The organism is uncultured Nonlabens sp. (genome assembly GCF_947495285.1).
Classification (GTDB): Bacteria; Bacteroidota; Bacteroidia; order Flavobacteriales; family Flavobacteriaceae; genus Nonlabens.
The window spans coordinates 57,672-115,342 of the sequence record NZ_CANLXZ010000003.1 but is presented as its reverse complement, the minus strand read 5'-3'; the positions used below and the strand labels follow the sequence as shown (position 1 = coordinate 115,342).

The 57,671-nt window shown below is 33.5% G+C and carries 46 protein-coding genes and 1 tRNA gene (2 of these 47 cut by a window edge); 15 read left to right on the top strand and 32 right to left on the bottom strand.

What is annotated here, in order from left to right; translation table 11 throughout:
• Positions 1–580, top strand: partial view of a replicative DNA helicase gene (gene dnaB / locus Q0838_RS02055; RefSeq protein ID WP_298950689.1) — the 3' end only. It extends 962 nt beyond the left edge of the window; only the last 580 of its 1,542 coding nucleotides appear in the window; the start codon falls outside the window, past its left edge; its stop codon occupies positions 578–580.
• 133 nt (positions 581–713) lie between these two features.
• Positions 714–1,976, top strand: a complete 1,263-nt coding sequence (locus tag Q0838_RS02050; protein WP_298950688.1) for an asparagine synthetase B — start codon at positions 714–716, stop codon at positions 1,974–1,976.
• Positions 1,977–2,277: 301 nt separating this feature from the next.
• Here the strand turns inward: Q0838_RS02050 and Q0838_RS02045 are convergent, their stop codons facing one another.
• The 5 genes from Q0838_RS02045 to Q0838_RS02025 all read right to left on the bottom strand — a co-directional run bounded on the left by Q0838_RS02045 (position 2,278) and on the right by Q0838_RS02025 (position 7,636).
• Positions 2,278–4,458, bottom strand: coding sequence for a response regulator (locus tag Q0838_RS02045; protein WP_298950686.1), 2,181 nt, complete (start codon positions 4,456–4,458; stop codon positions 2,278–2,280).
• A 196-nt stretch (positions 4,459–4,654) separates the two neighbouring features.
• Positions 4,655–6,124 (bottom strand): malate dehydrogenase (quinone), encoded by a 1,470-nt coding sequence (mqo, locus tag Q0838_RS02040; protein WP_298950684.1) that lies wholly within the window; start codon positions 6,122–6,124, stop codon positions 4,655–4,657.
• A 163-nt stretch (positions 6,125–6,287) separates the two neighbouring features.
• Positions 6,288–6,372, bottom strand: a tRNA-Ser gene (locus Q0838_RS02035).
• Positions 6,373–6,588: 216 nt separating this feature from the next.
• Positions 6,589–7,248 (bottom strand): ElyC/SanA/YdcF family protein, encoded by a 660-nt coding sequence (locus Q0838_RS02030; RefSeq protein WP_298950682.1) that lies wholly within the window; start codon positions 7,246–7,248, stop codon positions 6,589–6,591.
• 1 nt (position 7,249) lies between these two features.
• Entirely contained in the window at positions 7,250–7,636 is a 387-nt protein-coding gene (locus tag Q0838_RS02025) for an acyl-CoA thioesterase (protein ID WP_298950680.1), read from the bottom strand.
• Positions 7,637–7,783: 147 nt separating this feature from the next.
• Here Q0838_RS02025 and Q0838_RS02020 point away from each other — a divergent pair, with 147 nt between their 5' ends.
• The gene (locus tag Q0838_RS02020) at positions 7,784–8,410 is read left to right on the top strand and encodes an NAD(P)H-dependent oxidoreductase (protein ID WP_298950679.1); all 627 of its coding nucleotides are present in this window, start codon (positions 7,784–7,786) and stop codon (positions 8,408–8,410) included.
• Positions 8,411–8,474: 64 nt separating this feature from the next.
• The gene (locus Q0838_RS02015; RefSeq protein ID WP_298950677.1) at positions 8,475–8,969 is read left to right on the top strand and encodes a thioredoxin family protein; all 495 of its coding nucleotides are present in this window, start codon (positions 8,475–8,477) and stop codon (positions 8,967–8,969) included.
• Between the two features lie 487 nt (positions 8,970–9,456).
• Here the strand turns inward: Q0838_RS02015 and Q0838_RS02010 are convergent, their stop codons facing one another.
• The 5 genes from Q0838_RS02010 to Q0838_RS01990 form a co-directional block, all read right to left on the bottom strand.
• Complete coding sequence (locus tag Q0838_RS02010) at positions 9,457–9,582, bottom strand: hypothetical protein (RefSeq protein WP_298950675.1); 126 nt, start codon at positions 9,580–9,582, stop codon at positions 9,457–9,459.
• Between the two features lie 139 nt (positions 9,583–9,721).
• Entirely contained in the window at positions 9,722–11,122 is a 1,401-nt protein-coding gene (locus tag Q0838_RS02005; RefSeq protein ID WP_298950673.1) for an exonuclease domain-containing protein, read from the bottom strand.
• Positions 11,123–11,443: 321 nt separating this feature from the next.
• Entirely contained in the window at positions 11,444–13,033 is a 1,590-nt protein-coding gene (locus tag Q0838_RS02000) for a YdiU family protein (RefSeq protein WP_298950671.1), read from the bottom strand.
• Positions 13,034–13,067: 34 nt separating this feature from the next.
• Entirely contained in the window at positions 13,068–13,874 is an 807-nt protein-coding gene (locus tag Q0838_RS01995) for an alpha/beta hydrolase (RefSeq protein WP_298950669.1), read from the bottom strand.
• A gap of 131 nt (positions 13,875–14,005) precedes the next feature.
• Positions 14,006–14,173 carry a hypothetical protein gene (locus Q0838_RS01990; RefSeq protein WP_298950730.1) on the bottom strand — a complete coding sequence of 56 codons (168 nt, stop codon included), beginning with the start codon at positions 14,171–14,173 and terminating at the stop codon, positions 14,006–14,008.
• A gap of 75 nt (positions 14,174–14,248) precedes the next feature.
• Between Q0838_RS01990 and Q0838_RS01985 the strand changes: the two genes are divergently transcribed.
• From Q0838_RS01985 to Q0838_RS01970, 4 genes are all read left to right on the top strand, one after another.
• Positions 14,249–14,608, top strand: coding sequence for a hypothetical protein (locus Q0838_RS01985; protein WP_298950668.1), 360 nt, complete (start codon positions 14,249–14,251; stop codon positions 14,606–14,608).
• A gap of 18 nt (positions 14,609–14,626) precedes the next feature.
• Positions 14,627–15,016, top strand: coding sequence for a YchJ family metal-binding protein (locus Q0838_RS01980; protein ID WP_298950666.1), 390 nt, complete (start codon positions 14,627–14,629; stop codon positions 15,014–15,016).
• 158 nt (positions 15,017–15,174) lie between these two features.
• On the top strand, positions 15,175–18,420 hold the full coding sequence (locus Q0838_RS01975; RefSeq protein ID WP_298950663.1) for a S41 family peptidase: 3,246 nt from the start codon (positions 15,175–15,177) through the stop codon (positions 18,418–18,420).
• 618 nt (positions 18,421–19,038) lie between these two features.
• On the top strand, positions 19,039–21,273 hold the full coding sequence (locus Q0838_RS01970; RefSeq protein WP_298950662.1) for a response regulator: 2,235 nt from the start codon (positions 19,039–19,041) through the stop codon (positions 21,271–21,273).
• Between the two features lie 80 nt (positions 21,274–21,353).
• Here the strand turns inward: Q0838_RS01970 and Q0838_RS01965 are convergent, their stop codons facing one another.
• Positions 21,354–21,869: a DUF2892 domain-containing protein gene (locus Q0838_RS01965; protein WP_298950660.1), complete on the bottom strand. Its 516-nt coding sequence runs from the start codon at positions 21,867–21,869 to the stop codon at positions 21,354–21,356.
• 338 nt (positions 21,870–22,207) lie between these two features.
• Here Q0838_RS01965 and rpmH point away from each other — a divergent pair, with 338 nt between their 5' ends.
• Positions 22,208–22,372: a 50S ribosomal protein L34 gene (rpmH, locus tag Q0838_RS01960; RefSeq protein WP_298950658.1), complete on the top strand. Its 165-nt coding sequence runs from the start codon at positions 22,208–22,210 to the stop codon at positions 22,370–22,372.
• A gap of 104 nt (positions 22,373–22,476) precedes the next feature.
• Entirely contained in the window at positions 22,477–25,329 is a 2,853-nt protein-coding gene (carB, locus tag Q0838_RS01955; RefSeq protein ID WP_298950656.1) for a carbamoyl-phosphate synthase large subunit, read from the top strand.
• A gap of 473 nt (positions 25,330–25,802) precedes the next feature.
• On the opposite strand, the gene Q0838_RS01950 is transcribed toward carB, so the two are convergent.
• Both Q0838_RS01950 and Q0838_RS01945 read right to left on the bottom strand, forming a co-directional pair.
• Positions 25,803–26,339 carry a YceI family protein gene (locus tag Q0838_RS01950; RefSeq protein ID WP_298950653.1) on the bottom strand — a complete coding sequence of 179 codons (537 nt, stop codon included), beginning with the start codon at positions 26,337–26,339 and terminating at the stop codon, positions 25,803–25,805.
• Between the two features lie 5 nt (positions 26,340–26,344).
• The gene (locus Q0838_RS01945; RefSeq protein WP_298950651.1) at positions 26,345–26,701 is read right to left on the bottom strand and encodes a hypothetical protein; all 357 of its coding nucleotides are present in this window, start codon (positions 26,699–26,701) and stop codon (positions 26,345–26,347) included.
• Between the two features lie 75 nt (positions 26,702–26,776).
• Here Q0838_RS01945 and Q0838_RS01940 point away from each other — a divergent pair, with 75 nt between their 5' ends.
• The 3 genes from Q0838_RS01940 to Q0838_RS01930 are packed head-to-tail and all read left to right on the top strand — an operon-like array spanning position 26,777 to position 28,845.
• A complete protein-coding gene (locus Q0838_RS01940) occupies positions 26,777–27,163 on the top strand; it encodes a hypothetical protein (protein ID WP_298950649.1) in 387 nt (128 codons plus the stop codon).
• A 51-nt stretch (positions 27,164–27,214) separates the two neighbouring features.
• The gene (locus Q0838_RS01935) at positions 27,215–27,943 is read left to right on the top strand and encodes a choice-of-anchor V domain-containing protein (protein ID WP_366942000.1); all 729 of its coding nucleotides are present in this window, start codon (positions 27,215–27,217) and stop codon (positions 27,941–27,943) included.
• A gap of 56 nt (positions 27,944–27,999) precedes the next feature.
• Positions 28,000–28,845 carry a DUF5777 family beta-barrel protein gene (locus Q0838_RS01930; protein WP_298950646.1) on the top strand — a complete coding sequence of 282 codons (846 nt, stop codon included), beginning with the start codon at positions 28,000–28,002 and terminating at the stop codon, positions 28,843–28,845.
• Positions 28,846–28,931: 86 nt separating this feature from the next.
• On the opposite strand, the gene Q0838_RS01925 is transcribed toward Q0838_RS01930, so the two are convergent.
• Positions 28,932–29,585, bottom strand: coding sequence for a hypothetical protein (locus Q0838_RS01925; protein ID WP_298950644.1), 654 nt, complete (start codon positions 29,583–29,585; stop codon positions 28,932–28,934).
• 99 nt (positions 29,586–29,684) lie between these two features.
• On the opposite strand from Q0838_RS01925, the gene Q0838_RS01920 reads away from it, so the two are divergent.
• A complete protein-coding gene (locus Q0838_RS01920; protein WP_298950642.1) occupies positions 29,685–31,022 on the top strand; it encodes an aspartate kinase in 1,338 nt (445 codons plus the stop codon).
• A gap of 48 nt (positions 31,023–31,070) precedes the next feature.
• Here Q0838_RS01920 and Q0838_RS01915 read toward each other — a convergent pair whose 3' ends face one another.
• From Q0838_RS01915 to Q0838_RS01865, 11 genes are all read right to left on the bottom strand, one after another.
• Positions 31,071–31,616: an acyl-CoA thioesterase gene (locus Q0838_RS01915; RefSeq protein WP_298950640.1), complete on the bottom strand. Its 546-nt coding sequence runs from the start codon at positions 31,614–31,616 to the stop codon at positions 31,071–31,073.
• A gap of 69 nt (positions 31,617–31,685) precedes the next feature.
• The gene (locus tag Q0838_RS01910; protein WP_298950638.1) at positions 31,686–32,054 is read right to left on the bottom strand and encodes a 6-phosphogluconate dehydrogenase; all 369 of its coding nucleotides are present in this window, start codon (positions 32,052–32,054) and stop codon (positions 31,686–31,688) included.
• Positions 32,051–32,758, bottom strand: a complete 708-nt coding sequence (locus Q0838_RS01905) for a DUF3307 domain-containing protein (RefSeq protein ID WP_298950636.1) — start codon at positions 32,756–32,758, stop codon at positions 32,051–32,053. The genes Q0838_RS01910 and Q0838_RS01905 overlap by 4 nt, the downstream gene beginning before the upstream one ends.
• Positions 32,742–33,362 carry a helix-turn-helix domain-containing protein gene (locus Q0838_RS01900; protein ID WP_298950634.1) on the bottom strand — a complete coding sequence of 207 codons (621 nt, stop codon included), beginning with the start codon at positions 33,360–33,362 and terminating at the stop codon, positions 32,742–32,744. Before Q0838_RS01900 ends, Q0838_RS01905 begins: the two co-directional genes overlap by 17 nt.
• A gap of 150 nt (positions 33,363–33,512) precedes the next feature.
• On the bottom strand, positions 33,513–34,970 hold the full coding sequence (rmuC, locus tag Q0838_RS01895; RefSeq protein ID WP_298950632.1) for a DNA recombination protein RmuC: 1,458 nt from the start codon (positions 34,968–34,970) through the stop codon (positions 33,513–33,515).
• A gap of 86 nt (positions 34,971–35,056) precedes the next feature.
• Positions 35,057–36,733: an RluA family pseudouridine synthase gene (locus Q0838_RS01890; protein WP_298950630.1), complete on the bottom strand. Its 1,677-nt coding sequence runs from the start codon at positions 36,731–36,733 to the stop codon at positions 35,057–35,059.
• Between the two features lie 29 nt (positions 36,734–36,762).
• Complete coding sequence (locus Q0838_RS01885; RefSeq protein ID WP_298950628.1) at positions 36,763–37,275, bottom strand: thioredoxin family protein; 513 nt, start codon at positions 37,273–37,275, stop codon at positions 36,763–36,765.
• 22 nt (positions 37,276–37,297) lie between these two features.
• Positions 37,298–39,118, bottom strand: coding sequence for an ABC transporter transmembrane domain-containing protein (locus Q0838_RS01880; protein WP_298950626.1), 1,821 nt, complete (start codon positions 39,116–39,118; stop codon positions 37,298–37,300).
• 3 nt (positions 39,119–39,121) lie between these two features.
• Positions 39,122–40,834, bottom strand: coding sequence for a phospho-sugar mutase (locus Q0838_RS01875; RefSeq protein WP_298950624.1), 1,713 nt, complete (start codon positions 40,832–40,834; stop codon positions 39,122–39,124).
• A 215-nt stretch (positions 40,835–41,049) separates the two neighbouring features.
• Positions 41,050–42,018: a glycosyltransferase family 2 protein gene (locus Q0838_RS01870; RefSeq protein ID WP_298950727.1), complete on the bottom strand. Its 969-nt coding sequence runs from the start codon at positions 42,016–42,018 to the stop codon at positions 41,050–41,052.
• A gap of 94 nt (positions 42,019–42,112) precedes the next feature.
• The gene (locus tag Q0838_RS01865) at positions 42,113–42,610 is read right to left on the bottom strand and encodes a DUF4199 family protein (protein ID WP_298950622.1); all 498 of its coding nucleotides are present in this window, start codon (positions 42,608–42,610) and stop codon (positions 42,113–42,115) included.
• A 150-nt stretch (positions 42,611–42,760) separates the two neighbouring features.
• Between Q0838_RS01865 and Q0838_RS01860 the strand changes: the two genes are divergently transcribed.
• Positions 42,761–43,012, top strand: coding sequence for a type B 50S ribosomal protein L31 (locus Q0838_RS01860; RefSeq protein WP_298950620.1), 252 nt, complete (start codon positions 42,761–42,763; stop codon positions 43,010–43,012).
• 879 nt (positions 43,013–43,891) lie between these two features.
• Here the strand turns inward: Q0838_RS01860 and Q0838_RS01855 are convergent.
• The 7 genes from Q0838_RS01855 to Q0838_RS01825 form a co-directional block, all read right to left on the bottom strand.
• Entirely contained in the window at positions 43,892–45,244 is a 1,353-nt protein-coding gene (locus Q0838_RS01855) for a potassium transporter TrkG (protein WP_298950618.1), read from the bottom strand.
• A 350-nt stretch (positions 45,245–45,594) separates the two neighbouring features.
• Positions 45,595–46,233: a hypothetical protein gene (locus tag Q0838_RS01850; RefSeq protein WP_298950617.1), complete on the bottom strand. Its 639-nt coding sequence runs from the start codon at positions 46,231–46,233 to the stop codon at positions 45,595–45,597.
• Between the two features lie 122 nt (positions 46,234–46,355).
• On the bottom strand, positions 46,356–49,997 hold the full coding sequence (gene purL / locus Q0838_RS01845) for a phosphoribosylformylglycinamidine synthase (RefSeq protein ID WP_298950615.1): 3,642 nt from the start codon (positions 49,995–49,997) through the stop codon (positions 46,356–46,358).
• Between the two features lie 401 nt (positions 49,998–50,398).
• Positions 50,399–50,821, bottom strand: a complete 423-nt coding sequence (locus Q0838_RS01840; RefSeq protein ID WP_298950613.1) for a response regulator — start codon at positions 50,819–50,821, stop codon at positions 50,399–50,401.
• Positions 50,822–50,962: 141 nt separating this feature from the next.
• Positions 50,963–54,931 carry a chemotaxis protein CheB gene (locus tag Q0838_RS01835; RefSeq protein ID WP_298950611.1) on the bottom strand — a complete coding sequence of 1,323 codons (3,969 nt, stop codon included), beginning with the start codon at positions 54,929–54,931 and terminating at the stop codon, positions 50,963–50,965.
• A 1,033-nt stretch (positions 54,932–55,964) separates the two neighbouring features.
• On the bottom strand, positions 55,965–56,786 hold the full coding sequence (locus Q0838_RS01830; RefSeq protein ID WP_298950609.1) for a hypothetical protein: 822 nt from the start codon (positions 56,784–56,786) through the stop codon (positions 55,965–55,967).
• 47 nt (positions 56,787–56,833) lie between these two features.
• A protein-coding gene (locus Q0838_RS01825; RefSeq protein ID WP_298950607.1) for an endonuclease crosses the window boundary here: on the bottom strand, positions 56,834–57,671 show its 3' portion. 254 nt of this gene lie beyond the right edge of the window; the window shows 838 of its 1,092 coding nt (coding positions 255–1,092); its start codon lies beyond the right edge, outside the window; its stop codon occupies positions 56,834–56,836.

Below are 57,671 nucleotides of genomic sequence, written 5' to 3'. Positions count from 1 at the left end.
AAGACTGGCCTCTCAATATGGTATCAAGTTAATCATGATTGATTACCTGCAGTTAATGACTGCACAAACAGGTGCCAAAGGTGGTAACCGTGAACAAGAGATATCAACTATCTCGCGTAACCTTAAAGCACTAGCCAAAGAGCTTTCTGTACCAGTAATAGCGCTCTCGCAACTGTCTCGTGCGGTAGAATCTCGTGGTGGGTCTAAACGTCCATTACTATCTGACCTGCGTGAATCTGGTGCGATCGAGCAAGATGCAGATATTGTATCCTTTATCTATAGACCAGAATATTATGGTCTAGAAGAGTGGGACGATGACGACCGCAGCCCGACTAAGGATCAAGGTGAATTTATAGTTGCAAAACACCGTAACGGTGCCACAGACTCTATACGATTAAAGTTCTTAGGTCAGTTCGGTAAGTTTGATAATCTCGATCAGTTTTTTGGAGCTCCAGAAGAATTCGGTTCTAAGATGAATGCTGCAAATGACGACACCTTTAAACCAGACGCATTTGACTCTCCTAAGGCTGCAAGTCCAGGAGATGCATTTGACATCCCTAACGACGACATGCCTTTCTAGTTCTAAGACTTGGTTTAATTAATGCCTGACATCTCGTTTTCAATCCTTATATTTAAGGACTGCTTTTATAATTTAGGAATGAGTGGGTTATAATTCCGCTTTCGCGAAAGCGAGATCAACATAATTATCAAGAATGTTAAAAAGATATTTTTTACTTTTATTACTATGTGCAAGTGGGCTATTTGTACAGGCACAATATTTATTTATCCCAATGGATGCAGACACACAGTCGGACCATTTAAAAGCCTATGGGATTTCTTACTGGGTACTTTCTAAAGGAACCAAAGTGAAGTGGTTGCTCAACTATCGTGGTGGCTCTTTTCTAGTGCCTAACGTGCAAGAAATCAAAAACGAGCTGATAGTAAGAGGTGTGAGCTATGAAGAAATGTCTGAGGCAGAGGTAAGTTCTATCCTAGAACTAGTCGCTAGCCCATCGCAAAATATGCAAGAAGTCTTGCTAGAAAAAGCACCTAAAATAGCTGTTTATACGCCTAGCGGTAAATTACCCTGGGACGATGCGGTAACCATGGTTCTTACCTATGCAGAGATACCGTATACAAAGGTATATGATGAAGAAGTGCTGTCAGACGAGTTGTTGTTATACGACTGGTTGCACCTGCATCATGAAGATTTTACTGGTCAGTATGGTAAGTTTTATCGCAGTTATAGAGCCGCACCATGGTATATAGAAGAAAAGAAAAAAGCTGAAGAACTAGCGCAAAAATTAGGTTACAAAAAAGTAAGTGAAGAAAAGCGAGATGTAGCTCTCAAAATTAGAGATTACGTAGTAGGTGGTGGATTTATGTTTGCTATGTGTAGTGCAACAGACAGTTTTGATATAGCACTAGGTGCTGAAGGTGTCGATATTGCAGAGCCCATGTTTGATGGCGATGCCAGTGAAGCCGGTTATCAAAATAAGATAGACTATTCTAAGACCTTTGCTTTTACTGATTATAAACTAGAGCGCTCTCCTATGGTGTATGAATTTAGCTCTATTGATATGACTACAAAGCGAGATATTAAAAGAGAGTTAGATTATTTTTCTTTAATGGATTTCAGCGCAAAATGGGATCCTATTCCTACCATGTTAAACCAGAATCACACCAGTCTAGTTAAAGGTTTTATGGGACAGACTACTAGTTTTTATAGACCTGAAGTAAAGAAAAATGTGCTCGTTCTTGGAGAAAATAGAGCTAACAAAGAAGCAAAATACATACATGGAATACGCGGTAAAGGATTCTTTACCTTTTATGGTGGTCATGACCCAGAAGATTACCAGCATAGGGTAGGAGACCCACCTACAGAATTGAGCCTACATCCTAACAGTCCAGGATACAGATTAATCTTAAACAATGTATTATTTCCAGCAGCCAGAAAGAAGAAACAGAAGACTTGATTTAAATTAGAAACTTACATTTAAAAATGACTTTTACCGCTGGTAGCTGCAGTTCAATTCTATAATGATTTTTTAAATTTCTACTTTAATTCACTAAATTTATACAAAACTCAATGCTTAAGAATAATAGTTAGGTTACACGATAGCTGCGTCTCTTTTAAGTTTAACATGGAATTTATCCGCCCAATACGTAAATTTTGAGTCCAAATAAACTCCTATGAAACATGCAATTACTATTGCTCTCGTGTTTTAATAGTTTACTAGCTTTAAAGATATTTGAGTGGATTGCTTCTAGAAAGTTTTATTTAAAGTTAATAGATATAGTTCTTTTAAAGACGTTTATATCATAGGGTTTAATAATATAACCATTCATACCAGACTCTATGGATTGTTTTTCCACCTCGTCTGCCTCCACAGCTGTTAACGCTATGATAGGTAGATCATATCCTAGGGACCTAATTTCTCTAGTAGCTTCAAATCCGTCTAAGACCGGCATGTTTATATCCATTAAAACTAATTGAAATTCTTCTTTTTGAATCTTTTCTACAGCTTCTCTTCCGTTATTTGCAATATCGCATTTTGATTTAAGTTTTTCTAAAATCTTGCTAGTTACCAGTTGATTTATAGTATTGTCATCTACTACTAGGATTTTCTTGTTTTCAAATATGGAATCATCATCGAGATCAGATAATAAATATTGTTTTTCATCAGTCAGATGTGATTCTTCTATAGGGAATTTGAAACTGAATTTAGATCCTTTTCCTAACTCGCTTACTAGATTAATTCTAGAATTAATAAGGTGTAATAATTTTGCCACGATCGCTAGTCCTAGACCAGTTCCATAATTTGTGTCGTTGTTTTGAAGTTGAGTAAACTCTGCAAATATCTCTTTTTGTTTATTTATTGGTATACCAGGTCCATCATCGATAACATTGAATTCTAAGTAATCGACCTGATTTTGTGAATGAGAAAGTTTGACTTCTATTTTTATGGTTCCATTTTCAGTAAATTTTATTGCATTTCCTATGAGATTCATAAGGACTTGCTTTAATATCATAGAATTTCCTGTAAATACTAAGGGGACGTTTTTATCAATATGTAATTTAAAATGATTATTATTTTGAGTTTTTGAAAATTCAAAAGTGGATAATATAGCGTTAAGTAAATCCTTAATCTTGATGATACTAGATTCTAGAGGGATTTTATCTGCATCAATCTTACTGAGTTGTAATACATCATCAACTAGTGCGAGTAAATAATCTGCACTAAACTTAAGGGTCTTAAGATTTTCTAGACTTTTCTTAGGTATTTCAGCTTCATCTATTAAAAGGCTGCTTATACCTATAACGCCATATAGCGGTGTTCTTAGTTCATGACTTACAGTGTTGAAAAAATTGGTTTTAGCTAGGGCTAATCTTTCAGATTCTTTTTTTGCTTCTAGGTATTCTTCATTTTTTGTAGTTAATTTTTTAATTAATTTTTTTCTATTGTTAACTGAATAGAATAAATAAGCGATGGCAAAAAAACTAACCGCGCTGATCAAAATTAAAAAATTATTGATTTTACTTTTACTTTCTAAAAGTTCATCCTGAAGTGCAATATTTTTTTTATTAATTTCTGCATCTTTTTTGTATCGTTCTAATTCAAAGGAGGCAGTTACCTTTTTAAGCTCTTTGGTGTGTATTTCTTCCTGAGTTTTGATCAAAGCTTTTTTTGATTCTATAATTGCTTCATAAGCTTCTTTATATCTACCTGTTCCTTCATAAATATCTGCTTTTATAGTGCATATTGTTTCTTTATCTAGTATACTACCTGTATTTGATTCATGATTTTCAGCATAATTGATATAAAACTCTGCTTGTTCATAGTCTTTTTTCTTTACTAGGTAATTTGCTAGTTGGGTGTAATAGTAATACACCTCATTGGGAACATGATTTGCTATGATTTTTTTGTTTAATTTTAAATAAACCTCAGTAATATCTAGTTGGTTATGTCTTAAAGACATATCCACAAGGTTAGTATAAGCAACTCCTAATCTTAATGAATCTTTCTTTTTATTATAGATATCTATACATTTTTGATAACTGCTTAATATTTTTTTAAATGGTTGTTTGGATTTATCTCTGATAGAGGCCTCTAAGAGATAAGTGTCAGCTATTTGAATGATATCTGTAGATGCTTGAGTATAAGATAGAGCTGCATTTAGAGCTTGTTTTGCTTTTATAGTATCACCAGCGACGTTAAAATCATAAGCTAGATAACGGTAACCTACATGTAATAAATTTGAATCATTTATGGAGCCCGCTAGTTTTAATATTTGTTGATTAATATTTTGTGATTTTTTATATCTACTATGGTTAAATGCTACAGTAGAAGAATCTTGTAACTTTAAAATTTGTTCTCTTATAGCTAGAGTATCTACTTGTCCATAAGTTAAATTACATGTTATTAAAAGTAGTATATATAAAAAAAGATGTTTCACTCAGTACGTTTAAGATAGTAAAAGTACTTTATAATCTTAATTAATTAAGGAAATCTCCTTGCTTGAGCAGGTTGTTTTAGATGAAATGTAATTCTTAAGGCAGTTGCTAATTTTATACCATTGCATAAACCTATTACAAACAAAATTTATACTCATAAATTAACAATTGATTTTTAAATAAGGTAGGATTAAAAGGTCATAATTCTAGTAATTTATTGGCTTGTTTTAATTCTTTATTAAACAATTCTTCAGTAATATATGTTTTATAAAACGGAATCATTTGTTGCAGTTGTTCTAAGCATTTAGGGTCTTCTACTATTTCAGGAAATGCCTTTTCTAGAACATCTAGCATTATTTTTACGGATGTAGAAGCTCCAGGAGAAGCACCTAAAAGGCATGTGATGCTGCCGTCTTTACTTGATATTACTTCTGTACCGAATTGTAGTTGTCCACCTTTAAACTCATCTTTCTTAATAATTTGAACACGCTGTCCAGCGACTAGATATTCCCAATCTTCATTTTTAGCATCTTTATAGAACTTACGCAAGTCTTCCATACGGTCATCAAAGGACATCGTTACCTGGTTTACTAAGTATTGGGTTAATGGAAGGTTGTCCCAAAAGGTCTCTAACATGGGTTTAATATTATCTGTTTTTATAGATTTAAAAAGATCTAGATAAGAACCTTCTTTTAAAAACTTAGGGCTGAAACCAGCAAAAGGACCGAATAGCAACTCGCGTTTCCCATTTATAAATCGAGTATCTAGATGTGGCGTGCTCATAGGTGGGTCATTAGGTCCAGCTTTAGAATATACCTTACCATTATGCTGGTCTATAATATCCTGATTTTTGCACACCAGCCACGCACCACTTACTGGAAAACCACCGTAACCTTCTTTTTCCTCTATTTCTACTTTTTGCAGTAGTAATAAACTACCGCCACCAGCACCTATAAATACATGATGCGCACTTAAATGTCTCTGGTCGCCAGTAACGGTGTTCTTTGTGATCACATCCCATTCTATTTCTTTATTAGGATCTACATCTTGTACTTCTTCATTGCAGCTTACTGTAACACCATATTTGTTTTCTAAAATGTCAAATAAATGTCTAGTCAGCGCTCCAAAGTTCATCTCTGCACCACGATCGATGCGTGATCCAGCCATAATATCGCTGCCATCTCTATTTTTCATAATTAATGGGAACCACTCTTTCATCTTTTCAATAGAGGTACTATATTCTATGGTGTTAAACATGAAGTGTTCCTTCATTTTTTTAAACCGGTTCTCTAGGTATTCTACGTTATCCTTACCGTGTACCCAGCTGTTATGTGGCACAGGATTAATAAAAGATTGAGGGTCTTTAATCAACTTTTGGTCTACTAGAAAACTCCAGAATTGCTTAGACATCTCAAATTGGGTACAAATATCTACCGCTTTTTTAATGTCTACCGTTCCGTTTTTTTCTGGACAGTAATTAAGTTCACATAGCGCACTGTGTCCTGTACCTGCATTATTCCATGCAGCGCTACTTTCTAGAGCTACGTCATCTAGACGTTCTAGGATTAAGATATTAAGATCTGGTTTTAATATTTTACTTATTAAAGCTAGTGTAGCAGTCATTATTCCTGCGCCCACGCATATGAGGTCGTAATCTTTATTTTTCATTTCTTTAGAATATGTTGTTCTAAAGATAGATAATTAGAAGGTATTTTTATCTTAGAAGAAGATAGATGTTTGTTTAGCTTTTGCAAAAGCTAAACATTTTAATAATTTATAAACGGTTACCTAATAAAAAACCCTGATAATCAAAAGATTATCAGGGTTGCAGCGGAGAAGGAGGGATTCGAACCCCCGGAGGTGTGACCCTCGCTGGTTTTCAAGACCAGTGCATTCGACCACTCTGCCACTTCTCCAGTCTAGATAAAACAAAAGAAACGTTTTTTGTTTTAGCGGTTGCAAATATATCATTAAACTTTTAAAAATCGGCTATTTTTAAAATAAAAAAAGGATTTAATTTTAATTTATTCTTAGTGTATTGATAATTAAACAATTGTGATTAGATGGTTTATTTAAATAGATGCGATAGATTCTTATCTTACCTGCCTATAAGTATAAAAAAGAGGTGTAATTTAATTTTTATCGTGGGATAAACTACTTTTTCCTGTGATAGGGATCACCCTGCCGGTGTATGTAGGTGATTTATCTATATTGATTTCTATCCATGCTTTTATGTTAGCAAGCCATTCTCTTCTAGCAAAATGACTGTTGCCAGGGTATTCCCGATTATCTGCAATATAACCTTGTGCTTCTAGACCCATTTTTTTTGCGATGTAAACAGCTCGAGGTAAGTGAAATTCTTGTGTAAAAATAATAGCGTTTTCCACTTTAAAAACATCGCGAGCTCTAAACATGGTGTCGTAGGTGTCAAAACCTGCGTGGTCTAAGAAAATATCTTCGTCTGGCACACCTTTATCATTTAGATAGTTTTTCATAGCGTTAACCTCGTCATAGTTTTTCTCGCCATGATCACCACTCAATAAAAATTTTTCAAATTTTTTATTCTCATAGGCTAGTAGTGCTGCATCCACACGATCTTGTAAAATAAGAGAAAGTGTCTTATCTGGTTTAACACTGGCGCCTAGAACGATACCTGTGTAAGCTGTTTTTAGCTCGCTTATATCATTTGTTATAACCTCTCTAGATATGCGTTTTACATGTAATTGTAAAATAAGTACTCCAGCCAGCCCTATGATGATACTAAATACTAGTATGTTTAAAAGTCTGCGCATATTATATAATGGAAGTAGGGTTTTTATCATCGTCTATGGCAACAAATGTAAATATACCTGTAACTACTTTTTCTCTCGAGTAACTGTACATATCTTCCATATAAATACTAGTTTCTACGACACAACTCGTGTTTCCCACTTTAGAGATTTTCCCGACCAGCTCTATAATGCTGCCTTGAGGAATAGGTTTTTTAAAATCTATTTTATCGGTACTTATGGTCACTACTTTTTTTCTAGAAAACCTTGTAGCACAGATAAAAGAAACTTCGTCCATGAGGTGCAACGCAGTACCACCAAAAAGGGTGTCGTAATGATTTGTCGTATTAGGAAAAACCGCTTTAAAAATACTTGTTTCTGATTCCTTAATACGTGTAGCGATGTCTTGCATGGAAATAAGTTATGGAAAACATTTTAATAGATGTTTTTTGTAGGTTATTTTTACATTGATATAAGAAAGATGTTTGATGTAGGTTCTGCTTTCGCGAAAGCGAAACTAGCATCCATCTATCGATCACAAATATAACGCATCATAGGTATGAATAGTGTAGAAAGTTTACAATGGAGGTATGCAACAAAGAAATTTGATTCTAGCAAAAAAATATCGACAGAGCAGCTAGAGATACTCGCAAAGGCTTTTAACCTAACAGCGACTTCTTATGGCTTGCAGCCTTGTAAAATGGTAGTAGTTACAGACCAAAAGGTTAAAGAAGAAATGGTGGCGCATTCTTATGGGCAGTTACAGGTTAAAGATGCAAGTGCAGTACTTATTTTATGTACGACGGTAGTAGATCAACGGTTTATCGAGGATTATTTTACTCTGGTAAAGCAAGTGCGCAATACGTCAGCTGATGTTTTAAATCCGTTTAAGGATTTTTTAATAGATAGTTTTTCTAAAAAAGATAAAGCAGAAATTGAGCTATGGGCAAAGAACCAGGCTTATCTTATTCTAGGTAATTTACTGACTGTTTGTGCGCATGAGCAAATGGATTCCTGTCCTATGGAGGGTTTTGTGCCAGAGAAAATGGATGAGCTTTTAGATCTTAAAAGTAAAGGTTTAAAAAGTGTGTTGTTACTCCCGGTAGGCTATCGCTCTAATGATGATTTTATGGCTCAACTTAAAAAAGTACGCAAGCCACAAGATGAAATGATTTCATACATCTAGAATCTGGCAGGATAATTGTTGATTGTTTAGTATTAATTTACCTTTGAATTCAAAATTTAAATAAATGAGACTATTTTTTATTCTTCCGTTTTTATTTTTTTACATGGCGGTGAGTGCACAGGACCAGGTGTCTAACGATGTTAAAACAGCTAGTAATGAAGATCTCACTCACGGTCTACCGTGGTTAACCAGTCTGGACGATGCAAAAAAAGAGGCTGAAAAAACTAAGAAACCTATCTTAGTTTATTTTACTGGTAGCGACTGGTGTGCTCCATGTGTTAAACTAGAAAAATACTTTTTTCACACCGATAAGTTTGTGGAGGAATCTGCAAAATATCATATTGTTTATTTAGATAATCCCTTTCGTGATGACATCATTTCAGAACAAGAGAAAAAGATTAACAAAAAACTATCTAATAAATATAAGGTAAAGTACCCAACTATAATTGCTCTAGATTATAGAGGTTCAGAACGTAATAGAGTAGAGCGTTTTAGTGGTGAGGATCCACGATATCACTGGCGTTTTATGGATGAAAACAGATCTATATTCAGGTTATAAACACTGAAATACAATAATTAAAAAAGTGACCTTTAACGAGTCACTTTTTTTTGTTCTAAGTGGTACTTGTGCTATATAAATTCACGACATAGAACATACATTCATTTTTAGTTTACGTGGATGCATTTCTCTCTGGTTGATTTTTAAAATACAGCTCATGTATGTATTAATCTTGTGTTCATAGTCTCTTTTTAAAAAGTGGATCGAGCCATTACTGCAAATCAATTTTCACAAATAAGTTCTATGTCTTAAAAAAGCTACTGGATTTAATACATGCCATTTATATGGTGTTATTTACTTTAAAGCTTTTAAGAGAAGAATAGAAATAAAGGGCAACCCATTGTGTACCATTACTCATTTTTAACTAGCTGGTAAAGCTCTCGGTTGCTTTTAAAGCCTGTTTAGATAATTGCTAGACTGCATGAAAGAGACTAGATGGATATGTTCTAGGAAGCAAAAAATCCAATCGGGAGATCGGATTTTTAAATTATAAATAACTTTGAAAACGTGTGTTAGAACTTTGTTTAGGAGACTCTTCATGAGTGTCTTCTAGTTCTTCTATTGTCTTTCTTTTATAGTCGCTGTATCCGTTTTTTGATGTGATTAAATCCATGCTTTTTTTTGTCAAATATAATACGATGCACGCATAGTATTTTTTAAATAATTATTAAAATTTAACATGATTTACTATTATTTATTATTTAATCGTGTGTTAACTATGACATAGTGTAATAAAAACAGTAAATTATGGACTACTTTATTTCTGCTGGATCATAAACGACATTTTGCACTCCATATTTTTTTAGATAAGAACGTATAATCTGGTTGGTATGGTAATTTGCAGCTTTGCGATCTATGTAATCTTCACAATCTTCTATAGAAGAAATAGATGCATATTGATCTACAAATCCATAACCTTGATACTCTCCATCTTTAACCATTACAAAGCAAGATTCTTCAATAGTTCTACCTTTTTGTTTAATAATATAATTAGGATTCTGGTTGTGTAAAGCCTTGATCGCTTGGTTAGCTCTTATATTGTAAAGAGATACTAACTCTTCCTTTTTACAGACTCCTTTACACTTTTGTAATTTATAATGATTTTTACAATCCTCAGGAGTTTTAAAACTACAGTATCTAGGGCATAAATTAAAATCGGCACATAGTTTTTCTAATTGTTCAACAGCATGAGCACGATCATAGTGGGTCACTACAGAGTAATCATAAGATTTAACAAGTCCTACAGCAAATTGAATAACGCCTATTTGATTTTTATAATGTAAAATTTGATAAGCCTTGCGTGGTTTCTTTTGTGCACTGTTAAATTTAGGATAGTATTCTTGAATTAAATCTGCTTCTTGTAATAATGCGACTAGCTCATTACCGGTAGGTATGTGTTCTATGTAATAAATCTCTTGACACATTAAATAAGACTTACTCGTTTTAGAATAAAAATGAGAAAGTACTCGCTTGCGCAGGTTGATGGCTTTACCCACATAAATTACCTTGCGAGCTTGATTTTTAAAAAGGTATACACCAGGCACCTCTGGTAGATCATGAAATTGAGCACGATCTAAGTGTGGAGGGAAAGTACCCTCTTTATTACTACCTTTTAAAAAATTAGTAAAAGCAGTACCATCCACATCTTTCTCGAGTAGTTTTTTAAATAGAATTACAGTTGCGTCAGTATCACCTTCTGCACGGTGTCTGTTATTTAATGAGATGCCTAGAGAATTACAAAGTTTACCTAGGCTATAAGAATTCATACCAGGGATGAGTTCTCTGGAAAGTCTCACAGTACAAAGTTTTTTACGCTTAAAATCATGCCCCAGTCTCTTAAACTCGTTGCGTATAATGTTGTAATCAAAGTTAACATTATGTGCCACAAAGATACTGTCGCGTGTCATGCGTTCTATTTCTACGGCAACATCAGCAAATAGAGGTGCAGCTGCCACCATTTCATTATCAATACCAGTGAGTCCGGTTATAAAATCTGGAATTAATATTTCTGGATCTACTAGAGTCGTATATTTTTCTAGGACTTGATCACCTAGCAGTCGCACAATACAAATTTCTGTAATGCGATTACCACTCATTCTATTACCAGTAGTTTCAATATCTACAACACTATATATTTGTTCTTTAAAATTCACGCGGGCTTTAAAATTGGAATATTTCCAAATTTATGGAATAATTCCATATAAAAAGAATTGTTATGTAGTTTTAACATAGATTGTTTTTATCTCGCTTTTGAATAAGGAGATAAACTTTAATCGAACTCAGCTTATAAAAATATAGCTGAGTTTAAAATGATAAGTGCAACGATCTTATTGTTGAGTGCTTTAATGGTATTGTTATAATTGATTTTTATAACTTTTTTATTTTCAAGACCTGATGGGGATAATGAAATCACAAACTAATTAGAGCATATGGTAAATGAGAGAAGGATAATTATTTAGGTTTACGTTTATTTTTTAACTACTGCAGCTCAGTTTACTGCAACCCACCTTAGATCGTGCCCATTCTGGACGCAAGGCGTACCATTTAATGTATTCTGGCTGTTCTTCATATGGATTTTGCAACATGGTGTAAATCTGATTAAGCAGCTTGTAATCTCCCTTTTCAGCATCTTCTATAACTAATTGAGAGATATAGTTTCTTAGTACATACTTAGGGTTTATAGCATTCATTTTTTTTGTTCTCGCTTTCGCGAAAGCGATATTATCAATTACACTTTGTTCCACATCAAATTGTAATCTAGCCAGGTAGTCTTTTAACCATCTGATCCATGCGTCTTTATGTAGGTCAGATAAATGTTTACGATTATAAAAAGCAACAGAAATTATTGCAAAGGCGTTATCTAAAGAGGTTTCTATATGGATCTTACTTAGTTCTCTATAAAAAATAGTCATGTCTGTTTCATGTAAATGTAGATGCTCTTCTAGAGACTGTATCAAATCACGATCCTGATTATGTGCATGGTAGATACCTATTTTATTCATCATTAATTCCAGATACTGCACTTGATAATTAGTCTTATAACTGTCTAGAATATCTTGTAAAGGTGCAGCGTCTTTAATAAGGGGAAACAAAGAATTTGCTAATTGTAAAAGATTCCAAAGACCTATTTCTGGTTGTGCTCCATATCTATATCTTTTAAACTGGCTATCTGTAGTATTAGGTGTCCAGCCATGATCATATGGTTCTAACCATCCATAAGGTCCGTAATCTATGGTAAGTCCTAGAATGGACATGTTATCGGTATTCATTACACCATGCACAAAACCCACGCGCTGCCAGTGCATGATCATTTCTAGAGTACGGTCTGTAACTTTTTTAAAGAATTGTAAATAGGCATCTTTACCGGTAGATTTAATATCAGTAAAAAAGGTAGTTATAGTGTAGTCGGCTAGATTTTTAAGTAAATCGGTATCGCTTGTGGCAGCGGCCAGTTCAAAATTACCAAAACGTATAAAACTAGGTGCCACACGACATACTATAGCTCCTTTTTCATAAGCTGCATTACCATCGTAAAGCATATCGCGCAATACTTCTTCACCGCTCAAAGAAAGCGATAATGATCGAGTAGTAGGTATGCCTAAATGATGCATGGCCTCACTACATAGGTGTTCTCTTATGCTAGATCTAAGAACAGCGAGCCCATCGCCACTGCGGGAATATGGTGTAGGGCCAGCACCTTTTAATTGAAAAGCCCAACGGTTTTTATTATGTATTATTTCAAATAAATTAATAGCCCGACCATCACCTAACTGTCCTGCCCAATTGCCGAATTGGTGTCCAGCATATGCCATTGCATATGATTTTGTTTCAGGGTATGGATGTTGTCCAGTAAATAGATTAAGGAATTCTGGAGACTGTATTTGCTTTTCAGTAAAACCTAATTCTGTTGCTAGATCTGATATATGTATTAATCTACTTTTAGGAAAACTTAAGGGTGTCGCTAGTGAATAGGCTGCATTATTTACTTGACGAGTGTAATTATCTTCTATAGAATCCTTAGGTAGTGAATTGTAAAAACTATTTGAAATTTCTAGATCAATCATATGTAAAAATACCATCTACTCGAGGTATATGGTTTTATTGTTTCATAAAAGTCACTATCTCGTCTATCATGTCATTCCATGGGAAAAACATTTGTATCACCATAGCAGAGTGTTTTTTATCCAGATAATTAATATGAGCCTCTGGCTGGTAATCTTTTAGTTTATCAAGAAATAACTCATTCCCTTCTAATATGGAGGTATAGGTCTTTGTACCGTTATAGATTTTAATTTCTGGTGTAGTCTCATCTATATGATAGTATGGAGAGGCTTCTTTCCATGTTTTAGGATTAAGAGTCCATGTGCTTATATAGTTTTCTTTCTTTGTAGGCTTATTTTCTAAGAAATAGGTGTACATATCTAGACCAGCCGCGTCATTAAGTACAATACCTTTTATATCGTTAGGGTCTGTCTGGTATTTTTTATTCATTACCGCTAGTGCTGCAAGATGACCACCAGCACTGTGCCCAGTTAAATAGATCTTGTTAGCATCTCCAGAATAGTCCTTAATGTTTTCTTGTGTCCATTTAATTGCCTGAGCTATTTGAAGTGTCATGTCGTCATAACTAGCGACAGGACTTTTAGTATAATCAGGAATTACTACCGTTATATCGTGATTAGCAAAATTACGACCTACACGGTTGTAAATTTCTTTTTTACCACTGTTCCAGTTACCGCCGTAAACAAATATCAATACAGGTTGTAAAGAGTCTGTAGGTTTTCTTTTAGAAAAAACGTTTAAAGTAGGTGCAGGAGTTTCTTTTATTTGAGGTGCGTTATAATCTAAGTTCTTAAACTTTTTTACAGAACAACTGCCTAACAATAGGCCCGTAGATAAAAACAAAAAGAAATTTTTTAAGGACATGTAAAATAGATAATTATTTTGAGCTACAAAATTAGAACAGTTTAAACCCATAAATTGATAAAAAGAAGTTATTAAAAAAGCTCTAACTGCTCATTTATCTTAAAAAAATACTATTTTTCTCCTTGACTGGCTTTTTGAGCGGCTTTTGTTATCGCCTTAAGTCTGGCTTTACGGTCTTCTTTTTCTTTACGTTTTTTGTTCTTTACACGTTCTACTAGGACACTATGCTTTCCTTTATTCTTTGTGTTTTTCTCTCTTCCTTTTTTAGCCATGGTCATTTAATATATTTACAAAGGTAGTTGTTATAGATGTCAAAGTGATAGAACTTACATTTGCATTAAAATAGGGATAGCATGACTGTAGGAGAACTGGCAGGAAATTATATCATAAAAGGTTATAATCAAGACGCTTTTAAAAGTAGTTATGAAGGAGAGCTTACCTTGTCTATCGATTCTAATGATAGAATTATCGCGCAATGGCGCATAAGTGGTAACCAGTTGCAAGAAGGGACCGGTTTTTTTAAAGATCAAATACTCGTGATTAATTTTAATTATAAAGGAGAGGACGCTACAGTTTTTAAAGGAGTAGTGGTTTATAAATGTCTGTCTACAAATTTGTTAGACGGTTTCTGGTCAGAGAAGCATGAAGATCCTGAGTTTCTAGGAATGGAACAGGCCTATAGAATACGTGAGAATAAAGAGTTGCTTCATTAAAAGTAAAAATCGAACCATATGCAGTGTCCCTGTAACCCAGAAAAACTTTATAAAAACTGTTGTGAAAAAGTGCATCTGGATATTTCTAAAGCAACAACAGCTCAAGAGTTGATGAGGTCTAGGTATAGCGCATTTGTTCTAGGCGATATAGATTATTTAAGCAAGAGCCATCACAGCAGCACCAGACCATCAAAGAGAGATGATAAAGAAACTGCACAGTGGATTAAAACTGTAGAATGGGTACAGCTAGATGTCATTAATCATACTGCAGGAACGGCAAGCGATGCTGCGGGAACTGTTTATTTTAAAGCCTTTTTTATGGAAAATGGAAGTGTACAGATTATAGAAGAAAACTCTCGTTTTAGTAAAGAAAAAGGACACTGGGTTTATCTAGATGCACAAGAGTAGAATAGTAGAATAATCATTGATTTTAATTCCGCTTTCGCGAAAGCGGAACACCTATCCCACCTTTAATAATTTATTCAATTGTACAGTGTAACTTTTTAATCTAGAACGAGTATTTTAGACCAACTAATGCTATCAATATAAACCGATAATTAAAATTTATGAAATCCATTTTTACATGGGTACTGCTACTTACCGTTGCAGTAGTACACGCACAGCAAGACGCAGGATGGCTGCGACACAATACCATATCACCAGATGGTTCTCAAATAGTTTTTACTTATAAAGGAGATTTATACAAGGTGGCCTCTCAAGGTGGAGATGCGCAGCAATTAACCTTTCATGAGGCGCATGATTATCAGGCTGTGTGGAGTAAAGACGGTTCTCAAATAGCGTTTGCGTCTAACCGTTATGGTAATTTTGACGTGTATGTAATGAGTGCAAATGGAGGTGCAGCGACCAGACTTACTTATCATTCTACAGACGAGCAGCCGTTTACTTTTTCTCATCATGATAAGGAGATCTTATTCGGTGCGGTGCGCATGGATGCCGTAAATCACAGACAGTATCCTACAGGTTCACAACCAGAAGTTTATAAAGTGGCAGTGAACGGCGGTAGAGTAGATCAAGTATTTACTATTCCGGCAGAATTTTTAAATATGAGTAAAGACGGTAATACGATTTTATATCATGATAAAAAAGGTGGTGAGAATATATGGAGAAAACACCAAGAGTCCAGTATTGCTAGAGATATATGGAGTTATGATGTTGTGACTAACACGCATAAAATGCTGACAGATTATAAAGGAGAGGATAGAATGCCAGTATTCAACGATAAAGAAGATGCCTATTATTACTTGAGTGAGAGCAGCGGTAATTTTAACATCTTTAAAGCCTATCTAGCAGATAATTCTAAAAGAGAACAGTTAACATCATTTAATCTACATCCTGTACGTTTTCTCTCTTATGGTAATGGAGTATTAAGTTTTAGTCACGATGGTAAACTCTATACCATGAAAGAAGGAGAAGCGCCTAAAAAACTTCAAGTAAATATTACTACACAAGCCATAAGTAATAGCGATAAATTTATTTCTATAAATGGAGGTGTGAGTGAGATGTCTGTATCACCAGATGGTAAAGAAATTGCTTTTATAGCGAGAGGAGAGGTTTTTGTAACCTCAGTAGACCAGTCATTTACTAAGAGAATTACTAACACGCCCGAGGCAGAAAGTTTTGTAACCTGGGGACCAGACGGTAAGTCCATAGTTTACAGTAGTGAGCGCAATGGCAAATGGAGTATTTATAAAACAGAAAAAACGCGTAAAGAAGAGCCTTTTTTCTTTGCTTCTACTTTAATAAAAGAAACAGCGGTACTAGAAAACGGTAAAGATAATTATCTGGCAAAATACTCACCAGATGGTAAGAAACTTGCTTTTATAGAAGACCGACGTACTCTTATAATCAAAGATGTAAAATCTGGTGATGCCGTTACATTAATGACGCCTGAAGATTTATTTCATATGAGAGATGGAGACAAATATTTTACATGGAGTCCAGATAGTAAATGGCTACTTATGCAATGGAGCCTGTCACTTAACAATAGCGAGGTTATCTTACTCGCTGCAGATGGTTCTAAGAGAGTTAACCTTAATGATAGTGGTTATTATGACTCGAGTCCACAATGGGTGAATGGTGGTAAGCAAATGATATGGTTTTCTAATCGTGATGGTTTAAAGTCTTATGCCACTAGCGGTTCTTCTCAAAGCGATGTGTACAGTATGTTCTTTACACAAGATGCATGGGACGAGTTTAACCTAAGCAAAGAAGAATATGCGCTTAACAAACAAATTGAGAAACTATCTGGCCAGACAAATAAAAAAGGCGGAAATAAGAACAAGGATAAAAACAAGAAAAAAGGAGATAAAGAAAAGGAGAAAGACACCATAAAAAGTCTAGAATTTGATTGGGACGAGATGAAGGATAGAACAAAACGTTTTACCATTCACTCCTCTAGTCTTAGAGATGCCATACTATCTAAAGATGGCAGCAAGTTGTATTACCTAACTAGATTTGAAGGTAAATTAAATTTATGGATGACAGACCTGAGAACTAAGGAAACTAAAATGGCGATAAAATTGAACGCTTCTTCTGGTAGCTTACAATGGGATAAAGAACAAAAAAACCTATTTCTTTTAAGTGGCGGTAGTATATCTAAAATAGATCTAAGTAAGAATAAGAAAACAGGAGTAAGAATATCTGGAGAGATGGAATATGATGCCGTTGCACAGCGTCAGGCCATGTTTGATCATGTATGGATACGTACTAATGCTATTTTCTACCATCCAGATTTTCACGGTATCGACTGGAATTTAATGAAAAAAGAGTATGGTAAGCATTTACCATATGTAGGAAATAGTCATGAATTTACAGAGTTACTGTCAGAAATGTTAGGAGAACTTAATGTATCTCATGCCGGTGCAAGGAGTGCTAGTATTGCCATGAAGAACAAAGACGCTACCGCATCCTTAGGAATATTTATGGATTATAATCATAAGACTGATGGAATTAAAATAACAGAGGTTATCAAAGGAGGTCCACTAGATAAATATGGATTTGATATTAAACCAGGTATGGTCATTGAAAAAATAGATGGCGAGACGCTAAGCGCTTCTAAAGACATAGCACAATACTTAAATCGAAAATCAGGAAAATTTACCTTGTTAGAAATTAACGACCCTCAAAGTAAAAAGAATAAGACGCTTACCGTAAAGCCTATAACTTTAGGTGCTCAAAATAGGCTTCTTTATAAAAGATGGGTAAAACAAAATGAAGAAGAAGTTACAAAGAAAAGTAATGGTCAACTAGGTTATGTACACATACCAGGTATGGGTGATGGACCTTATCGCGATATATATGAAAAGATGATGGGTAAATACTTTGACCGTAAAGCAATGATTATTGATACTCGTTTTAATAGTGGTGGAGACCTCGTTGCAGACCTAGCCATGTTCTTTACTGGCACACCATTTATTACCTATGAGACTGAGGATAAGATCGTAGGAGGAGAGCCTACCTCTAGATGGGTAAAACCTACACTAGCTATGATTAATGAGGCTCAGTATAGCGACGGACATTGTTTTGCATGTGGTTACACAGACCTTAAAATAGGTAAAACAGTAGGTATGCCTACACCTGGTACTTGTAGTTTTGCAGGATGGGAAGTCTTACCAGACGGCTCTTATTGGGGTGTAGTCCCTATAAGTGCCAAAGATATAAATGGAAAATGGATGGAAAACAACCAGACAGAGCCTTTAATCGAGGTTAAGAATATGCCTAGTAAAATCGATAACGGTATAGATCAACAACTCGATCGAGCTATTAAAGAGCTACTTAAAGATATAAAGTGATAAAATTCACTCACATATTTTAAACGGTTGTAAATTATTTTTATGACCGTTTTTATGGTCTTATCTGGAGAATAAATGGCTTTTAAGAATAGAGCGTTAACTTTTATGGACGTATGTCGCATGGAGATGTATTCTAATAGTACAGTTACCGTTATTCTAGCACAGAAAACCTCTTAATAAAAAAAAAGTTCGTTTTTAATAATAATGATAAGGAGAGTTATTTCAAATATGTTTATCTTCACATTCCCCTAAATGAATATCTTATTTCTTGAAAGATAGAACTATGATGTTCGTTTAGGTTTTTTTGTTTTTACGCTTTCGCGAAAGCGTGGTTGTTATAAAGTATCCTCTTCAATTTAACTATTGAAAAAAAATCACATTAGGACTGTTTTATAAGTAATCATAGGTTTAATAAAGCGCTGGTATTTTAATGATAATAAACTATAAAATTCTTATGAAAAGAACTAAAATGGTTAAATTTTCATTTTAATTAAGAACAATTTTTTTATGTGATGGATAATCAGTTTATTGCACTTAGCTATTCAGCTTTTTAATTTAAGCTATAATGTAATTAAAGCTTAGATGACTAAGTGGTAGCTTTTAATTTATAAATCAAAAATGACCAAAGTTCTTTATTTTGTTACATTTTTCTTAGTTCTATTTAAAGTAAGTAAATCTACTGCTCAATACCCTGATGACCTAAATCCTTACACTCAAGGCCATCAACAAACTTCTAGTTTTAATGAGAAAGAGTTAGATTCTGTCTCCTTAATGATGATGGATTATTTTAATGATGGCGTTTATGAGAAGATACTGCAACAAGTACCAGAACTAATAAGAAATGCAAAAGAAACAGATTCTTATGAAGTCGAATTAAGACTACGTAATTTATTAGGTAATTCATTTGTTAGACTTGATGATCTAGAAACAGCAGATATGTTTTTTTCTCAAGCGCTGGAACTAGCCAAAAAGAAAAGAGATACGCTCGGTATAGTAACAATGTATATTAACTTAGGTAATACTTATTTTACTGAAGATAAGGTAAGAGCTGCCGCTTACTTTAAAAAAGGACTGGATTATAAGTTTAATGGCAATAAATCGGTCCAGCTTAATTTTATTATTAATCATAACCTGGCAGAGCTATATGTAGGTCTGGAAAACGTAGAGCTAACTAAACATTTTCTAGATAAGATAGAAGGTAAAATCTATCTAAAAGAAATGGATGGGCGACGCAATACATTCATAGGCACAACTACGCATATTAAAGCTGGTCTGGCTTTATTAGAAAATAAACCACGAGAATCTATTGATCTTACACTAGAGTCACTTAAGTATCAACAATATATTGACGAGAATTATAAATTTGGAAACTATAAGTATTTAATGGCTGGTTATGAGGCTATTAAAGACTACAAGAAGCTCAACGATGTGCATAAGATTTATGATTCTTTAAAAGATTTGAGATATGAAAAAGAAACCGTTAAACAACAACAAAAAGCACGAGTAGAATTACATTTAGATAATGTAGTACAAGATCTCAGAGAGTCACAATTAGAAAATCAATTAGTGACTCAAAAAGCATCTGTAGGTAAAATGTTTTTAGTGTTTTTTATAATAGTTGCAGCTTTATTATTATTGGTGGCTATTTTACTTTTAAAGGCAAAAAATAAAAGAGACAGGTTGTTAAAAGGATTAATTTTAAAGAATAGACAGTATTTAGAAGCTAAAGAAAAGTCAGAAGAGTTAGCTAATAGTAATACAAGGTTTCTGTCCACTATTAGTCATGAATTGCGTACACCACTTTATGGTATCGTGGGACTGTCTGCTACTTTCTTAAAAGATGCTAAGTTAGAAGATTTTAAAACTGAATTTAAATCTTTAAAATTTTCTGCAGATTATTTACTTGCTCTGGTTAATGATGTGCTTCATATGAATAAATTCTCTTCTAAAGAAGGACATAGATTAACAGAGATCCATTTTAACCTATCAACTTTATTGAATAATATTATACAAACATTTACTTTTTTAAATGAGAAACATAATAACAAAGTTCATAAATATTTAGATCCAGATGTACCGGTAATTTTATATGGAGACCAGACTAAATTATCTCAAGTGCTTATGAATTTGATTAGTAATGCTAGTAAGTTTACTCAAGATGGCGATATATCTGTAACGGTAATCAAAAAAGAGCATTCGGGAGATCATTTAAAACTATATTTTGAGGTTAAAGATTCTGGTAAAGGGATACATCCAGACCATCAAAAAGGAGTTTTTGAAGAGTTTACACAAGTAAAGAATTCACAAGATCAAGAGATCGCTGGTTCTGGTCTAGGACTACCTATAGTGAATAAAATACTAACTATATTAGGAAGCGCGTTACAAATGAATAGCATTTATAATGAGGGTACAACGTTCTTTTTTACCCTAGATATTAAAGAAGGATCACAAGAGAATATTGAAAATAATAATTCGTCTATAGATATAAAGTCATTAGATGGTAAAAAGGTGTTAATAGTAGATGATAATAAGATCAATCAATTAGTAACACAAAAAATCCTAGAACAATACTACATGATACATTGCACGGCGAGTAACGGTAAGGAAGCTGTGGAGATAGTTAAGAATGAATCATTTGACTTTATACTTATGGATATAAATATGCCAGTCATGAATGGTATAGAAGCTACTATTAAAATAAGGGAATTTGATGTTGAGACACCTATAATAGCGCTTACCGCAACTAACTTTGTAGATCCAGAAAAAGAAGTTTACTGTTATGGTTTAAATTCTATAATTGTAAAACCTTATGAAACAGAGCATTTGTTACAAACATTATTGCAAGAAATGTAATAAATTTTTACGCTTTAAAAAAAACAAAAGCCCAATCTCGCAAGATTGAGCTTTTAATGTCTAATACATTTTTAAAAGAATTAAATCTTTTTCATTTGCTGTTTCATCATTTTAATTTGATCAGCTAGCATTCCTTGTTTATCTAGTTTCTTTGCTTCACTCAGTAAGGCAGTTGCTTCACGTTTGCGACGCTTCATCATTGAGATACCTGCAAGGTTTAATTTTGCAACCGCAAGATCTTGATCCATATTAAGACCTAATGAAATCGCTTTCTTAAAGTACTTCTCAGCTTTGGTCATATTTTCTTGAGAAATCATAAGGCCATGCAAATAGTTGTAATATCCTTGTTGTTTCTGTACAAGAGCTGCCTCTGGATCTGTTATTTTATCTAACCATTTTTTTGCCCCTTTAAAATCTTGTTTTCTTAAACGGTTAAAAGCTAGTAAGATCATCTCATTTTTAAAATAGAGAAATATAAAAATACCTGAAAATAAGATTAAGAAAATACCTGTAAGAATCTCGTTTCTAGTAAATTGATATACGGCATATGCTACAATTATAGCAGTGATAACCAGTTTTATGTTTTTATTAAACATGATAAGTGTGTTTTGAAGTTTGCAAAGATAAGGATTTAAGGAGTTTTAGTTTTCAGGAAAGCGTATGGTTTTGAAAAGTAAAATGATTGAATCTTTAAAACCCTAGCATTAGGTAAGTAACAGCTGCTAGCTAAGAACTTACAAGATATTATATGACTTTGGGTAGGTATGGATCTCATGATTATTTTTATCTTCAATAAATGTCCGATGAGAAATAAAAAAATAATTTCAAAAAAAGTAAATTTCTTGTTGTAAGTAAATTAAGAGTTGTTATATTTGCAGCCGATAAAAATTGAAGGTGTAATGCCTTTTTATTATATAGATACAGATTTCAAGCTATGGCACAGAAAAGAACATACCAACCAAGTAAAAGGAAAAGAAGAAACAAGCACGGTTTCAGAGAGCGCATGGCTTCTGCAAACGGTCGTAAAGTTCTTGCTCGTCGCCGAGCTAAAGGACGTAAAAAAATATCTGTTTCTACTGAAAGAAGACATAAAAGATAATATGATTTATCTTTAATTATACTTTAGGCGTTAATTCTTTAGAATTGACGCCTTTTTTTATACCCTATAACCATACTAGCTAAGTCCCATAAAATCACTTTATAATGCCAAAAAGAAAAGACCTCAAATCCATTTTATTAATAGGTAGTGGGCCTATCATTATAGGTCAAGCGTGTGAGTTTGATTATGCAGGTTCTCAATCTTTAAGATCCTTAAGAGAAGAAGGAATAGAGACCATATTAATAAATTCAAATCCGGCAACTATCATGACTGACCCTTCCATGGCAGATCATGTGTACCTATTACCACTAACAACTACGTCGCTTAGACAAATCCTTAAAGAACATCCTCAAATTGATGCAGTTCTTCCTACTATGGGTGGACAGACAGCATTAAACCTTTGCATTGAGGCACAAGAAAAAGGTATTTGGGAAGATCATAATGTAGACATGATCGGTGTAGATATAGATGCGATTAATATTACTGAAGACAGAGAAAAATTCAGGTTGTTAATGGGTGAGATAGGAGTAGGCATGGCACCGCAAGCCACTGCTACTTCTTTCTTAAAAGGTAAGGAGATTGCTCAAGAATTTGGTTTTCCCTTATGCATACGTTCTTCATTTACTCTAGGTGGCGCTGGCGCAGCTATTGTACATAATGAAGAAGATTATGACGAATTATTAACTGTCGGTCTAGAAGTATCTCCTATCCACGAGGTAATGATTGATAAAGCACTACTAGGCTGGAAAGAATATGAATTAGAATTACTACGTGATAAAAATGATAACGTAGTCATTATTTGTACTATTGAAAATATGGACCCTATGGGAATCCATACTGGAGATTCTATTACAGTTGCTCCTGCCATGACGCTATCAGACCGTACATTCCAGAAAATGCGTGATATGGCTATACACATGATGCGCAGTATCGGTGAATTTGAAGGTGGATGTAACGTGCAATTTGCGGTAAGTCCAGATGAGAAAGAAGAAATTATTGCTATAGAGATCAATCCTCGTGTATCTAGATCTTCAGCACTAGCAAGTAAAGCAACAGGTTATCCCATTGCAAAAATTGCAACTAAACTAGCGCTGGGTTACACCCTAGATGAATTAAATAATCAAATTACTGGTAACACATCGGCACTTTTTGAACCTACATTAGATTATGTAATCGTAAAAATACCACGATGGAATTTTGATAAATTTGAAGGATCTAATCGTACTCTAGGTCTTCAAATGAAAGCTGTAGGCGAGGTGATGGGTATAGGTCGTTCTTTTCAAGAAGCACTCCATAAAGCTACTCAATCTTTAGAAATAAAACGTAATGGATTAGGAGCAGACGGTAAAGGGTATACAGATTATAATCAAGTGATTGAAAAACTGACTAACGCAAGTTGGGATCGTGTTTTTGCCTTGTATGATGCCGTAGCTATGGGAATCTCATTAGACAGAATCTTTGAGATCACTAAAATAGATATGTGGTATTTAAAGCAGTTTGAAGAACTCTTCTTACTAGAAAAAGAAATAGGGAAGTATGATGTGGGCACGCTTTCGCGAAAGCTACTACTAGAAGCAAAACAAAAAGGATTTGCAGACCGCCAGATCGCGCATATGTTAGGATGTCTCGAGTCAGAGGTCTACAATTTACGTGAAGAAATGAAAATCAATAGAGTCTATAAACTCGTTGATACTTGTGCGGCAGAATTTAAAGCAGATACTCCATATTATTACTCCACATTTGAGGCTGATATAGAAACAGCAGGTGGAGAACGCTACGTGCAAAATGAAAGCGTGGTATCTGATAAAAAGAAAGTAATTGTTCTAGGTTCTGGACCTAACCGTATCGGGCAGGGAATAGAATTTGACTACTGTTGTGTGCATGGAGTTTATGCAGCGCAAGAATGTGGTTATGAAACAATCATGATTAACTGTAACCCAGAAACGGTTTCTACCGATTTTGATACGGCAGATAAGTTGTACTTTGAACCTGTATTCTGGGAGCATATTTATGATATTATACGTCATGAAAAGCCAGAAGGTGTTATTGTACAACTAGGTGGACAGACGGCTTTAAAGCTAGCTGAAAAACTAGAACGTTACGGTATTAAGATTTTAGGAACCAGCTATAAAGCTCTAGATCTAGCAGAAGATCGTGGGTTGTTCTCTGAAATGTTACTTAAGAATAACATTCCTTTCCCGGAATTTGCAACAGCAACCACACCAGCAGAGGCGTTACAAGTAGCTGAGAAATTAGATTTTCCTATCTTAGTAAGGCCTTCTTATGTACTAGGTGGTCAAGGAATGAAAATCGTTATCAATAAAGATGAGCTAGAAGAACATGTAGTAGATATCTTAAAGAAGATACCTAACAATGTGCTGCTACTAGATCACTATCTAGATGGAGCGATAGAGGCAGAGGCAGACGCTATTTGTGACGGTGAGAATGTGTACATTATAGGTATTATGGAGCACATCGAGCCTTGTGGAGTCCATTCTGGAGATTCTAATGCATTATTACCGCCATTTAACCTAGGTGATCTGGTAATGCAACAAATTAAAGATCATACTAAAAAAATAGCACTCGCGCTAGATACAGTAGGGTTGATTAACATACAGTTTGCGATCAAAGATGAAAAAGTTTACATCATAGAAGCAAACCCAAGAGCATCTCGTACGGTTCCATTTATTGCCAAAGCATACAAAGAACCTTATGTAAACTATGCTACAAAGGTTATGTTAGGTCATAATAAGGTAACGGACTTTGATTTTAATCCGCAGTTAGATGGTTATGCGATTAAGCAACCGGTATTCTCTTTCAACAAGTTTCCTAATGTAGATAAACGTCTAGGACCAGAAATGAAATCTACTGGAGAAAGTATCTTATTTATAGACAGCCTTAAAGACGATGCTTTTTATGACTTATACGCAAGACGTAGAATGTATTTGAGTAAGTAGTGTTGTCTGTCTGAGAGATAGTCATTAATGTTTATCTACCAGCAAGGATTGTGCTTAGTAAAAAAAGGTTGCGACTCTTGCTTAACCGAGTATTTTGAATTTATGAATCAAAGCCCTAAAAGTTTTAAGCTTTTGGGGTTTTTGTTTTTTAGTTTAAGTTTCACTTTTGCAAAAGATATACCAGTTCAAATACAGTCTAGAACAATAATCAACGCGAGCTTGTAAAAAGTTGTGATTTTTGAGTTGTTGTTATGATTAGATATTCCTGTTTGATTTGGTTTTGGACGGTGAAATTTGAAAGGGATACTTGTGGTAAGGTTACTGGTGTCATCTATGACATAATTAATGATGACTTCTTTATTTTACGAGATAAATGTAAAAAGATCAAAGTAGTAGTCTTTTAGAAAGATGGTTAATATATAAAATGCCCAAATCGAAGAGATTTGGGCATTTTATATAATTAGAAAACAAAACTATTCAGGTAAGGTAGCGTTTACGATTACCTTTATTTTATCTGCAATTTTATTTTTAACGACTGAAGGGATGTCTATTTTAAAATCATTAGGATCTAATTCAAAACTAGAATTTAATTCATACCCAGCTTTTGTAAGAGCTAACTCAACTGGTAATTCTAATTCTTTTTTAACACCATGCATTTTTAATGTTCCTTTAAATATTAATATTTGCTTAGAGCCATCTTTTACAAAAGAATCATATTTAGTTAATGCACCTCTTAAAGTAGCTTTAGGAAAGTCATCACTTTCCATATAATTCTCATTGAAATGTTCTTGCATTAAAGCAATAGGAAAACGGAAACCTTTTATTAATGTTAAGGCTGCGAGATTTCCTTTATCATCAAGTACTACGGTAGTACTATTATTAGTTGCTTTTACTGGTTCAAAAGTATTTACAGATCCTTCAAAACGTATCGTTCCTGTTTTAGTAAAATGTTTTTGACCATTCACGTTGATTACTGAAAAAATAATCATGATTAAAATAAAATATTTCATAGTTTTTAGTTTTCTAGGAATCCATCTCTTTGCCATTGTATAATTAGATCAATACTCGTTTGAGGCAGTTGACGACCTTGCGGCATTATTAAAGGATCTCCTACACTTCTCGTTATTCGATCAATAACGTTTCCATTTTCAACCGCGTTTCTTATTTCTGTAAAACTTTCATAAACCATGCCACCAGACATGATTACACTTCCATGGCATGGTAAACAATGGTTGCTAAAAATAGTAGCAATGTCTGCATCATACGTTACAGCAGTTGTAATAGGAGTATTATCGATAATGTCTTCTGGACTAGTTTCACTACAAGAAAATAGAACTATAAGGGTAAAAATTAAGAGTATAAATTTTTTCATGATGCAATTTAATATTTAGTTATCAACGTCTTTGTGATATTTTAAAATTAAATTTATGTAAATTTAAGAGATATTATGAAGAAGATATTTATCATTTTATTTGTTTTAATAGTGGGAATAGCCCTAGGAGGTTATTTTTATTTGTATCAAGATCATAGAAATGTCACTGATTCTGTTTCGGTTGCATCCTTTGACACGGAATCGTTATTAAACCTATTTACAGATAATGATTTAGAAAATGAAAAAGAATTTCTAGATCAGTTTATAGAAATTACTGGATTTGCTACAGATAAATCGGCTCATACCATACTACTAGATGATAAAATATTTATTGAGTTAACGACGTCTAAGAAGTTTAGGTTAAATGAAAGTTATACTATCAAAGGCCGCTTATTAGGATACGACGATTTATTAGAAGAGGTAAAAATTGATCAAGCGATATTTATAAATAACCAAAATTAAAAACAAAAATTATGAAAAAAAAACTACACTTTTTATAGCCTTTTAACAGCTATACCAGTTGGATTATTAATTTTAGTAGGTTTTAGTTGTGGGCAACCAGGAAATTTCTCTGGTTCTCCAGGGGATAATGGAACTACTTGTACACAATGTCATTCTGTTGGTGCAAACCATTCTGGAATACCTTCCTTAACAAATGTGCCTACGGATTATACTGCTGGGCAAACTTATACATTAAATCTAGCCATAGATGGTTCTACGGTATCAAAATTTGGTTTTAACATTACTGCCGAAGATGTAAATGGTGATAAAATAGGATCATGGAGCGCAGGTGCAGGTACTCGATTACGTAGTGATGGTAATGGATTAACTCATAATAGTAGTGGTACATCTTCAAATTCATGGAATGTAGCTTGGACTGCACCATCTTCAGACATGGGACCAGTAACATTCTATTATGCGACTAACCAGGCTAATGGTAATAATTCAACCTCTGGAGATCAAGTAATAACTGGTCAATCTGGTGCAGTATTAACTAATCGAGATAACTTAATCAGTTCTTTTAAATTGTTCCCAACCCATGCGGTTAATAACATAAATATAGAACTCGCTCAATCTGATGATGCACAATTAATGATTTACAACATGAACGGACAGCCTGTTATGCAACGTTCCATTTCTAGGCAAAATTTAATAGATATAACTCCTTTATCGAGTGGTATTTACATTACTCAGGTAATTGTTGACAATAAAATTTCTACTCATAAATTCATCAAGAACTAATTAACTAACTCTTAAATCGAAGCCGTTTAATTTTTTTAAACGGCTTTTTTCAAATTATGAAATATCTATTCACGTTTTTATTGTGTTTTATGGTGTTTAGCTCCATTGCACAAGATGATTTATTAGAAGGATTTGACAAAGAAGATGATAAAAAAGTATTGTCTACATGGAAATCTTTGAAAGTAGTTAACTTTGAAACGACGAAGTTAGTAGCACCTAAAGAGTTTCAATTGATTATCTCTCACCGTTTTGGTAGTGTAGAGAATGGTATTGATGATCTTTTCGGTCTGGATAATGCAAATACAAGGTTTCAATTTGTATATGGTTTAACCGACTGGATGCACATAGAAGCCAGTCGCAGCGGTGTTAATAAAACCTATCAATTAGCTTCAAAGTTTAAATTAAAAACACAAGAAAGAGAAGGTTTTCCTTTTACCATAGCTCTTTTTACAGGGGTAGATGTGAATACGCAACTAGATAAATCTATTTATCCAAGATTAGAATTTATAGATCGCTTAGGATACACCATTCAACTTATTATTGCAAAAAAAATATCAAAGAAATTTTCAGCTCAATTGAGTCCCACTTTATTTCATCAAAATTTTGTTTCCTTTGATCCTCAGGATAATACACAATACGCACTTGGATTAGGAGGGCGATATAAATTATCTAATAGATGGAGTTTAAATGTCGACTATGGAGCTCATTTAAATAGAGCAGATTCTAGTCCATATGTAAATCCATTAAGTGTCGGTGTCGATATAGAAACAGGAGGGCACGTATTTCAGTTACATTTTTCTAATTCACAAGCTATGTTAACTAATGGCTTTTTAAGTCAAGCAACAGGTGACTGGGCTGATGGTAGATTCTTTTTTGGTTTTAATCTAGTACGAGTATTTTGAAGTAAATGTTAATGGTTGTGCACTGTTTTACAAGTACCATAATTATTATAAAATTATAAAAGACAGATTCATTTGCTAGTAAGTAATTATTTATGTCCCAATTTTTTAATCGCAGAAAATGCCTTGTCTACCGTGCCATTTTCTACGAGTACACTGAACTCGTTTGTGGTAGAAATAACCTCATGTAACGAGATACCTTCCCATGCAAAACGTTTAAATATTTGATAATATAAACCAGGGACTTGCGTGTTATTTTCTGGTAGGGCAATGCTTATAGCGCTCAAGTTATCCTGGGTACTGGTCATAACCTCATCGGTAAATTGTGAATATATTTTATCCTTTTCACTCATGGATATGACCAGATTGCTTTCATGAATTCCTTTTGAAAACCCATAAAAAATAGTTGTGTTTATTGATTCTAAAACCTTACTATGACTTAAGAATAAAGTACTAGAATTTTTAAAAGTAAAATCGATAAGGTTAGACCGTACTGTTATATCGCCTAGATTTTTTAAAATAGACTTTAAGTTATTAGAATGTCTCAAATCCTTGGGTGGATTATAACGTCTCAATGCCATCATAATCGCACCAGTCTTTACTGGTTTTCTTAGCATATCGATAATAGGCTCTTGTAATTCTTCTGCTAGTGCAGAGAAGTTTATGATACGTCTGGATAATGCCTCTTCTAGAAATGGTTGCGTGACTAATATTTCTTCCACACAATCTGCTACAGTTTTCATATTGTTAATTATTTAACACCTTGTGCAAAATTAAACTAAATTTATTATATTTTTTTACTATCATAGAAGTGGCTGTATTTTTACCTAAAAATTAATGACATGCTAGTTTTAAAATTTGGTGGTACTTCTGTAGGTTCTGTAAAAAACATGACTGATGTAAAAAATATTATTAATGACGGTACTAAGAAAGTAGTGGTACTATCTGCCATGTCTGGTACTACAAATGCTTTGGTAGAAATATCTGAACAGATACGCCTCAAAAAAACAGAATCTGCTCTAGTTCTAATACAGAAACTAGCTGATAGTTATCAAAATACGATACAAGAATTATTACATGATAATGCACTCATTAATGAGTCTCAACAATATGTAGATCAGGTTTTTGCAGGCTTAATAGAGCTTGTAGATCTAGACCATACAGATTTGATTTACAATAAAATTGTGGCTCAAGGAGAACTATTGTCTACCTTTCTATTCAGCAGGTATTTAACGCAAGAAGGCGTTAACACTGCTTTATTACCTGCGTTAGATTTTATGCGCATTGATAAGAATGACGAGCCAGATTCTTTTTATATAAAGCAAAATCTAGATAGAATTTTAAATGAAAATAGTGATGCAGATATTTACATTACTCAAGGTTTTATATGTCTAGATGTACAAGGTAATGTATCTAATCTACAACGCGGCGGTAGTGATTATACCGCTTCTATAGTAGGAGCAGCCATAGAGGCAGACGAAGTACAAATATGGACAGATATTGATGGTTTCCATAATAACGACCCACGTTTTGTAGAAAATACGACTGCTATTTCAAATATATCCTTTGATGAAGCGGCAGAGCTGGCTTATTTTGGCGCCAAAATTTTACATCCTCAAACGGTTATACCGGTAAAAGATCTCAATATCCCTGTACGCTTAAAAAATACCATGTCTCCAGATTCTTATGGTACGTTAATAACACATCACGTTCATGGAGAAGGAATTAAGGCTATTGCTGCAAAAGACGGCATCTATGCCATTAAGATAAAATCTGCTAGAATGTTACAGGCGCACGGTTTTCTTAAAAAAGTATTTGAAATTTTTGAGAAATACGAGACCTCGATAGACATGATCACCACATCAGAAATAGCTGTTTCTCTTACTATCGATAACCCTTTACACCTTAATTCTATAGTAGAAGAGTTAGAGAAAATAGCTAGTGTAGATGTAGATCAAGGAATGAGTATCGTGTGTCTAGTAGGTAATAATATTATTTATCATGAAGATACACCACATTTATTTCAAGTATTACAAGACGTGCCTGTGCGCATGATCTCTTATGGTGGTAGTAATAATAACATATCATTATTGATCAATACAGATCAAAAATTAAATACTTTACAAAAATTACAAGGCTACGTATTTGAATCCCAACAAGAAATAGCTGTTGCCTATTAATTATAATAAATAGAATTTAAGAAGGATAGTTATAAAGTAAGTGTTGTTTTAAAGAATAATCTCTACATTGTAATTTTTCAATTCTTCCTTATAACTAGCGTCAGAGAAGTTTGCAGCAGCGATTTCTTGGGCGCTTTTTTGTTTAATTTGTTTTCTTTTTATGGCTCTAGCAAACCTGCGCACATGAGTCTCGTTACTTATTTTAAGCCCAGGAACAGGTACGGTTTTACCATTCTCATCTTTGGCAACCATAGTTAGAAAAGAAGAATTACAGTGTTTTGTTACACCGGTTTGTATATTCTCTGCATCTACACGTATACCTACTACCATAGAAGATTTACCTACATAGTTTACAGACGCTTTTAAGGTTAACATTTCACCTACTTCTATAGGTGCTAAAAAATCGACTACATCCACGCTTGCTGTAACGCAGTAAACACCACTGTGTTTTGACGCACAGGCAAATGCAATTTGATCGATTAAAGAAAGAACATAACCTCCATGAATTTTACCAGAAAAATTTGCATTAGAAGGTAACATTAATAGCGATAACATGACTCTAGATTGTTCTGGAGATTTAAAAGTATCTTTCATAAAATGTGCTTATTAGTAAGAGAATTAATGGATAAGTGTTCCGCTTTCGCGAAAGCGGAATACGCACTATCAATCTCTATTAAAATGTGGGCTATTTTCTTTAGTAACCTCGGTAATGAAGTATTTTGTATCACCCCAGAAGAAGAACGTTCCAAATTTCTCTTCATACTTTAACTTCACATATTTACCTTGATATTCTTTAAGTTTTTCAATAATCTCTGGTTGATTATCCATAACAGAGAAAGAGAAAATTTGTGCACCGCTTATACCTTGCGAGATCTCGCCTTCCCAGGTTTTAACGATAAATCCTTTATGTGTAAACTTAATTAATTCTCCACTACGGTACCCATCAGAATAGCTAGCAAAATAAATAAATGCATACCATATTGCGGCCAGCAGTAATATAGTGGTAAGTATAACTCCTAAAATCTTTTTCATATCATGTAATTTTTAAATAACAAGCCGGTTAGAATTGCGATTCCAAAGCTAAGCAATGTGCCTATTAATACGTACTCTGTAAGCTTCATATTTTTTGCCTTACTTAAATCACCAAATCTAAAAACAGATTTTGCGGTTAATAATAATCCTACAGCGCTAAAATGGTCTGTTATAATAAACAAGAATATAAGTAATCGCTCTAACATACCTATCCATTTTCCAGCATTTTTAAGTCCATAAATTCCCGTGTCGTCTTCTGTTAAAGTCCATCTGGTAAAAAATATTTTAAGCATGACGGCTACGGGACTAGCAAGAAATAATACACATAAGATTAATGGCCATAGTATTTGTAAAAACTGTTCCTTTATAATAAAGTTAATTCCAGATGTATTTGTTGCTAGAACTATAAGTATTAAAATATGAGCTATTTGATCTATGGTAAATAACCAGCGGCTGTTTTTCTTAGTGGTGAAATAAAGTTTACCTGTATCTATTAAAAAATGTGTTACTAAAATAATAAGGGCCACATACCAGTATTTTAAATCCCAAAGAAGAATCCAGGACAACAGTGCATGAATCACTGCATGAACATAGAGGTGGTAGGAGCGTAGCTGGTGTTTTTCTTTTTGTTTAATAAATGTATTAGTCTGTAGTATAAAATCACCTAAAAAGTGTGCTATTAGTAACTTAATTAATATTTCCATGGCTCACGTCTTTATAGTATTGTTTAAATAAATGTAGAAGAGTCTCTGTCTCTTTATAATGGGCACGATCTAGTCTGCGGCTAGCAGTGGCTTGTTTAATACCTAATTTATCTCCCATTTCTTGTTGGGTAATAGTAGGGTTTTTATAAACTTCGTATAAAATGGCAGCTGCATTCTCTGTCCAGTTATCCATATAAATAAGAGCAATTTTTAAAGCGGTATTCATATAATAGTCCAGTGGGTTTCCACTTCTTACCATAATGTTTTGCTCCTTATCTTTTAATGAATCTAATAACTCTCCAGATTGTGTTAGAGCACTTCCAGAAGATTTTGCAATATTGTTATCTATAACTCTTACATCGCCTATTCCTATTGCTATTCTTACATCTAGCATATCGGTTTTTCTTAACGCCGTTTTTAATTTAAGACAGGTTAATAAACCTTGCTCTGGACTGTCCATCCATACTTGAAAACTATCGCCACGATATATTTGATACATTCCGTTTTTAGAATGTTCTTTTAATATAGGTTCTATGATCTTGAGATAATCATCTGGCTGGTTCTTTTGAGAACCTATTATATCACCTGCTAAGACTACTTGCATAAAATACTTTTAAATTATTACGTAATAATGTAATAATTCAAATATATTACATTATTAGGTAATACGCTATTTTATTACTTAAAAGTGTAATAATTGTGTTTTATTACGTAATAATGCAATATAGGATTAGTATTACGCAATAGTGTAATATTATAAGTTTAGTCGTTGTTCTTCGTCACTAGCTTCTAGAAAATCAGGATCACTTTCTACAGCACGATTTACCAGCTTTTCATTTAGAGATTTATTGGCTTTGGCACCTAATCTTTTTAAACGTTCTATACGACCTACTAGATTTCCAGAACCTTCAGTAAGTTTATTCATACTAGCAGAATAGGATTTTTTAACCGTATCCAGTTGTGAGCCCACTTTAATTAAATCTTCTGTAAGACCTACAAATTTATCATACAAAGCACCAGCAGCTGTCGCTATGTCTAGTGCATTTTTTTGTTGTTTTTCATTTTGCCACATCGTGTCTATAGTGCGTAATGTCGCTAATAGTGTTGTAGGTGTAACAATAACTATATTCTTATCAAATGCCTCACTGTATAGATTTCCATCATAATTTAACGCCATGGCAAATGCTGGTTCTATAGGCACAAAAAGGAGTACAAAGTCTGGGCTATCGATGTGGTAATCGTGGTAGCTTTTTCCAGATAAATCTGCAACGTGCTTTTTAAGAGATGCAACGTGTTCTTTTAAATAACGTTGTTGTAGATCTTCATCTTCTTCATTAATAAAACGCTCATATGCATTGAGCGATACCTTAGAATCGATAACCATTTTCTTGCCGCCAGGTAGGTTTACGACTACATCAGGAAATAGGGTCCTGCCATCTTCTGTTTTAATAGTTTGTTGTACCTCATACTCAGATCCTTTTTCTAAGCCAGATTTTTCTAGCACACGTTCCAGGACTAATTCTCCCCAGTTACCGCGCATTTTAGCATCTCCTTTTAGAGCTTTGGTAAGATTGCTCGTCTCTTTACTCATTTGTTGATTCAACTCCTTAAGACCTAATATTTGTTGTCTTAAAGAACTTTGTCTATCGATAGTATCTTTGTGAGTATCTTCTACTCGTTTTTCAAAACTTTGAATCTTCTCCTGCAGCGGACTCAAAATTTGTTCGATATTCTTCTTGTTTTGATCTGTAAATTTGGTGCTTTTCTCGTCTAAGATTTTGTTAGCAAGGTTCTCAAACTCCTTGGTAAATTTCTCGTTTAATTTCTCGATCTCTTCTTGTGCTTCTGTGTGTTTTTCTTCCGCTTTTGCAAAAGCGGTACGTTGCTCAGCTAGTAATACATTAAGATTTTCCTTCTCGATAGCTACCTCACGATATTCTTTATCAAGTTTTTCTAGTCTCGCACTTAATTCTTGCTGACTCTCAATTTTTTGTGCTAATTGTGCACTATACTGACTGTTCTCATGTTTTAATCGATCACGTTCTTGTATAGCAGGTTGTAATTGAGATAGCTGGCTATTTAATTGCCCTTTTTCTGATTCTAATACATTGAGAGTTCCTGCAAAGCGAGTTTTTGCAAAAAACCATGCTACCACTGCACCTATCACAACACCGATGATTAAAAATAACAGCCAATTAAATTCTTGAGACATAAAATAGAGATTTACCGTAAAAATACGATGACTCAATAGGCCTTAAAATAAGATTACTATCTAGTTATTCACAAGAATAAAATATTTTAAAATGGTGCTGGAACATTTAAAATGACAGGTTGTAAAGTTACAGGATGTATAAATTCTAACTGCTCTGCATGCAAGTATAGGCGGTCTTGTTTAAAACCATATAAATCATCACCTACAATAGGACAGTTTAATCCTAATGGGTGAGATGCATGTACACGCAGCTGGTGTGTGCGACCAGTAATAGGGTAGAAGTGTATCCTGGTTTTACCATCTTTACGTTCTATAACTTCATATCTGGTACGAGCGTTTTTACCGTATTCTGGGTCGACCATTTGAAAAGGTCTATTATCTAGATCTACTCTTAAAGCTAGAGTTATATAACCACTATCTTCTTTTACTATACCGTCTAGTAAAGCTACATATCGTTTTTTAACCGTACGTCTTTCAAATTGATCTTGGACCTTTTTATGAATATCTAAGGACTTAGTAAGTAATAAAACTCCTGATGTACTCATGTCTAGCCGGTGTACAATTAAAGGTCCTGTGGCATCTGGAAAACGTTGTTTCATTCTAGATTCTACAGAGTCGTCTATGACCTTACCTCGTACTGATAGAAATTCTTCTGGCTTATTAACGGCCATAAGATAATCGTCTTCATAAATAAGAGATAGTTCTTTACCTATAGCAGGATTTTCTAGCATAGGATTATCGTCTACATCTAGACCTTGAAGCATATGCCCTAAAACAGGTTCGCATTTAGAACGACATGATGGGTAGAAGTGACCGTGTTTACGTATTTGAGATTTTAAAGACTCACCGTACCAGAATTCGGCCATGGCGAGTGGTTTTAAATCATTTAAATAAGCATATTGTAATAATTTAGGCGCGGCACAATCTCCAGTTCCAGATGGTGGTAAGTATGGAGGTATGTTTTTAAAAAGCTCAATAGCATTTTTACGCTCACCTTTTGCGTTTAAAAAACTATAATTTTCAAAAATCCAGGTCTGTAATTTATTAGACAGGTTTTTACGGTCTAACTTAATTTGGTCTATTTTATTTTGAACAGCGGCAATAGCCTTTTCTAGAGGGACGACTTTTGAATCTAGATATACTTTATACTCTTTAAGCAAGAATTTTGCATGCATACCAGCGGTTTGCTGGCTATCTATTAATTTTTGAAAATCTGCTTTGCTCCGTGTAGATTTTGCTTCTTCCTTTATTTTCTTACGTTCTGCTTTGAGATTTGAATGTTTTTTACGCTGATTATAAATTAAAAGTTCATTTTCAACCTTTAGTTTTTCTAGCTTTCTTTTGTTTGCTAGATATTCTGTATCGTTCTCTAGCGATTCTAAAGTAGAAGTAAGCGTACTTAAAATACCATTTTCTTTGGCATAAAGACCATCTTCTTGAAACATATTAAAAACCAAAGGAGCAAATTGGGTTTCCATTTGTTGTCCATTTATGACACCAGAATGTGCCCATAAATGTCCTAATTTACCTTCTTTATCTCTAACGACAAGTACCCCAAACATTTTACCTAGCGGATGCTGATAATCTTCTGGCCCTAGGTTTAAATCAAAAAACCAATTATCTAGACCGTCTAAAAAAATTCTTAGTTGTGTCGCTGCTTTTAAAGCAAGTGGATGTGGTTCATAAAGAAAAGGGAACGTAAATTTTTGAGGTACATTTTCCTTTTCTTCTTCAGAATTAAATCGGTATAAAATAGAACTCATTAAAAGAGTATGTTTTAAGAATCAATTAATTAACTCTTTGTAAAGATCTTTGTTATAAGGGCTTCATTCTCTGCAGATAGATCTGAAGTAGCTTTTAATTTTGTAATAAAACTAGCTACTTCACCCTTAGATGCAGGACAGCCTAGATTATCTCCTTTTTCATTAAAAGAATTGGTTACCATAGTACCGCTAGAGTCTAAAATAACCCAAAAAGGCAAACCAGCACTAGCACCTTTGTAACTAGTAATTAATTCTCTAGATCCAGGGTTTTCTAGTTTTATGTTATCCCCATTTTCAAAAACAACTATAGGTAGCAACACATAATTTTCTTCTATATAAGAAGCGATGGCAGGGTCTTTTAACTGCTTAGTCATGCGATGACACCAGCCACACCAAGATGCTTCAAATTTTACCATCACATGTTTATCAGACTCCACAGCTTCACTAAGAGCTTTGTCCATTAAAGATGCTACAGATTCTTGAGCAGTAGTTACCGTAATCGATGCGATTAAAAATGTCAGTAAAAGAATTACATTTTTCATAATTTATTTTTTAAATTTTTAATTAAACAAGACTCTGCATCCCAACTAGACCATGATAAAGACCTTCTTTATTAAGTAAATCTAGATGTGTCCCTTGTTCTACTATTTCTCCTTTTTTCATCACTACTATATGGTCTGCATTTTGAATGGTAGACAGTCTGTGTGCAATTACTATAGAAGTTCTATTTTTCATTACTTTTTCAAGAGCATCTTGCACCAGTCGTTCACTCTCTGTATCTAGTGCGCTAGTTGCCTCATCTAGAATTAGGATAGGTGCATTTTTAAGAACTGCACGAGCAATAGAAAGACGTTGTTTCTGTCCGCCACTTAATTTATTACCGCTGTCACCTATGTTGGTATGAATACCTTCTGGCAAGTCCTTGACAAATTCCCAAGCATTGGCAATTTTTAACGCATCGGTAATCTGTTCTTCAGTAGCATTTATATTACTTAGTGCAACGTTAGTTGCGATAGTGTCGTTAAATAAAATAGAATCTTGAGTAACGATAGCCATTTGATCACGCAAACTCTTAAGAGTTACGTCCTTAATATTTTGCCCATCTATAGTAATAGTACCATTTTCTACATCGTAGAATCTGGTTAATAGGTTTGCAATCGTACTCTTTCCAGAACCACTTTGTCCTACTAGAGCAACGCTGGTTCCTTTAGGAATATTAAGAGAGAAATTCTTTAAAACTGGCTCTTCCTGATAAGAAAACGTGATGTTGTTTACGTTTACCGCTTTCGCGAAAGCGGGAATAGAAACAGCTCCTTCTTTATCTTCGATCTCATTTTTAGTATGTAGTATTTCTAAGACACGCTCTGCACTTGCATTACCTTCTTTAATTTGATAACTAGCTTTAGAAAGTGCCTTAGCTGGAGTCAATATATTATAAGCAAGTACCATAAACCCAATAAATGTGGTAGGATCTATTGATTCTTCAATTAACACTAGACGACCACCGAACCATAATAGAATTCCAATAACTAAAATTCCTAAAAACTCACTTACAGGACTTGCAAAACCTTTACGGTGATTTAATTTTACTGCAAATCGGTACATTCTATTGGTACTATTTTGAAAGCTTTCGCTCAACCTATCTTCTGCATTGAAACCTTTAATTACTTTTAACCCACTTAAGGTTTCTTCTAACAAGGAAAGAAAATAACCTTGCTCTTTTTGAACCTGACCACTGCGTTGTTTTAATTTTTTACCTAATCTTGAAATTAACAATCCAGAAACAGGTAAAAAGACCAGCATGAATACGGTGAGTTTTGCACTCATTACTAACATAATGGCTAGTGTGAAAATGATATTTAGAGGCTCTTTAACAATGAGCTCTAAAATAGAAAGAAAGCTATTCTGTATCTGTAACACATCAGCACTGGTTCTAGCAATAACATCTCCTTTACGCTTTTCAGAGAAGTAAGAAATAGGTAGGTGAACTATTTTTGAAAATAAGTCATTTCTGATATCTCTTAAAACACCATTTCTTAGGTAAGCGATAAAATACATTCCTAGGTAACCGAAAAGGTTTTTGAGAAAGAAAAGAATTAATACTAGAGATATTACAATGATTAGTGCTTGTTCTTTCCCATCGGTCTGTGTAGTGATGTAGTAGCCTAAATAGCCTTTAACATAATCCATTGTGTGGTTGATACCTTCCCAAGTAGGAGCAATGTTTACTGCTTGAGTTTTGTCAAATAAGACATCTAACATAGGAATCAATGAAACAAAACTTAATGCGCCAAAAAGTGCATAAAATATATTACAAATAATATTCAGTATACCATAACGCTTATAAGGTATAGCATACTGTAAAATCTCTTTAAAATAATTCATTTATTAAATATCAAAACTGGCAAGAATGCCTTTAATTTTATCTTCTAATTGTGTCTGGATTAGGGTGTAATTTTCCACTTTGTTCAGCGCTGTTTTTACAGAGATATAGAACTTTATTTTAGGTTCTGTACCGCTAGGTCGTGCTGCAATCTTTGAGCCATCTGCTAGATAAAAGATTAAAACATTAGATTTAGGAATATCAAGAGTTTCAGTTTTGTTCAAATGCTTGTTTTCTCTAGTGCTCGCAGCATAGTCTTCTACTATAATGACATCTTGTCCGCCTATTTGTTTTGGTGGGTTTTCTCTTAGGTCTATCATCATTTGTTTAATCTCTGAAGCTCCAGAGATTCCTTTCTTAACTAGAGAGACTAATCTCTCTTGATACACACCGTATTTAAGATATAGTTTTATCAGCTCTTGATAAACGGTCGATGAATTTGATTTTGCAAACGCATACATCTCACAAGCTAGTAAACATGCAGTAACCGCATCTTTATCACGTACAAAATCACCTACCATGTAACCAAAGCTTTCCTCGCCACCACCTATAAAATGCTGTTGTGGATGGTCTTTAATCATTTTTGCAATCCACTTAAAACCAGTAAGGCCTTCTTTACATTCTACCTCATATGCATGTGCTAGATCGTGCATCATAGGTGTAGAAACGATAGTAGATCCTATAAATGGATCTTTCATCGCTTTTATATCGCTTTGCTTTAATAGAAAATCGGTCATGGCAACCATGGTCTGGTTACCGTTAAGTAATTTCATGTTACCATCTGTATCGCGCACAGCAATACCTAGTCTATCAGAATCTGGATCTGTACCTATGACCATGTCAGCATTGATCTCATTTGCAAGATCTACTGCCATTTTAAGCGCTTCTGGCTCTTCTGGATTAGGAGATTTTACCGTAGGGAAATCACCATTAGGTACGGCTTGTTCTTCTACGATATGTACATTTGTGTATCCAGCACGTTTTAAGGTTTCTGGAATTAGAGTAATACTAGTACCATGTAGACTAGTAAAAACTATTTTTAACTGTGAGCGATCTACATCTCCTGCAATTTTACCTGCCTTTATACTGTCGTCTATAAATACATTATCGTCTGCATCAGTAAGTAACTCTATTAACTGATCATTACCATTAAAATTCACATCGGCAAATTCTAATGAACCGATTAAATCTAAAATTTCTTTGTCTTGTGGTGGTACGAGTTGTCCACCATCTTGCCAGTACACTTTATAACCGTTATACTCTGGCGGATTATGACTAGCCGTTAATACAATACCTGCATGACAGTCCTTTGCTTTTACCGTATAAGAAAGCAATGGAGTAGGGCGCAAGTCTGAAAATAGATACACGTGAATACCGTTTGCACTAAAAACGTTTGCAACTACTTGTGCCAGTTCTTTAGAATTATGACGGCAGTCGTATGCTATAGCTACTTTTACTTGCTCGTCAGGAAACTGCTTATTTAAGTATTGAGAAAGACCTTGTGTGTTTTTACCTAGTGTATATTTATTGATACGGTTAGTCCCAACACCCATAACACCGCGCATACCACCTGTACCAAATTCTAGATCTTTATAGAAAGATTCTTGAAACTCGTCATTATTTGCAGTGATTAATGCTAGAGTACGTGTTATAGTAGACTCATCAAAAGGCGCTTGAGTCCAAGATTGCGCGGTTTTTAAGATCTGTTCTTTATTCATGTGTTGTTAGCTTGTATTCTCACTACAAAGATAAGAATTACTAATCAGTCTCTGTTGCTGTTTTAAGTTGTTGTATATGTATTCATTATGGTATTAGGGCGGTCTAAATGAATCGTAATGATGCTTTTTAATTTTAGGGGATATAAAAGCCTTTTCCATTTAAGTGGAGAAGGCTCTTAAAATTAAATCTCGATGTTCTAGGTAAACAGGTGGTGTTAAATATTTTCAGCAATTTTATATCGATCGCCTTGATGGCCATTTCTTAGAATTAATTCTCCTAAAAACCCAGCTATAAAGAAGAGTGTGCCTAAGACCATAGTGGTAAGTGCAATAAAAAACCATGGATTATCGGTAACTAGAGTGTAAGGAAGGTCTGTAGCCATGCGGTACAATTTTGAAATACCTACATATCCTGCTGTTATAAAACCTATCATAAAGGTGATAACACCCAGAGAACCAAAAAGGTGCATAGGCCGTTTACCGTATTTAGATATAAAAGCTATGGTTATAAGGTCTAGAAAACCGTTTATGAATCTCTCGTAACCAAATTTAGTAGTACCATATTTACGTGCCTGATGGATAACTTCTTTTTCTGTAATGTCTGTAAAACCAGCGTTTTTAGATAGCACTGGTATGTAACGGTGCATCTCACCATGTACATCGATACTTTTTACGACCTCACTTTTATAAGCTTTAAGACCACAGTTAAAATCATTAAGTTGTACACCGCTAGTTTTACGCGCTGCCCAATTGAATAATTTACTAGGTAAATTTTTTGAAATAACGCTGTCGTATCGTTTCTTTTTCCAGCCACTTACTAGATCATGATTTCCTATAGTAATCATTTTGTAAAGTTCAGGAATCTCGTCTGGAGAGTCTTGCAAGTCTGCATCCATGGTAATAACTACATTACCTTGAGTAAGTTTAAAACCAGCATGTAAGGCTTGTGATTTTCCGTAATTTGCTTGAAATTTTATACCTTTTATTGGGTTAGAGGAATTGTTTTGTTCTCGCTTTCGCGAAAGCGTACTTATTATACTCCAACTGCTGTCTGTACTACCGTCATCTATATAAATAACCTCGTAGGATAAGGCAGTGGTTTGCATAACGCGGTCTATCCAAGATTGTAATTCTGGGATAGAGTCTGCCTCATTAAGTAAAGGGATGACTATGGAAAGGTCCATTTTATTCAAACTCGTATGGTTTTTCTTTTTTAATGATAAGGCTAGAAATTAAATCGTTTTATTGCATAACAACTCAAATATAACAAGGAAATTGTTATTTATTCACCTGTGGGATTTTGCTAATTATTAAACCAGTGATAAGACCAGGTACGGTAAACATGAGTGTTTTAGTGGCAAAACCTAATGCAAATTCTGATAAAGAATAAGTAGGGGCTTTAAAAACATCGCTTTTTGCAAGGCTGTTTTGACCTTTTTCTGTAATTCCACGCCATGCGTCTAGTAATATTTGTTTTGCATCTGTATCAACATGATTAAGTAGAATGTAATAGGTAACAGATTCTGTAATAAAAATCATGATAATACAAATGAAGTAGGCTAGCACTACTTGTTTAAAAGAAACGTTGCCTTTTAAAGCGAGCCTACTCCATACTTGTGCGATTACACCTATAAGGATAGGGTATATATATATGGATGTGTTTAATAAAGGATTTAAATAATCCTGTGCTTGCCACATGTATAGGTATATTGCTAGAGTGATTAATGCGCCTATGGTTCCTAAAATAAAGGAATTTCTTTTGATCGTTTTGTCCACTAAAGTTGATTTTAAATGAGTTTGCAAATATAGAGCTAGGAACTATGGTTTTATGAGTTACATTTGCTTTAAATAAAATTAGTATTAAAAGGTTGTTATTTAATTAAAAACAATTAAATTTGCAACCGCAAAAGAATAAGAATTTAAGTCATGCAAAAAGGAATACACCCAGAGAATTATAGATTAGTAGCATTTAAGGACATGTCTAATGAAGACGTATTCATAACTAAGTCTACTGCTAACACTAATGAAACAATTGAGTTTGAAGGAACTGAATATCCATTAATCAAATTGGAAATCTCTCGTACTTCTCACCCATTCTATACTGGAGAGAGCAAACTTATTGATACTGCAGGACGTATTGACAAGTTTAAGAACAAATACTCAAAATTCAAGAAGTAAGCTTCTCGATTTTTTATTTATACAAAATGCCTCGCAACTTGCGAGGCATTTTTAGTTTATACAGTTTTTATAAAGCTCTTTTTTAGTACTCTTATCGCTTGTTAAGTTGCTCTATAGTTGCTGCCTTGCACAAATGGTATACTAAATAGTTGTGCAGTATTAAAATTAATGCTGTAAGCTTCTTTTTTATTTAGTATTCTAACTTCTTATCCATTTATCCATATAAGGCAAAGATGCTATGTAAAAGTCTACATTATTATTTTAAAAAAAATCACCCTTACTTGTGTAAAATATGAGGAGTAGCTGGTCATTAAAAATATACTGTTTTAAATGATGCGCTTGTATAAGTTTTATAATTCCGTATTCATTTATTCTACTAGATTGATAAATAATAATGAGTTGTACGGTCATTTTACTTGTCTATTTACTGCCGTATTTTTCAATTAATGACTCTGTAAGATAAACTGGTTAGAAGTTTTTATTTAAATTATGAAGACTCTTTTTAGGTATGCATCAAAAAAAAAATCAGTATTTCTTCCATTTATGTTTTCAGTGAGAGAGTCTACGTTTCTAGGAGGAGATTAATTGCTATATAAAAGGTAGTCTTAAAGATGAGTGGATAGGTAATTATAGGTTCTATACCTTTGTACCTGTGGTGGTTAAATACTTTATTGAATGATTTAACAATCCACATTGAGGCTCTTGATAAAAGTAAGGATCTCACAGTACCGATGTTTTCTTATTAAGACTACATCTATCGTATTTTAGTGTATTAGATAGGTTTTAAAAAAGCTATAAAATCTCTGAAAATTACAAATATCTAAGTTATGGAGAATGGTCTCTAATTCCATATAGATTTATCACAGATATGCTGTTTTACTACACAGCTAGATCGTCATTTTTTATATTTTTTAATTCTTTTCCTTTTTGTTGCAATAGAGCAAATCCAAAGGTTAGAACTCCTACGCGCCCAATAAACATTAGAATAATAATTAATATTTTTCCAATGTTAGATAAATCTCCTGTAATTCCTGTACTTAACCCAACAGTTCCTAAGGCAGATGCTACTTCAAATAATATCCTGTCAAAAGAAAAGTCTTCTACGTAAGAAAGTAAAAATGAAAATAAAAAAATTAAACTAGTGTAAAGCATAAAAGTAGAGGTCGCTACATATATTCTCTCAAATGGGATGAGTCGATTTAAAAATGTAATTTTTTTCTGACCAAACAATCGGCTTTTTAATATCGATAGCATTGCCGTTAAGGTTGTTATTTTCATTCCTCCTGCTGTTCCTGAAGGTGAAGCTCCTATATACATAAGAAAAGTTACGAGCAACAATATAGGTAATGATAAATTGCCTATAGGTATGGTGTTAAACCCAACTGTAGTCATTGCTGACATGGCATGAAAGAAAGATGTCATTAATGAGCTATTTGAGCCGAGAATGGCTACTGACTCTGTCGTGTAAATGAGTAAGGTCCCTGAAAAAAGTAAAAGTAAAAAACCATAGATAATGATTTTAGTAGTGAATGAAATTTCTTTTGATTTACCTCTAATGCGATACCACAAATCTGTAATTACTATAAAACCTAAAGAACCAGAAATGGCTAATACAGATATGATGGTATTTATAAAAGCATTATCTTGAAAGCTTTCAAATCCATCGTTAAATAGTCCAAATCCAGCTGTGCAAAACGATGAAATACTATGAAAAATTGAAAACCAAACAGCTTTTAAACTACCCATTCCTGAATGGGTAAAGGCTATATAGAAAAGTATAGCTCCTATAGTTTCCATTATTAGGGTAAAAATAATAACGCTTTTTATAAAATCTTTAATCTTAATGGTATTAGGTAAAGTAAATTCTGTGCCTATTAATTTACTGTGCCAGTGTGTTATTTTTTTTGTAGTAAATATTAAATAGTAGGTCGTTAACGTCATATATCCTATACCGCCGATTTGTATTAGTACCATAATCACAAACTGTCCGAAAAAATTATAAGAATCAAAAACGCTTATAGTTACAAGTCCAGTTGTTGAAATAGCAGAGGTCGATATAAATAAATTATCTAAAAAAGCGATATCGGTTTTATGAAATAATGGTATAGAGAGTAAAATAAATCCAATGAGTGTATACAAAAAGAATCCCCAAACTAAATTCATTTGGGGTGATTTACTAATTTGGAATTTTTGGTACCAACTAGATATTTTCTTGTATGTATTACTTTCCATTCTTATTTTTATTTAAAAAAGACACAGCAGCGCTGTTGCATATGTTTTCTATCGTGCAAATTAGATAATATATCTCAGATGTAGCACGAGTCAAATTCTAAAGTTTTACTATTTAATGGTAGTTCTATCTAATATTTTTAACAGAATATTCTTAACTTTTTAATTTTACTCATCTTAATAAAACATTCTCATGGTTAATTTATAGCAACTATTTTTTCATTTTAAACTGAGATCTATGTTTTTAAATTAGAAAGAAATACCGGCGTATAGCTTTGTAGTTTCCCTCGCCTCTTGATTTTTAACATGTAGAAACTCTGCGATAATTTTCAGAGATAGGAGGGAACATGTAATTATTTGCGATCATTTTCCTGCGTTTGTTTTTTTACTCGGTTCATAATTTCAAAACCTAAATACTCTTTCAATTTCGGAAATTGATCTCTATAATATTCATTCCAGTAGCTTATCATTCTACTTTCTGTCTGTTGCCAATATGTAGGATTTTCATTCCTAAATTGAGCGTAATAATCTAAGGTGTTCTCGTTTATTTTTTTGTCAATAACAGGAAGTAATTCATATACGTATTCACCAACTAATTGAATTATAAATGGTACAGTCCAGTTTTCTGAATTATCTGATATTAAATTCAGTCGTTTTTCTCTTAAATATCCATTGTGATGACGCAAATAAATACAATTTAAAATGTCTTTCTGTTTATCGGTCAAAGACTTTTCTAATTCTGGATTTGGTTCATTAAAGTATAGTCTGTAAGGAAGGATTAGGATTTGGTTATTAAACTTAATAGTCCATTCCGATGGGTGAATCAGATTGTTAACTTTGTGTATTTTTCCATCACGTAATCTAACTTGATTATTATCTAATGGTAATATTTTCAAAACTTCATTCAAGTCTGAAGACAATTCTTTAGGGAAAGATTTTTTTAACCTTTCCTGATATTTAGAATGAATAGATCGCTTAAATATTTTTAGCATTTTGTTTTTCTCAAATAATACTCAACTAGTTACATCTGTACGATTATTAAACAATTAAGATCAAAAAACGGATAAGCCCTTATTTAAAAGCGACTTATCCGTTCTTTAATATGTTTAAAATTTTACTTGCGCTCTAACCAAATACGGGCATTTATAAATGCTTCTAGCCATGGCGTTACTTCATCATTTTTACGATCTGTAGGGTAGTGTGCCCAGTTCCATGAGAATGTAGATCGCTCTAGGTGCGGCATCATTACTAGGTGGCGTCCATCTTCACTATTGAGCATCGCTGCGTTATAGTCAGATCCATTAGGATTTGCAGGGTAACCTTCATAAGCATAAGTTGCAGGTATTTGATAATCGCTGCGGTCCATAGGTAACTGGAACTTACCTTCTCCGTGCGCTGCCCATATTCCTAGTTTGCTACCTTCTAGAGATTGTAGCATAATAGAATTGTTTTTAGAAATCTCTACACTTGTAAAGTTACACTCAAATTTACCAGAATCATTATGTAACATCTTAGGCTTTACATCGTGATTAGGGTTAATTAAGCCTAATTCTACAAATAGCTGACAACCGTTACAAACACCTATACTCATGGTATCTGGTCTAGCAAAGAAATTCTTTAAAGCCGTATTTGCTTTTTCATTGTATAAGAATGCCCCAGCCCAACCTTTGGCACTTCCTAATACATCACTGTTAGAGAATCCACCTACTGCGGCTATAAATTGAACATCTTCTAGCGTTTCACGACCAGCGATAAGGTCTGTCATGTGTACGTCTATAACTTCAAAGCCGGCTAGATACATGGCACGCGCCATTTCTCTTTCAGAATTACTTCCTTTTTCTCGTATGACAGCAGCTTTTACTCGTTCTTGAGGTAATTCTGGTAATTTACCTGTAAAATGAGCTGGGAATTTAAATTCTAACGGCTGGTTTTTATAGTTAGTAAATCGCTCGTCTGCTTTACCGTTAAAGGATTGTTTTCTATCTAATAAGTGAGAAGTTTCATACCACACATCTCTCATCTCATTGATATCTATCGATAATTCATTTACATTTAATACGGCCTGGTCAGTCGCTTCACCTATGTGGTAATATTCAACATCTGCCGCTAGAAATTCACTTTCTACAGATGTGTCCGTTACTTGAATAATTATTCCAGCGTTTTCTGCAAAAGATACTTTGATCAAATCTTCATCAATAGAAGTAAGGTCTACATTCATTCCCACATTTTGTGATGGGAAACACATTTCTAATAAACTGGTTATTAATCCACCACTAGCAACATCATGTCCAGCTAGCACTTTGCCTGATTTTATAAGATTTTGTATGGCTGTAAACGCTTTCGCGAAAGCGGAACTATCATTAATATTAGGGCAAGAAGCTCCTATTTTATTTTGAGTCTGTGCAAAACTAGATCCTCCTAATTGATGGAAATCTGTACTCATATTGATATAATAAATAGGTGCCGTGTCATCGCATTGCAACACTGGCTCTACTATTTTAGTAATGTCGTTACAATTACCCACGCTACTTATTATAACGGTACCGGGAGCGAGAACATCCATATCAGGGTATTTTTGCTTCATGGAAAGACTGTCTTTACCGGTAGGAATATTGATCCCTAGCTCTATAGCAAACTCACTTACCGCCTTTACAGCGTTATATAAACGTGCATCTTCTCCAGGGTTGTTGCAAGGCCACATCCAGTTAGCACTTAAACTAACACCTTTAAGTCCTTTTTCTAGAGGAGCAAAAACTAGGTTAGTTAGCGACTCTGCAATGGCGTTGCGAGAACCAGCTGCAGGATCTATTAACGCAGCAACAGGCGCGTGTCCTATAGTAGTTGCCACTCCATTTTTACCGTTGTAATCTAGTGCCATTACACCTACATTATTTAATGGTAGTTGTAATTCTCCACAGGTCTGTTGTTTTGCTACACGACCAGTAACGCATCGATCCACTTTATTAGTTAACCAGTCTTTACAGGCAACGGCTTCTAATTGTAGTACTTGGGTTAGGTATAATTTATAATCTTTAATGTCATAAGATACATCTTCATATTCACGTACAATGGTAGTGTCATCCATGATAGTTTTAGGACTAGAACCGAACATGTCCTCTAGAGCAAGATCCATAGGACTGCGTCCATCTTTCTCGCTGAAGGTGAATTTATTATCGCCAGTTACTTTACCGACTTTATACAGTGGTGCGCGCTCACGAGCGGCTATTTCTTCTAGTATAGGAGTGTCTTTTGCATCCATAACGAGTCCCATACGTTCTTGTGACTCGTTACCTATCAATTCTTTACGAGATAGAGTAGGGTCTCCAGAAGGAAGTTGATCAGTATCGATAATACCACCGGTTTCTTCTACCAGTTCTGACAGGCAATTTAAATGTCCACCAGCACCATGATCGTGAATAGATTTTATAGGGTTGTGCTCACTTTCTACCAGTCCACGTATGGCATTTGCAGCACGTTTTTGCATTTCTGGATTAGAACGTTGCACAGCATTTAATTCTAGACCAGAGTCTAATGCGCCTGTGTCTGCACTACTTACTGCAGCACCACCCATTCCTATTCTATAATTATCTCCACCCATAACGATGATGTCATCGCCAGCGTCTGGAGTTTTCTTTAAAGCTTGTTCTTTTTTTCCATAACCTATACCACCGGCCTGCATGATTACTTTATCAAAACCTAGATTTTGATCACCTTCTTGATGTTCAAATGTCAATACAGATCCTGTGATTAATGGCTGTCCAAATTTATTTCCAAAATCACTCGCGCCATTAGATGCTTTGATAAGAATGTCCATAGGTGTTTGATACAACCACTTGCGTGCGTCAAAACCATTTTCCCATGGTCGTTCTTCATTTAATCTAGAGTAACTAGTCATGTAAACGGCTGTACCTGCTAGTGGCAGTGAGCCCTGTCCACCGGCTAGTCTGTCACGTATTTCTCCACCTGAACCTGTTGCAGCACCATTAAATGGCTCTACGGTGGTAGGGAAGTTGTGTGTCTCTGCCTTAAGAGATATGACAGATTCAAAAAAGCTTGTTTGATATACGTCTGGCTTATTTGCTGTTTTAGGAGCAAACTGCTCTGCTCTAGGACCTTCTACAAATGCTACGTTATCTGAGTAAGCACTCACGATACCATTAGGCCAGCGTTTTGATGTCTCTTTAATTAATTTGAATAGAGATGTAGGCATCTCTTTACCATCGATAATAAAAGTACCATTAAATATTTTATGACGACAGTGTTCAGAATTAACTTGTGAGAAACCGAATACCTCACTGTCAGTTAATTTACGGTCTAGTTTTTCTGAAAGTTGAATCAAGTAATCGATCTCATCGTCGCTTAAAGAAAGACCTTCTTGCATATTATAAGCAGCAATGTCTTCTATTTCTATAACACCTTGTGGCTGTACGTTTACATCATATTGTGACTGGTCTAGACCTTTAAATTTCTGAAGCAACATTTTATCATATGATGAGTCTTCATCACATTTGTGAAATTCTTCAATACGCAAGATGCCTTTGATTTCCATGTTTTGAGTAATTTCTACAGCATTTGTAGACCATGGAGTAATAGTGGTGGCACGAGGTCCTGTAAAATGACCAGATATAGTAGGAGCATCTAATTTAGGAGCATCGGCAAATAGCCATTGTAATTTAAGATCGTCTTCTGTAGAGATCGGTGCTTGGGTTTGAACTGCGTAAACTGACTTGGACGGATTTCCGTAAAAATGGATCATTTGAGCGCTTTTTTGGGCTGCTGCAAATATACTTTTTTACTAGGATTATTGTTGCTCTTACACTGGGGCTGTGACCTATTTATTAACGGACTTATTTACAATTTTTTCATCTTGATTTGCTTCATGAAATGCATGGCGATTTTTTTCATGATCTACAGTTTATACTTAGGTAAATGTGTAGAGCTGGATTCTTTTAAACTTAGAATTGAATTTAAAATGTAAAATAGATTTGAATGGTTTGCAGTTGGTTTAAATGTCGCTTTCGCGAAAGCGAGATCAAAACAATCCATAAAAAAAGCCGCTCATTACAGCGGCTTTAACATCTTGTTTCTTCAATAAGCATTAATTCACATCACAATCGCTATAAAAGTCTTGTATACAGAATTAACTTGGGTTACTGTCTAATCTTCAAGTTGATTGTAATGAATGATAACTTTTTCTAGTTCTTTATTACTGAGTGGTTTTTCAATAAACCCATAAACCAAATCATTTTCAACGGCTTTAATTTTATCCTTTGACCATGTGCTTGTGGTTAAGAATACAACAATAGCTTTACTTCTATTTTCCTTAGTAAGTTTTGAATATTCTTGTAAGAATTCAAACCCATCCATTTTGGGCATATTGATATCTAGAAAGATAATGTTAGGTTTTAAAACCTCGTGTTCTGTAAAATCATTTTGTTTTTTCAGAAAATTTAATGCGTCTAAGCCATTAAATGCTTCATGTACATCTGCTTTAATATTTGCTTTTTCTATTATTTTTTTATTGTAAAAATTAGTAGAAGGGCTGTCGTCTATTAATAAAATGCATTCGATATTTTTCATAAAATTACAGGGTGTACATATCTTTATTACCGTTAAATAATTACAATAGTTTGTACTTTATGGTTGAAAGTATAAAAATAAACGATTTAAAGCATTCTCTATATCTATTAATAGATTAATTTATTATTTAATCGTTGTTTTTCATTTTTTAGGTAAGTAAAAAATAAAATCCGAACCTTTACCTAGTTCTGATTTTACTTTAATTGTTCCATTGTGATTATCTATAATTCTTTTACAGTTTGCTAGACCTATACCAGTACCATCATACTCATTTCTGCTATGAAGTCTTTTAAAGACATCAAATATAATATCCTGATATTTTTCTTCAATTCCTATACCATTATCTCTGATTGTGAACTCATAATAATCACCAGATGATCTGTGAGAAATATAAATCAATGGTGATTTTTCACCTCTATATTTAAGACCGTTTGCAATTAAATTTTGAAATAATTGTCTTATTTGCGATTTATCACAAACCACTTCAGGGAGTTTATCAACGTTAATTAAAGCTTTGTTATCATCGATGGCAGTTTTTAAATCTTTTAAAACATCGGACACAATATCATTGAAGTTTACTTTTTCAAAATTTAATGATTTGTCATCTAGTTGAGAATAAACTAGTAGATCATTAGTTAATGTAACCATTCTACTAGAAGCTTGTTCTATAAAATCTAAGTATTGAAAAGCATTTTGATCTAAAATATCGCCATACTCATCTTTGAAGAGGTCGGTGAAACTCGTAATTGTTCTCAATGGTTCTTTGAGATCATGAGAGGCTAAGTAGGCAAATCTTTCTAGCTCAACATTAAGATTTTCCATTTTCTTTTGAGAAACCTTATCACTATCTATGTTGAGGATAGTACCTATCATTTTAACCTTACCGTTTACTTCTTCTTGAACCTGTGCATTAATTTTAAACCATTTTAATTCATTATTTTTTATTCTCAATAAAACTTCTTGTACAAAGGGTTGTTTATTATGAATATGTTCCTGTATTTTTTCTTTAAATTCTGGTCGTTGTTCTGGTTCAATTAGTTTAATAAATGAACTGAAGGTAGGTTGGTACGTTTTTTTTGAAACCTCTATTTCATCATAAATTACATCAGACCACCATAACTTATCTTCTTTAACGTCCATCCATTCCCATAGGCCAGAATTAGTGCTTTCTAGTGCTATTCTAAAACGTTGCTCTCCATCCCTTAGTTTTTGTTCCATTTTTTTAAGTTTGGTGGTTGTCATAGCTACGCCTATAATGGTACTAACATTACCTTTTTCATCTCGTTCGTGAACTTTATCTGTACTTAGAATCCAGATTTTCTCTTTTGTATCTTTGTGAACAATTCTGTATTCTATTTGAAGTTCTTTTTCATTTTTAAGAGATTTGAGTTTTTCATGATGAGACATTACAGCATTAATGTCTTCTGGATGAATTATTACTGAAAATAAATTTGATCCTAGATTAATAATCTCTTGTTCACTGTATCCAACATAATTCCCTATGCTAGAACTGGAATATATATTTTTATTATTTATTACATCATAAATGTATAAGACTGCTGGGTTAGATTTATTTAAATAAGTTAAGAATGTATTTAATTTTTCTGTTTCATTAATGGCATTTTTTAAATTGTGGATATTTATAAAATTAATTACCACACCTTGAATAGTATCTTCTTGATTGCGATAAGGGAAAATCTGTAAATGAAACCAGATTTCTTCTTTATTTTTAATTTCACAATGAAAAGGCTGCAATGTTTTTATAACCTGTGTGCAGTGTTTAATTAAATCTTCTCCTCCTATCGTACCAGAAAAGTCAGTAATAGATCTACCTATATCTTCTTGCTGTAATTTAAAATGCTCTTTTACTGATGGTGTAAATTTTCTAACATGAAATTCTCTATCTAGAAATATTGTTCCTACATTGATGTTTTGCATCAGGTTTTCAATATCTCCATTAAGTTCAAAAAGTTCTTCATTTTTTGACTGCAACTCGGCATTTACTGTGTGTAACTCTTCATTTAAAGACTGTAATTCTTCATTAGTACTTTGTAATTCTTCATTTGAGGATAGCATTTCTTCGTTAGTAGCTTGCATTTCTTCATTTGAAGTTTCTAATTCTTCAATGGTAGACTGTAAATTTTCACGAGTTTCATTTAAGGCTTCTTTAAGTTCTAAGACCTGATCAATGTTAGAGACTATTTGTTTTTGCTCAATTATGTTATTCTCATTTTTCTTGGGTAATGTTTCTTCTATGATTGTTACTAAGAAACAACGATTTTTAAAGGAAACTAGATCAATACTGTTCACAACTAGCTTTATGTGGATCAGTTCTTCATCTTTCAGGAATTTAATAAATTTCTCTATCTTTTTTTCTGAATTATGGCTTATTAGTCTAATAGCAGAGTTTACTGGTATATTCAACTCATCAGGTAACATTTTAAGTAGATTATTAGAATAACCTTCTTCTGGATACTGAATGTATTTTTTAAGTTTCCCTGTGGCATGTAAAATTTCAAAATTATCATCAACACAAACACTAACGGCGTTCATTTCTGCCATGATGAATTTATTAATGGATCTTGATATTTTATCGTCTAATGAAGTATTAGATGTTTTAGATTGAAAATTGTTTTTGCCTTTAGAATTAATTCTCCAGAAATCACTTGTCTTATTCTTAAGAATGAGTCGTTCTGGCTGTATATTTTTATAGATTTTAAATTTAGAACTCGTCTCTTCAAAGTTTCTACTGAGATTTCCTAAGTTTTCTGAATTACCTAGGAATAAATAGCCATTTTGATTTAGTGCATAATGAAGGCTAGATAACACCTCTTGTTGTATATGATTCTCCATATAGATAAGCATATTTCTACAGGAAATAAGATCCATCTTATTAAACGGCGGATTTTGAAGAATATCATGTTTAGAAAATATGATGGTTTTTCTAAGTTTAGGAATTATATGGTATTTATTATCTCTTTTTATGAAGTAAGATTTTAAAAAATGTAGAGGTACCTCAGCTTCAATATTTTCTCCATAGATTCCTTTTGTAGCCACCTCTAGCCCACGCTGATCTAAATCTGTTGCAAATATTTTAAATGATACTTCTAAATTATTTTCATCAATATAATTTTGTAGTAAAATAGCCATAGAATAAGCCTCCTGTCCTGTAGAGCAGGCAACAGTCCATATTTTTAAGGGCTTTTTAGGATCATTATTTTCAAATAGATTAGGTATTATCTTATTTTGTAAAATATCAAATGCACCTTGATCTCTAAAAAATTTAGTGACACCTATTAGATATTCATTGGCAAGTAAGAATTTTTCTTCTGGATTATTATGGAGGTAATCAATATAATCCTCAACAGTCTCATTTTTAGTGATGCTTATTCTTTTTGCTGTTCTTCTCAGTAAAGTAGGCTTCTTGTAAGAAATAAAATCATATTTAGTATAATTTTTTAAAAGTCTTAAAATCCTACCCAGAGATTCCAGGTTATTTTGTTCTCCTGTTGCTTTAGGATAAGAATAGTGTGGATTTGATACAAACTGTATCAATTCATTAACCATTTCATTAGGCGGTAGAATATAATCAGCAAGTCCTTCAGAGATAGCACTTTTAGGCATGCCATCAAAGCTAGAAGATTCTGGACTTTGAACAAATATAGTCCCGCCCACTTCTTTAATGGACTTTGCACCTTTAGTCCCGTCAGATCCAGTACCTGAAAGAATAATGGCTAGTGCTCTTTCTTTTTGATCTAATGCAAGTGAGTTGAAAAATATGTTAATTGAAAAATTAATACGGTTAGAAGGCGGTCTTTGCGTTAGTTTGAGCTGGCCATTTTTGATTTGAATGTTTTTGGACCCAGGCATTAAGTAAACGTTATTAGGTAAAACAACGTCACCATCTGAGGCCTCCTTAACATTTAACTGGGTATGTCTAGCAAGTAATTCTGGCATCAAACTTTTATAATGTGGGGATAGGTGCTGTACGATTACAAATGCAAAATTAGTATGATTAGGACAATGATCTAAAAATTGTTCTAAAGCTTTAAGCCCACCTGCCGAGCTACCTATACCTACAATAAAAAAAGAATCCTCTGTTTGATCCATAAAATGAACTATGTTAATGTTAAAAAGGAATAAACCTTAAATCAAAGTTAATTTTTATAAACGTAAGTTTAAAATAATTCACTTAAAATTTGTTTAACTTTTTATTTCTGAGTTGAAGTACACATTAGTCATTTTTTTTTTTGATAATAAAAAAATCAAGTGTGTAGTGATAGTTGATTTGCTTAATTAACTCATAATCTATTCAGTAGATTGTAAAAAATTATTAAAGTGATAGTGTTTAGATATTTTAAGAGCTTTAATTAGATATTTACTAGTAATTATTGCACGTATGAGTTGTCATTTAATAAATCATAAATGGGTATATTTTATTCCAAGATGGGTGAATTATAAATTTTTTGTTAGTGTGGAGTATTTATAATTACAAAAAGATATTAAATCCATGATAAGTCAATCTGGTATGACTATTAAAATGAAACAGGATACTTAAAGCTGTGCTGTGATCTATTTTCAGTTTTAAGTAATTGATGGTTAAGTTGAGCTCTAAACGTCCACATTACATCAGTATTTATGGCATGGTATTTCTTTGTAAAATGAGAAGCACCTAGACCTAATGTATTTTTAATCTGTTATTATTAAAACTCTTAAGCTTTATAAAAGGCAAGATAGAGTAGGAGCTTCTTAAAATTTTATTGTTACTATAATTAGAATATCCTAGGCTTATTCTTGTTTCTGGAAACTGTAATCTTTGATACCGGTTAATTTCAGTGTCTTATTTCTGTTCTAAAACAGGAAACCACTGTTGAGATTGTACACCTCTATCAGGAAAATATTTGTTAGAAGATACACTTTTACCTAATGCTATTTCTTTGCTATAGGAATATTTGTGTGCTGTAACTGAAAAGAAAGATGTAAAGAAGATTGAAAATGTAAAAGGTTACAAGACTCATTAAATTATTAAAGTTGCTAAAATAGCTTTTAATAGAATAGAGTTGGTTGAAATTCCGCTTTCGCGAAAGCGAGATCAAAAACAATCCATAAAAAAAAGCCGCTTATTACAGCGGCTTTATTATTTTTAGTTTAAATTAATTTTCACATTATATTCTGCTCTTTTTCCGTCATAGAATATGTTGAAACTGGTATCGGTAAATGAGACTACTCTGAATGTAGATTGTTTTTTTACACCTTTTAATTTACCAGTAATAATTATCAAACTATTTTCATTCTTAATAGATTGAATTTCAAAATCTTTACTGATTTTTTTTACATCCATTCCAAACGAGCTATTTCTTAATTTATTTTCAATTACAGCAGTAAAATTTTTCTTATTTCCTATTAATTTTTGGAATTGGTTAAAATTAGGTAATTTAGTAGTGTATAATATTCCAGTTAAATTAGTCTCTGCTTTAGAACTAGTGTAAAACCCACTTTTAGCGCCTTCAGTTCTCTGATCGGTTAAATAAATTATGTTTCCGTTTTGGAATGAAGCTTGAATCTTAAGTTTTTTATATGCTCTTTCTTTAACCTGTTCCTGATTAGAAAAAACAGTTGTCCCTACAGCCTTTGAACTTACTTCACCTAGTTTAAAAAGCCCCTTTATTTCTCCTTCTACTCTTGTAATCGAGACATTGTCAAAATCACTAACATTGTCTACACTTTTGTAAGAAGTTGACTCATTAAACTTTTGTATTCTACCACTACTAAACGAAATACTCTGTATTGTATTTTTGTAAATAGAATTAGTCAATGTTTCATTTGGGTAAGTGAACTTTACAGCATCTGTTGTGATTTCATTTACTGAACATACGATTTTTTTGTTATTGAGAAAAATAGTGTCATTTTGGGCACTGCAAAGAAAAAATGACAATAAAACGATAAGAGTAATTTTGATTTTCATTAATTAATTAGTTTGTTGGTTGATTTGTAATGATAAATTGAATGCTATTAATTCACAATCACTTTAAAGGATCTAGATTGATCACCGTTACTTAAACGGACTATAAATATTCCTGTAGAATTAATTTTAAACTGGTTATTATCTAGTTGTGTATTTAACTGTCTTCCAGAAATATCATAAACAGATAAGTTATCAATAGATATACCGGCATCTTCAATAAAAAATGTACCAGTAGATGATGGATTAGGGTAGATAGAGATGTTAGATAAAATTACATTTTCATTACTAGCGGTAGTAGTCCATATCATGTTTACAAATTGTGGATTATCTATATATGGATTTCTGTTACCTTGATAGACATAAATATCATTGTTACGGTCTATTTCTTTCTGGCTTACAGGGTCTGCATTGTGCCATGAAAGTAAAAGATCTACATACCATTGCTCATAATACTGACCTTGGGTTCCATCTCTGGGATCATTTAAAGCCGTGTGACTGTCCCATGAACTATCATTGTATTGATTTTCATATCTCGTAGCAAAGTAAAGTAACATTCTTGCGATATCTCCTTTAAACTCGTCTATAGGTTCAAATACAGTATTTGAAAAACCAGCCGTAGTATTAGGTCCTACTTTACTACCATTGAGAGATGTAAAGGTAGGATTGCTCACTACTCCAAAAGGAAAGCTACTTCTACGTCCATTTATCTGTCCATCTGTAGGTATTACATGATGGGCGTCTGTACGCATAGGGTTTCTTCTATTAAATCTACCTTGCGGGAATATATGTTCTCGATTATAACAAAAACCTTCATTACTACTTACATTACCGCACCTATCTGTAAAGGTGAAATTATAAGGGTCTGTTCCTGTAGGATTTTCAGAA

What these genes read in the sequence shown, in the direction of transcription:
- Q0838_RS01900 (WP_298950634.1), bottom strand. Translation starts at nt 33,362, where the DNA reads ATGCAAGTAGTCTTAGCAGGTGATATAATAGGTTCTCAAAAGAACCAG.
- Q0838_RS01830 (WP_298950609.1), bottom strand. Translation starts at nt 56,786, where the DNA reads ATGAAAATCAAAATTACTCTTATCGTTTTATTGTCATTTTTTCTTTGC.
- Q0838_RS01970 (WP_298950662.1), top strand. Translation starts at nt 19,039, where the DNA reads ATGACCAAAGTTCTTTATTTTGTTACATTTTTCTTAGTTCTATTTAAA.
- Q0838_RS01910 (WP_298950638.1), bottom strand. Translation starts at nt 32,054, where the DNA reads ATGAAAAAGATTTTAGGAGTTATACTTACCACTATATTACTGCTGGCC.
- Q0838_RS01890 (WP_298950630.1), bottom strand. Translation starts at nt 36,733, where the DNA reads ATGAGTTCTATTTTATACCGATTTAATTCTGAAGAAGAAAAGGAAAAT.
- Q0838_RS01985 (WP_298950668.1), top strand. Translation starts at nt 14,249, where the DNA reads ATGACTGTAGGAGAACTGGCAGGAAATTATATCATAAAAGGTTATAAT.
- Q0838_RS01905 (WP_298950636.1), bottom strand. Translation starts at nt 32,758, where the DNA reads ATGGAAATATTAATTAAGTTACTAATAGCACACTTTTTAGGTGATTTT.
- Q0838_RS02010 (WP_298950675.1), bottom strand. Translation starts at nt 9,582, where the DNA reads ATGGATTTAATCACATCAAAAAACGGATACAGCGACTATAAAAGAAAG.
- Q0838_RS01925 (WP_298950644.1), bottom strand. Translation starts at nt 29,585, where the DNA reads ATGAAAACTGTAGCAGATTGTGTGGAAGAAATATTAGTCACGCAACCA.
- Q0838_RS01870 (WP_298950727.1), bottom strand. Translation starts at nt 42,018, where the DNA reads ATGGACCTTTCCATAGTCATCCCTTTACTTAATGAGGCAGACTCTATC.
- Q0838_RS01975 (WP_298950663.1), top strand. Translation starts at nt 15,175, where the DNA reads ATGAAATCCATTTTTACATGGGTACTGCTACTTACCGTTGCAGTAGTA.
- Q0838_RS01930 (WP_298950646.1), top strand. Translation starts at nt 28,000, where the DNA reads ATGAAATATCTATTCACGTTTTTATTGTGTTTTATGGTGTTTAGCTCC.
- Q0838_RS01860 (WP_298950620.1), top strand. Translation starts at nt 42,761, where the DNA reads ATGCAAAAAGGAATACACCCAGAGAATTATAGATTAGTAGCATTTAAG.
- Q0838_RS02000 (WP_298950671.1), bottom strand. Translation starts at nt 13,033, where the DNA reads ATGATTGATCTAGAAATTTCAAATAGTTTTTACAATTCACTACCTAAG.
- Q0838_RS01875 (WP_298950624.1), bottom strand. Translation starts at nt 40,834, where the DNA reads ATGAATAAAGAACAGATCTTAAAAACCGCGCAATCTTGGACTCAAGCG.
- Q0838_RS02050 (WP_298950688.1), top strand. Translation starts at nt 714, where the DNA reads ATGTTAAAAAGATATTTTTTACTTTTATTACTATGTGCAAGTGGGCTA.
- Q0838_RS01880 (WP_298950626.1), bottom strand. Translation starts at nt 39,118, where the DNA reads ATGAATTATTTTAAAGAGATTTTACAGTATGCTATACCTTATAAGCGT.
- Q0838_RS02030 (WP_298950682.1), bottom strand. Translation starts at nt 7,248, where the DNA reads ATGCGCAGACTTTTAAACATACTAGTATTTAGTATCATCATAGGGCTG.
- Q0838_RS01850 (WP_298950617.1), bottom strand. Translation starts at nt 46,233, where the DNA reads ATGCTAAAAATATTTAAGCGATCTATTCATTCTAAATATCAGGAAAGG.
- carB (WP_298950656.1), top strand. Translation starts at nt 22,477, where the DNA reads ATGCCAAAAAGAAAAGACCTCAAATCCATTTTATTAATAGGTAGTGGG.
- Q0838_RS01835 (WP_298950611.1), bottom strand. Translation starts at nt 54,931, where the DNA reads ATGGATCAAACAGAGGATTCTTTTTTTATTGTAGGTATAGGTAGCTCG.
- Q0838_RS01915 (WP_298950640.1), bottom strand. Translation starts at nt 31,616, where the DNA reads ATGAAAGATACTTTTAAATCTCCAGAACAATCTAGAGTCATGTTATCG.
- rpmH (WP_298950658.1), top strand. Translation starts at nt 22,208, where the DNA reads ATGGCACAGAAAAGAACATACCAACCAAGTAAAAGGAAAAGAAGAAAC.
- Q0838_RS02020 (WP_298950679.1), top strand. Translation starts at nt 7,784, where the DNA reads ATGAATAGTGTAGAAAGTTTACAATGGAGGTATGCAACAAAGAAATTT.
- Q0838_RS01945 (WP_298950651.1), bottom strand. Translation starts at nt 26,701, where the DNA reads ATGAAAAAATTTATACTCTTAATTTTTACCCTTATAGTTCTATTTTCT.
- Q0838_RS01920 (WP_298950642.1), top strand. Translation starts at nt 29,685, where the DNA reads ATGCTAGTTTTAAAATTTGGTGGTACTTCTGTAGGTTCTGTAAAAAAC.
- Q0838_RS01940 (WP_298950649.1), top strand. Translation starts at nt 26,777, where the DNA reads ATGAAGAAGATATTTATCATTTTATTTGTTTTAATAGTGGGAATAGCC.
- Q0838_RS02015 (WP_298950677.1), top strand. Translation starts at nt 8,475, where the DNA reads ATGAGACTATTTTTTATTCTTCCGTTTTTATTTTTTTACATGGCGGTG.
- Q0838_RS01840 (WP_298950613.1), bottom strand. Translation starts at nt 50,821, where the DNA reads ATGAAAAATATCGAATGCATTTTATTAATAGACGACAGCCCTTCTACT.
- Q0838_RS01980 (WP_298950666.1), top strand. Translation starts at nt 14,627, where the DNA reads ATGCAGTGTCCCTGTAACCCAGAAAAACTTTATAAAAACTGTTGTGAA.
- purL (WP_298950615.1), bottom strand. Translation starts at nt 49,997, where the DNA reads ATGATCCATTTTTACGGAAATCCGTCCAAGTCAGTTTACGCAGTTCAA.
- Q0838_RS02025 (WP_298950680.1), bottom strand. Translation starts at nt 7,636, where the DNA reads ATGCAAGACATCGCTACACGTATTAAGGAATCAGAAACAAGTATTTTT.
- mqo (WP_298950684.1), bottom strand. Translation starts at nt 6,124, where the DNA reads ATGAAAAATAAAGATTACGACCTCATATGCGTGGGCGCAGGAATAATG.
- rmuC (WP_298950632.1), bottom strand. Translation starts at nt 34,970, where the DNA reads ATGTCTCAAGAATTTAATTGGCTGTTATTTTTAATCATCGGTGTTGTG.
- Q0838_RS01950 (WP_298950653.1), bottom strand. Translation starts at nt 26,339, where the DNA reads ATGAAATATTTTATTTTAATCATGATTATTTTTTCAGTAATCAACGTG.
- Q0838_RS01885 (WP_298950628.1), bottom strand. Translation starts at nt 37,275, where the DNA reads ATGAAAAATGTAATTCTTTTACTGACATTTTTAATCGCATCGATTACG.
- Q0838_RS01990 (WP_298950730.1), bottom strand. Translation starts at nt 14,173, where the DNA reads ATGACCATGGCTAAAAAAGGAAGAGAGAAAAACACAAAGAATAAAGGA.
- Q0838_RS01855 (WP_298950618.1), bottom strand. Translation starts at nt 45,244, where the DNA reads ATGGAAAGTAATACATACAAGAAAATATCTAGTTGGTACCAAAAATTC.
- Q0838_RS01965 (WP_298950660.1), bottom strand. Translation starts at nt 21,869, where the DNA reads ATGTTTAATAAAAACATAAAACTGGTTATCACTGCTATAATTGTAGCA.